General features: G+C 52.1%; 33 protein-coding genes and 2 tRNA genes (1 of these 35 running past the window's edge). 5 read left to right on the top strand and 30 right to left on the bottom strand.

All coding sequences use genetic code 11. From position 1 onward, the window contains the following. The 19 genes from ACOTX3_RS15135 to ACOTX3_RS15225 all read right to left on the bottom strand — a co-directional run. Window positions 1-389, bottom strand: the beginning of a protein-coding gene (locus ACOTX3_RS15135) for an ACP S-malonyltransferase (protein ID WP_058678576.1). It extends 544 nt beyond the left edge of the window; only the first 389 of its 933 coding nucleotides appear in the window; it begins with the start codon at window positions 387-389; its stop codon lies off the left edge, out of view. A 10-nt stretch (window positions 390-399) separates the two neighbouring features. Next, a complete protein-coding gene (locus ACOTX3_RS15140) occupies window positions 400-1788 on the bottom strand; it encodes a hypothetical protein (RefSeq protein WP_058678577.1) in 1389 nt (462 codons plus the stop codon). Further along, complete coding sequence (locus ACOTX3_RS15145; RefSeq protein ID WP_058678578.1) at window positions 1785-2573, bottom strand: outer membrane lipoprotein-sorting protein; 789 nt, start codon at window positions 2571-2573, stop codon at window positions 1785-1787. The genes ACOTX3_RS15140 and ACOTX3_RS15145 overlap by 4 nt, the downstream gene beginning before the upstream one ends. A gap of 9 nt (window positions 2574-2582) precedes the next feature. Beyond that, window positions 2583-3893 (bottom strand): ABC transporter permease, encoded by a 1311-nt coding sequence (locus ACOTX3_RS15150; protein ID WP_029882416.1) that lies wholly within the window; start codon window positions 3891-3893, stop codon window positions 2583-2585. Then, entirely contained in the window at window positions 3894-4541 is a 648-nt protein-coding gene (locus ACOTX3_RS15155; protein ID WP_127869202.1) for a hypothetical protein, read from the bottom strand. After that, window positions 4525-5232: an ABC transporter ATP-binding protein gene (locus ACOTX3_RS15160; RefSeq protein WP_045295528.1), complete on the bottom strand. Its 708-nt coding sequence runs from the start codon at window positions 5230-5232 to the stop codon at window positions 4525-4527. Before ACOTX3_RS15160 ends, ACOTX3_RS15155 begins: the two co-directional genes overlap by 17 nt. Window positions 5233-5242: 10 nt before the next feature. Next, window positions 5243-6193: an ATP-binding protein gene (locus ACOTX3_RS15165; protein ID WP_045295526.1), complete on the bottom strand. Its 951-nt coding sequence runs from the start codon at window positions 6191-6193 to the stop codon at window positions 5243-5245. Between the two features lie 18 nt (window positions 6194-6211). Then, window positions 6212-7429, bottom strand: coding sequence for a beta-ketoacyl synthase (locus ACOTX3_RS15170; protein ID WP_127869203.1), 1218 nt, complete (start codon window positions 7427-7429; stop codon window positions 6212-6214). Window positions 7430-7433: 4 nt separating this feature from the next. Then, complete coding sequence (locus ACOTX3_RS15175; protein WP_058678588.1) at window positions 7434-9992, bottom strand: beta-ketoacyl-[acyl-carrier-protein] synthase family protein; 2559 nt, start codon at window positions 9990-9992, stop codon at window positions 7434-7436. A gap of 93 nt (window positions 9993-10085) precedes the next feature. Continuing rightward, entirely contained in the window at window positions 10086-11246 is a 1161-nt protein-coding gene (locus ACOTX3_RS15180; protein ID WP_058678579.1) for an aminomethyltransferase family protein, read from the bottom strand. A 29-nt stretch (window positions 11247-11275) separates the two neighbouring features. Then, complete coding sequence (locus tag ACOTX3_RS15185) at window positions 11276-11557, bottom strand: acyl carrier protein (RefSeq protein WP_013095701.1); 282 nt, start codon at window positions 11555-11557, stop codon at window positions 11276-11278. A gap of 21 nt (window positions 11558-11578) precedes the next feature. Then, a complete protein-coding gene (locus ACOTX3_RS15190) occupies window positions 11579-12127 on the bottom strand; it encodes a 3-hydroxyacyl-ACP dehydratase FabZ family protein (protein ID WP_013095700.1) in 549 nt (182 codons plus the stop codon). Window positions 12128-12130: 3 nt separating this feature from the next. Then, window positions 12131-12886, bottom strand: a complete 756-nt coding sequence (locus ACOTX3_RS15195; RefSeq protein WP_045295521.1) for an SDR family oxidoreductase — start codon at window positions 12884-12886, stop codon at window positions 12131-12133. Window positions 12887-12906: 20 nt separating this feature from the next. Then, window positions 12907-13275 (bottom strand): holo-ACP synthase, encoded by a 369-nt coding sequence (gene acpS / locus ACOTX3_RS15200; RefSeq protein ID WP_014830751.1) that lies wholly within the window; start codon window positions 13273-13275, stop codon window positions 12907-12909. 80 nt (window positions 13276-13355) lie between these two features. Continuing rightward, entirely contained in the window at window positions 13356-14669 is a 1314-nt protein-coding gene (locus ACOTX3_RS15205) for a ShlB/FhaC/HecB family hemolysin secretion/activation protein (protein ID WP_234355684.1), read from the bottom strand. Between the two features lie 330 nt (window positions 14670-14999). Continuing rightward, window positions 15000-18872 (bottom strand): filamentous hemagglutinin N-terminal domain-containing protein, encoded by a 3873-nt coding sequence (locus ACOTX3_RS15210; RefSeq protein WP_127869204.1) that lies wholly within the window; start codon window positions 18870-18872, stop codon window positions 15000-15002. A gap of 296 nt (window positions 18873-19168) precedes the next feature. After that, the gene (locus tag ACOTX3_RS15215) at window positions 19169-21316 is read right to left on the bottom strand and encodes a polysaccharide biosynthesis tyrosine autokinase (protein ID WP_058678580.1); all 2148 of its coding nucleotides are present in this window, start codon (window positions 21314-21316) and stop codon (window positions 19169-19171) included. A gap of 17 nt (window positions 21317-21333) precedes the next feature. Next, window positions 21334-21783, bottom strand: a complete 450-nt coding sequence (locus ACOTX3_RS15220; protein WP_058678581.1) for a protein tyrosine phosphatase — start codon at window positions 21781-21783, stop codon at window positions 21334-21336. A gap of 1 nt (window position 21784) precedes the next feature. Further along, window positions 21785-22924 (bottom strand): polysaccharide export protein, encoded by a 1140-nt coding sequence (locus ACOTX3_RS15225; protein ID WP_072205093.1) that lies wholly within the window; start codon window positions 22922-22924, stop codon window positions 21785-21787. 364 nt (window positions 22925-23288) lie between these two features. Between ACOTX3_RS15225 and ACOTX3_RS15230 the strand changes: the two genes are divergently transcribed. After that, window positions 23289-23984, top strand: a complete 696-nt coding sequence (locus tag ACOTX3_RS15230) for a helix-turn-helix transcriptional regulator (protein ID WP_048970362.1) — start codon at window positions 23289-23291, stop codon at window positions 23982-23984. A 109-nt stretch (window positions 23985-24093) separates the two neighbouring features. Here ACOTX3_RS15230 and ACOTX3_RS15235 read toward each other — a convergent pair whose 3' ends face one another. The 5 genes from ACOTX3_RS15235 to dnaQ form a co-directional block, all read right to left on the bottom strand. Beyond that, complete coding sequence (locus tag ACOTX3_RS15235; protein ID WP_058678583.1) at window positions 24094-25035, bottom strand: OmpA family protein; 942 nt, start codon at window positions 25033-25035, stop codon at window positions 24094-24096. A 99-nt stretch (window positions 25036-25134) separates the two neighbouring features. Continuing rightward, window positions 25135-36099 carry an Ig-like domain-containing protein gene (locus ACOTX3_RS15240; RefSeq protein ID WP_127869093.1) on the bottom strand — a complete coding sequence of 3655 codons (10965 nt, stop codon included), beginning with the start codon at window positions 36097-36099 and terminating at the stop codon, window positions 25135-25137. Between the two features lie 63 nt (window positions 36100-36162). Beyond that, window positions 36163-38220, bottom strand: a complete 2058-nt coding sequence (locus tag ACOTX3_RS15245; RefSeq protein ID WP_127869094.1) for an Ig-like domain-containing protein — start codon at window positions 38218-38220, stop codon at window positions 36163-36165. A 478-nt stretch (window positions 38221-38698) separates the two neighbouring features. Then, a tRNA-Asp gene (locus ACOTX3_RS15250) sits at window positions 38699-38775 on the bottom strand. Window positions 38776-38905: 130 nt separating this feature from the next. Then, window positions 38906-39637, bottom strand: a complete 732-nt coding sequence (gene dnaQ / locus ACOTX3_RS15255; RefSeq protein ID WP_013095690.1) for a DNA polymerase III subunit epsilon — start codon at window positions 39635-39637, stop codon at window positions 38906-38908. A gap of 64 nt (window positions 39638-39701) precedes the next feature. On the opposite strand from dnaQ, the gene rnhA reads away from it, so the two are divergent. Continuing rightward, window positions 39702-40169 (top strand): ribonuclease HI, encoded by a 468-nt coding sequence (rnhA, locus tag ACOTX3_RS15260; RefSeq protein ID WP_013095689.1) that lies wholly within the window; start codon window positions 39702-39704, stop codon window positions 40167-40169. On the opposite strand, the gene ACOTX3_RS15265 is transcribed toward rnhA, so the two are convergent. Further along, window positions 40170-40886 carry a class I SAM-dependent methyltransferase gene (locus ACOTX3_RS15265; protein WP_013095688.1) on the bottom strand — a complete coding sequence of 239 codons (717 nt, stop codon included), beginning with the start codon at window positions 40884-40886 and terminating at the stop codon, window positions 40170-40172. A gap of 32 nt (window positions 40887-40918) precedes the next feature. On the opposite strand from ACOTX3_RS15265, the gene gloB reads away from it, so the two are divergent. Both gloB and mltD read left to right on the top strand, forming a co-directional pair. Further along, a complete protein-coding gene (gene gloB / locus ACOTX3_RS15270; protein WP_058678585.1) occupies window positions 40919-41677 on the top strand; it encodes a hydroxyacylglutathione hydrolase in 759 nt (252 codons plus the stop codon). Window positions 41678-41745: 68 nt separating this feature from the next. After that, entirely contained in the window at window positions 41746-43110 is a 1365-nt protein-coding gene (gene mltD / locus ACOTX3_RS15275) for a murein transglycosylase D (protein ID WP_013095686.1), read from the top strand. Window positions 43111-43161: 51 nt separating this feature from the next. Here mltD and ACOTX3_RS15280 read toward each other — a convergent pair whose 3' ends face one another. The 3 genes from ACOTX3_RS15280 to ACOTX3_RS15290 form a co-directional block, all read right to left on the bottom strand. Further along, window positions 43162-43935 (bottom strand): class I SAM-dependent methyltransferase, encoded by a 774-nt coding sequence (locus ACOTX3_RS15280; protein ID WP_013095685.1) that lies wholly within the window; start codon window positions 43933-43935, stop codon window positions 43162-43164. A gap of 76 nt (window positions 43936-44011) precedes the next feature. After that, window positions 44012-44809, bottom strand: a complete 798-nt coding sequence (locus ACOTX3_RS15285; protein ID WP_038420885.1) for an endonuclease/exonuclease/phosphatase family protein — start codon at window positions 44807-44809, stop codon at window positions 44012-44014. A 137-nt stretch (window positions 44810-44946) separates the two neighbouring features. Continuing rightward, entirely contained in the window at window positions 44947-46122 is a 1176-nt protein-coding gene (locus ACOTX3_RS15290; protein ID WP_058678586.1) for an MFS transporter, read from the bottom strand. Window positions 46123-46226: 104 nt separating this feature from the next. Here ACOTX3_RS15290 and yafC point away from each other — a divergent pair, with 104 nt between their 5' ends. After that, window positions 46227-47132, top strand: a complete 906-nt coding sequence (yafC, locus tag ACOTX3_RS15295) for a DNA-binding transcriptional regulator YafC (RefSeq protein WP_058678587.1) — start codon at window positions 46227-46229, stop codon at window positions 47130-47132. Between the two features lie 29 nt (window positions 47133-47161). On the opposite strand, the gene dkgB is transcribed toward yafC, so the two are convergent. Together dkgB and ACOTX3_RS15305 are read right to left on the bottom strand one after the other, a co-directional pair. Further along, on the bottom strand, window positions 47162-47965 hold the full coding sequence (gene dkgB / locus ACOTX3_RS15300; RefSeq protein ID WP_020686296.1) for a 2,5-didehydrogluconate reductase DkgB: 804 nt from the start codon (window positions 47963-47965) through the stop codon (window positions 47162-47164). Window positions 47966-48128: 163 nt separating this feature from the next. Beyond that, window positions 48129-48205 (bottom strand) — tRNA-Asp (locus ACOTX3_RS15305). Window positions 48206-48227: the final 22 nt, after the last annotated feature.

Consider the following 48227-nt stretch of genomic DNA (forward strand, 5'->3'; position numbering starts at 1 on the left):
GCATCCATGGTGCTGGCACGAAAATGCAGCGTACGGAACAGGGTCTCCAGCGAGATCGCGCCTGCCGCGTACAGGGCACTGTATTCGCCAACGCTATGGCCGCAGGCACCCACGACGCGCAGCGCCGGGAAGCGCTCGCGGCAGAGGCTATAAAGCGATACGTTGATCGCCGTAACGGCCAGCTGTTGTACCGTGGTCTGGATCAGCCTGTTCATCGGCCCCTTAAGGCAGAGTCGGCGCAGATCGAGACCCGACACATCGCTGGCACAATCCCAGATCTGTTTCGTCGTTGCATTGAGATCCCACAGATCGCTGCCCATACCAATCACCGGGTTTCCCTGGCCGGAAAACAGCAGCACCACAGGCTGCGATGGATTATCAAGCGTCATAGTCATTTCCTTATAAGTAATACTTAAAGCCAACATAGCCACCGGCAACATCGCCGAAGAAAGCAAACTCAGAATTTGCGCTACCCAGTGCTGAATAGACGCCGGTATACGCTTCCAGCTGGTCATCAATAAAGGTCAGCGGTGCGCTGATGTGGAGCCCCGACAGGGTGCTTTTATCCATCAGATTGACGACGAAATAAGGCTGCACGGCGATCTGATGCGTGAGCTGCACGCTGGACCAGGCGTTGAGATAGTGTTTCCCCTGCAACATGCCTTTGTTGCCCGTATTGCTGATTTCAGACGCCATCAGGTACTTATAGGAATCAAACGCCCTGTCGAGCGGCACATAACCTGTCGGCGTATTCAAAAAGGTCATCAGTTCGCGCTGTTTGCGCCATTCCGTGCGGGAGTAGCCTTCGCTCTGGTAATAATATTCCAGGCCGAAAACGTTAAAGTTATCAGTGGTATATTGCCCGCCCACCGCCAGCTCTACGCCATTTTTGTCCTTGGTCTCATACAGCGATGAAGGAAATGCATAGTTCTGGACTTCTGCACTTTTCTCCTCAGAGAGATGACGCCAGCGCTGCTCCCGGTGCCAGGCCATCCCGGCATTCAGGGTCAGCTGTGGGGTGTAGTGATAGCTGTCAGAGACGGCAACCGACTGCGAGTCTCCCAGCAGAATGCGCATCCCCGGGGTATGTTGACGGAAGGCATGTGAGGTATAGCTCAGAAGCCAGGCCTCGCTGCTGTTGCCACGCTGGTTCGCGGACCAGTTGCTGGAGGTCAGATAGTATTTATCGATCGTCGCCAGCTTCGGAATCACGGTCAGCGAGAGCGACTCATCCCGGTTGTCCATTGACAGCGTCGCGGCCCAGGACGAGGACTGATACGCAGTGCGAAGCGCGGGATCGTAAAGCCGCGTCGGTTTGAACCCGGCGTAGTAATGCGGAGTCAGATCGGAAGGTGAGCGCAGGAAAAAGAGACCCTGCTTCGCCTGAAGTTTTCCCACTTCAAGCTGCACGCTGTCTGAAACGGCGTAAACCAGTCTCAGACGCTCAATCAGCAGCTGAGAGCGGCTGTCGTCCTCTTCAAATGCTCCCACCTTGCGCGGTGAGTACCAGGTGAGCCCGTAGAGAGACAAATCCAGATCCAGCGCATTATCAACGATCGCGCACTTGCTGGTGAGATTCACGCCCGCGTCATTGTAGATATTGTGTCTGGTATACGGATTTCGGCCGTTAATTCGCCAGTCTGAAATTTGTTTTTTGACCAGCGTCACCTGCTCATACAGCGTGACAGTGCTGTTTTTTGCAAAGTCGGAACCGGACAGGCAGTCCGCCAGTGCGCTCACGGGCAGAGCGGAGAATGCCAGGGTTAACCCCAGTAATGTGCGTTTCAATTGGCACCTCGCTGAATAGACTCGCGAGTAAAGTGGGATTCAGGCAAGGACTCCAGGCGAACATCGCTGTACTCCATCACGGAGTAGCTGTTGCCGTGACGGGCCTCCTTCACAATAATTTTCATCGGACGCATCTTCCCTAATACCATCTGAAAATCCTGGTACAGCACTTCTTTCATCAATTTATTATCCAGAGAGTAATACGACGCTTTAAAAGGACGGTTCTCCCCCTCTTTTTCAACGTAATAGATGACTTTTGGCCACGTGACGTCATCCGTTTTGCGCACCAACTCCAGCTTATAGCACTGCGTATCGCCGCATGCTTCCTCGCCCAGCAGCGTGGCGTGGTAGGCATACTCAAAATTGGTGACAATGACGTCGCCATTGGAAATTTGTCCAATCAGGCGCTGCTGGCGCGAAACGGGCACCGGTCGACGCAGTTCTGGCGTGTAGAACCAAAGATCGTACCAGTCAGAGAGCAGCACTTTGCCTTTGTCCCGCGGAGGATAAATAAAACGCGCCAGCGAACGGGCATCGGCTTTCATTCCCCCTTCGGGTTTCATAAAGCGCATGGAAATATCCAGCACCTGCTTATTATCAGGCTGAGATGCGCCCGACTTATATTCATAAATGGTCAGGGTGTAGCGAAAAGGTTTATTCGGGGAACGAACCTCATCGGCACGACGAATAATCTCTGATGCTTTGTTATCCACCGGCGCAGATAATACTGCCGAGGAAAACAGGCACAGACAAAAGAGCAGTTTTGTGATGACAACGCGTTTCATATCGCTTCCTTACGAAAATTTAAAAGCATCTGAAATATTCAGCCGTGAAGCACGTAATGCAGGCAGCACAGAGGCGCCGGTTGCGGCCAGGATCGGTAATACGAGGGTTATCCAGGTCAGTGCTACGCTGTCGGTTTTAATAAAGGCCGTATAGCCCAGCGATTGCCCCGGTGACGGCGGCATCGCAATACCGTAAAGATTGATGGCAGAGGCAATGGCATAACCTGTCGCCAGACTGCCAAGGGCGCCGATAAGACCAATGAAAATCCCTTCCAGTAAAAACAGCCGGGTGACGTGCAGGGGTTTCAGGCCAATCGCCCTGAGGGTGGTTATTTCCCGGGTACGTTCGATAATATTCATGGTCATCGAATTGCCGATCATAAAGATCACGATCAATCCGACGATGAGCTTAATGAAGAAATAGATCCCGGATAATAAGCCTTCGACTTGCTGATAAAAGATCGAGGTCTCTTTCCAGTCTTTGACCAGCAGCGGTAAATGATGCTTCGCAATAAACTGGCGCAGTTTGGCGCTAAAGACGGCGGTATCGTCGTCCTTCAGCAGGATTAATACTTTACTGACGCTGTTGGTTCCCATGATGCGCTGTGCGGTATCAAGCGGGATTTTCATCGCCACATCATCGTAATCCTTAATACCGGACTCAAAGATGCCGCGAAGCTTCATCGATAACGCGCCCTGCCCGCCCTCGGTATTCACCACCAGCACATCCAGCCAGTCGTCGTAGTGGGCATTGAGCGTTTTCGCCAGCCCACTGCCCAGCGTGATTTCGTCGGTACGCACCCGGGAGAGATCGCTGCCGGAAATTAATTTATCAAACGATCCCAGCTTTAACGCAGGCAGCGGCTCCACACCCAGTGCGGAAAAATAGCTGGACGTTTCGCTTTCATATTGCGAAATCACCCCGGTAAATTCCAGCTGACCGGACAGCGTCGAAATATGCGGTGCAAGATCCGGATCGTTGAGAATCGCCTTTTTCAGGGATGCATAATCGGCAATCAGGCTTTTATTTTTATTCGACGTCTGGAAATAATTTTCATTATAAATTTGCACGTGACCAATATTGGTTCGAATCGTTTGCTCTTTCAAAATCCAGAAAGAGTAATCGATAAACCCGCCATACAGAAAAATCGACACGCCACCGAGCATAATGGCGGCAATGGTTGAATAAGATCGTCTCTTGTGGCGAAAGAGGTTTAAAAAAGCAAACTTCACATCCCGCGAGCGGAATAATACGCACCAGAGGACAAAAATCAGAATCAGTACAACAACACTATTCGCTAACACCATAACCCCGGACATTTAGTTCCCTTTCACCAGCGGTAACAAGACCTCTGTCACTTCGTTGATATCCCACTCTGGCGCGTCGCCAGAAGCCAGTGGTAATGCAGAGTTGGCGTGACGCAGTTCTGTTTGCGCCAGCAGCGCGTCTGCCTCGGCGGTACGGTTACAGCTCAACAGCGCGCGATAACGCATTTCGTCAATGTGCTTCATCAACCCGGCATTGAATACGTCAGGGCTTTTCGCCATCTGTTCCGTATCTTTTAACGTCACCACACAGCGGCCAATATCGGCTGGCAGGTACGCGTCCACACGGGCACGCATGTAGCGCACCCGTTGATTGCCCTCGTAGAAATCCACCGCTTCATCGAGATAGAAAAAGCCCGTTTTGCCATACTCAGACGCCTGAATGACGTCATTGGTATTGAGGGCATGTTCCGCCTGGCGCAGCATGCCGTAGGCATAAAAAACCAGCGACAGCGCGTTATCATTGGCCTTGTATTCGGTAAACAACGCACGGGTGATATCGGCTAGCTTATAGGCCTGTGTCGGGAAGCCATTTTTTATCACCTGCTCAGCCACGGGGGCCGCGGCGGCTTTAACGCTCCCGGCATAGGCCATGCAGATCAATAGCCAGCAGAGAATGAAGAAATTACGATTGTGAATCATGAACTAATACTCCGTCCTTAATTTCAACCACACGCCGCGCGCGCTCTTTCAGCTGGCTTGAGTGCGTCGAAATAATGAAAGTGGTGCGTGTCTCCCGGTTGATTTTCAGCAGCAGATCGAGAATGGCCTCACCGGTGACCAGGTCGAGGTTTCCGGTTGGCTCATCGGCAATCACGACCTGAGGGTCATGCGCCAGTGCACGGGCAATAGCCACACGCTGCTGTTGTCCACCCGAAAGCTGGCCCGGCTTACGATCGGTATATCCCGCCAGTCCTACGCTCTCGATAAAATGCAGCGCCCGCTCTTTCGCCTCTTTTTTGCCAATGTGCCCATTCAGCACCAGCGGGTAAAAAACGTTATCAAATACGCTCAGCACGGGGATGAGGTTAAAAAACTGAAATATGAACCCCAGATGCTTGCCACGAATTTCTGCTAATTGTTCTTCCGGTAAATTGTTGAGTAATTTTCGCAAAAACATCACCGAACCAAATCCCGGTTTATCAATACCCGACAGGATATTTAACAGCGTACTTTTACCGCTGCCGGAGGGGCCGCACAGTGCCAGAAATTCGCCTTTTTCTATTTCAAGATTGATATTTTTCAGGGCATCGACTTTGCCTTCGCCCGAGCCATAACTCTTATAGATATTGTTCAGCGATATCATTGGGAGTTCTTTAATCATTCCGCTCATGGGGGTGTCGTTATTCCTTGCAATAGTCAATGTCGAAATAGCTGTAACCGAACTGTTTATCGGGAACGACAGTTCTTAATTTTCCCGCAAAATGAGGAGCCTGCTGGAGATACGCAAAGCTTAATGCTGGCGTCAGACAGCCACTGGCACCAAAGGTATCGACCAGATCTAACGTCTTTTGCGGCGCAACGGTTGAGCGAGACAGCATCTCTTTACGCAGACCGGCAAACGCCACGCGATCCGCTGCCTGCATGTCCTCAAGGGTATCGGCCATCACGTATTGACCGCCGTTCACCCGGATTGCACTTTCATGCTGACTAAAGATGAAACAGCCCGCGCGCTCAACGGTTAAATTGACATCCTGGGCTTTCCCCCTGCGCTTCTCTCCCCACTTCAGCGCGATATCTTCGTCCGAAAACACCAGCACCGGGATCGCACGGTAGGCGGCGCAGATCACCACGTAATCAAACACATCCCAGCTCAGATAATCCTTTGCCAGACTCATTGCCTGGATGAAGGATTGCCTTTCACCCCGGATTTTGCACGTCGGTGAATTCACAGAGAATTTCTTCACCAGGTTTTTTGGCAGCGTATCAATCATTGAGATGTGTAATGCGCTGGAGATATTTTCAAACGGCCCGGATTCCCCCCAGGAGTCGACATAAATAAATGCCGTACGCTGCTTTAGCAGCTTCATTCGCTCTTTCGCCGGCAGCGCCATGAGCGCGTCATCCGCCGCTTGCTCCATCGCATCCAGGTATTTTTGATACTGAGGATTGCGGATCATCTCACCGGCATATAACTCCGGCTGCGTACCAAAACGTTTCAGACCCCAGCCGTTTGCATGGGTTGATTTGAGCGCTTTATTAAATAAATGCGACTCCCACGCGTTTAGCCAGCTGGGCTGATAGAAATAAAATTTATCTTCCGGCTCAATGAGCGAAAATGAGGATAAATACATGTTACTCTCCATGATCGTTCAACAGCCTGGATGACCCGTAGACATGACGGCGCCAATAATGGATCCATCCACGCCAACCCCGACTTTAAGCAGGTGGTTTTTGTGATGACCAATAACGCCACGGTCAATCAAAACATGCTGAGCAACGGCATCAATAATGGTGTCATTACCAACGGGGGAAATAAGCTCCTGCTGGGTGAGCGAATGATGACCAATAATTAAATCGACAATCCCAGAGCCGGTTGCGGTATAGCCAATCTGGCCTTTATAAGCCAGAACCGGAACCGGATGTCCTTCCGTCAACATCGCTATTGCTTTGGCTTCCGCTTTATCGCTGACGGATGAACCGTTACCGTGAGGGATAATCGCGCACAGTGCCTCAACGTCCAGTTCGGCTTTTTTCATTGTGGCCTGCATCACTTTTAAAATATTGGTGCTGAGCCATGAACTGTCGTTGCTTCTGCCTGCGCTGATTTGGGTATAGGTTGTTTGCAACCGCACGCCGCCCTTCGCCTTTCTGGCGCGACGGTGGCGGGAATTTTCCAGCAGAATGGCGGTATAGCCTTCCGCGAAAAGCACCCCCTGGCTGTTTTCACCAAAGGGCTGAACAAGATGGCTATCCAGCATGGATTGCGTATCCAGAAACCAGATATCCTGCGTTTTAATTTTTGAGCAGTTCACCACCAGGACAATATCTACGCCGCCATGCTCGATGGCCTGGCAACCTAAATGCACGGCTGTCATGGATGAATTACTGGTGCAATTCATATTCGGGGGTAAATACTGCAGGTTGTATTTACGCGCAAGGTGACCGGCAATACGATCCTGCGACATATTATCCACATGCAGCTGCATTAATGATTTTGAAAGATAAATATCTTCCACATCATTTTTGTTATAGAAACTTTTAAAGGCCATGCCATCGACCCGCGGGCCAATACCGGTTAAATAAACCCGGGCATTGCACCCGGCCAGCCATTGAACATCCAGGTCGGCCTGGTCGAGTGCATCGTCAATCAGACGATAAAGCAGATCTAATGCGCTATCATCCGTATGATCCAGCGTGGCAATATGTTTATTGCCATCGAACCCACATTTAATTGCCTCGTCGTCGGATTTAAACCAAGGCTTTCTTTCAACGCGTTTGCCCAGCTTCAGATTTTGAATAAGCTGAAGACTGTCTTCGGCAAACGGCAGACAAGAACTGAACCCCGAAATGATAGCGGCATTATCCACAATATTATCCTTTAATCACAAACGCGTAGTAGTTACCGCCTTCCGTCGCACCCACCAGCAATACGTGCTTCAGGGCAAGTTTTAACGGTTCACGAACGAAGTTAATTCGCTTATCGAAAAACTCGACGGTATGAGGAATAGCGGGAACCGCCTGCGTCTTAAAACAGTCAATGATGACGGCCAGGTTAAGCAGTCCGGCAGCAGACGCGACAAAGCCAAAGCAGGCGTTGTAGTTCACGACCGGTACATCCGGTTTTGCCTGGGCGAAGGTGGCGTAAATCGCATCGATTTCAATGCGTGAGCTTTCATCGCTACCGTTGCTGGTACCACAGACCAGGTCGATCTCCTGCGCCGTTACACCGGCATCCGCCAGCGCACGGGCGATAGCCAGCGCCATGGAGGAGGATTTCTCGTCCCGCTGAGAGGCATCAAAATAGCTGTTGCTACAGGCTTTACCGTAACCGGCCACTTCCGCCAGCACTTCTGCACCACGCGCGGCTGCACGCTGCGGATCTTCCAGCAGCAACATGCAGGCACCTTCGCCAGGAATGTAACCCTTCGGATCGTTACCGTAGATCTGATATTCCCTGGCGTCGGAGGTCATATGCAGCTTGCGGGTAACGGCGTCCATATAGAGTGACATGGACGGGAAATACTCGTCCGCGCCGCCCACCAGCACCTGCGGCTGCAGATCCTGACGCACGATTTCGTAGCCGTAGGTTAATGCGCCTAATGCCGCATTCTCGCCGGTCGCCAGAGTAGTGGTGTAGCCCTTGATCCCTTCCGAAATACCGCAGAACGTCGGGATGGAGTTCATCAACGATCCCGGGAATTCAGAGGTTCTGACTTTACGTGGGTCTGGCTTAAGGCTCTGCAGATATTTGTAGGTCGTCTCCTGCGGGCCACTGGACATTCCCATGACCATGCCAAGCTCATCGCCATCACGCTTGATTTTACGCTTCGCCTGCTCCAGCGCTTCGGACAGGGCAATTAATGCGAACGTACCGCCACGCGTGGCCTTGCGAGGGTCAAAGCGGCGCAGATGTTTACGCGGTTCCAACCCGGAAACCTGGAAGGTTTTAAAGTGTTCATTCGCTTCCGGCAGCGTTTCGGCCAGCGCGTTGAAATCGTCACCAAACAGCGCTTCGAACTGACGGGTGGTTTCCAGCACATCCAGCAACTCTTTTGCCTCTTCCAGCGTGTCTTCCGGGAAGGTGACGCCGCCCAGCTCAACGGTATGGTTCTGTTGCCATACGTTGTCGAGGATCTCGTGAACGGTGTGACCAATCGCGGAAACGGCACCCAGGCCGGTGATCGCCACGCGCTTTTCGTCGTAGGTACTGACCGGGATCGAACAAGGCTCCATGCTGATAATCATGCTGCAGTTGTTACCGCCGAAGGCATAATTGTTCTTCATGAAGAGGTTGATTTTCTGGTCACGGAAGTCGTTTGGCACGTAATCCAGATCGCAGTTTGGACGCGCGTTGGTGAAGTTCAGCGTCGGCAGCACGCGGTTATCCGGCAGCGTGACCAGACAGGCGATCAGTTCGACGATCCCCGCCGCGCCGATGTTATGACCAAAATAAGACTTGGTAGAGCTCACCAACAGTTTCTCATTGTTGGCAAACACCTTCTTCATCGCCAGCGTTTCGATACGATCGTTGGCTTCTGTTCCGGTACCGTGGGCGTTGACGTATTCGATCTGATCCGGGGTAACGCCGGCATTTTCCATCGCCTTATGCATCACCTGTACCGCGCCGCTGGCGCGTGGATCCGGTCCGGTTTCGTGGAACGCATCGCAGGAGGTGGCATAAGAGAGAATTTCACCGTAAATGGTGGCGCCACGTGCGACAGCATGTTCGTACTCTTCAAGCACGATCGCCCCGGCCCCTTCACCGATGGACATACCCGAATTGCCGGAGAACGGCGTGCAGGCGTCCGGATGCATCACGTTCAGGGCATAAAAGCCCGCGAAGGTGGGCAGGTAGATAGGTTCTGTCCCGACGGCCAGCATGGTTTTGCTTTTGCCGTTCTGGATGTAGTCAAACGCCATGCCGACCGCATTAGGGCTGGCCGTACAGGCGGTCGCGACCAGTTCAACACCGCCCTGTAACCCAAGCAGCGTGGAGACGCTGGAACAGCAGGAGGAGAAACCGCCAGAGAACAGCGCCTTACGCAGGGAAAAGTCTTCCATGCGTTGCTCAAACAGCGGCAGAAATGCCTCGGTCCCGGCAGACGACACGCCGACGGTTAAACCGGTTTCTTTGAGGTGCGCTTTATTCTCAGCCAGTCCCGCTTGATTCAGCGCATCTTTACCCACTTTGTAGGCCCAGAGTGCGGCATTATCCAGGGAGGCGATAACGTCGTCCGGTAATTCCGAATAGTCAATGTCATGCAAGACTTCAGCGGCTCTGGCGTTTTCAAACCATTTTGAAAAACGCACGCTGTCCGTGACGCCATTTTTTTTATTCAGTAAGGCGTTTCTGAAATCCTGCAGGTTTTCAGCCAGCGAAGAGAGAATACCGATCCCGGTAATGACAACCCGTTTTCTGTTTGTCTTCATAAATATATGTACCGCCATGTACAGGCAATGAGCAGCGAAAAGGATCCGTGATGTTATTCCCACGGATTCGCTTCTCGCTGTTTCGATTAATAATTACAGTGCGCTTTTCGCTTTAGAGGCATCCACAAAACTGTGTTCAGTTGGATTAACCAGCATGCTCAGGTTATAAATAAATGGCATACCTTTGGTTTTCGCGGCTACCGTTTCAGAACGCGTTTGAATAGCAAAGCCGCTAATATCAGACCATGCATATTCATTGTCGATCAGCGCCAGGGCAATAAAGCACTGCAGGGCTGGAGAATAGATAGCCTTAGCGACTTTCCCTACCACCTGATCCTCAACCAGTACGTTATCGCCGGATTCAATGCCTGAACATTCGCCCTCGACAATCATGCCGATCACCTTGCGTGCGCCTTCGCCGTGAGAGAGCTCTTCGGCCGCGTCTTTACCCACAAAGCCCTCTTTGTCGTACTGCACAGCCCATTGCAGTTGCAGCTCTACCGGATTGAGGTTGTACTCAGCCCACAGCGCGTCATCCCAGCCTGGGTTTTCGATACGTACAATTTTCTGGTAGTCCAGCCCACCGGTCTGCAGCAGGTATTTGCCGCCGTGCTCCAGCAGCTGCTGCCACTGATCCAGCAGCTGTTCCTGCTGGCCAATAACCATATAGGCGAATTCCCCGTGTTTACCGCAGCGGAATACCATCAGCTCGTCGTCGGTATTCATGTACTCGTAGTAAGGCAGACCAATCACGTCGAAACCGTGGATTTCAGACATCAGCTCCCAGGAGTACGGTCCTTCTACCATGATCGCGCCCCAGTTCTGCTCGCGCATGTCAGCAATTTCAGGGGTTTCCTGGATATCCAGTTCGTCGGCTTTTTCCAGAAGGGCGTTCAGGCCAGCGATAATTTCCGCCGCCGGAATATTCTCGGACATGATGTAGTAGCCGTCGGATGAGCAGAGCACATACACATCACCGCGCACCGTACCGTCTTCATTCAGTACCAGCGAGTAGATCCCTTGCTCGTCACGGATAATTGAAACATCGGCAGAGACAAAATAATTCACCAGTGCCCAGGCATCATCACCCATCACGCTGACAATGGACATGTGTGAATAGTCCACCAGCAGGGCATTTTCACGTACGGCTTTATATTCCACCATCGGATCGTGATAGGCAGAAGGAACGTTGGCATTGTTGTAAATGCCCATTTTCGCATTGTTTTTTAAATGAAAATCATAAAGAGACTTCATAACGTGATCCTGTTATTCGCAATGATAAATTAAGCTTTTTTCTTCTGGATGATAAACGTCGCCAGATTGTTGATACTTCTCATATAAGAAGGATCATCGCTTTCGCTCACTTTGATATCGAAAACTTTATCCAGCATGACCACGATTTCCGTTGCATCAACGGAGTCCAGTTTTAAACCATTACCAAACAGGGCGGTATCATCATCAATTTGAGACTCATCGCGCTGAATATTTAAACGCTGAATAATCTCAGTTTTAATTGTCATCAGCACGTCCTTGCGCTGGTCAATTTCGTTTTTCATTGTAGACATGGTTTTAACTCTCTCAGGGGTTTACTTTGTTTCGCGGAAATTAATAATGGTGCCATGGCTGATTAACCGCTTGCCGACGTTAGCCGTCACGGAATAATGCTTAAAGCCATGGGCATCAGAAAATGCCAGCTTGCTGGTCACTTCAATCGAATCACCTGGGTAGGCAATATCTTTAAATTTCAAATTCTGGGCCGCCAGAACACCGCGAACCTGCGCGCGGCGCGTGCGAATGATCTCCCGCATCTCGTCACGCTGAATGAGCGCATGAATATCGCGTAACGATTTCAGTTCCGTGCCGTATGTCTGGTTGTAGATATCGCAAATATCGGTGAGGAACGAGAGATACTCGCTGGCCTGACCAAAAATCTCAGAAATAATAACCCCAGGCATGATCGGATCGTCCGGGAAATGCCCGAGCAAATAGGGCTCGTTGTAGGTGATATGCTTCGTCACCTTCACAAAGCCATTTTCGCCATATTTGAAGTCATCAATTCTGTCGACCATCAGCAACGGCTGACGCCAGCCGCCCATTTCCAGAAAGATCTTCGAGGGGATAACGTATTTAGACATAAATCACCGCATCACCAGGCCGCCATCGATAACGATGGTTTGACCCACAATGTAGCTGGAGGCAGTGGAGCCCAGATAAACGACGGTATTGGCAACCTCGTCGCATTTACCCAGACGACGTAATGGAATAGATGCCGTTACGCCACGCACCACCGTGCGGGATACTTTTTTCACCATTTTGGATTCAATCATCCCCGGCGCGATGGCATTTACGCGCACGCCATACGGCGCCAGTTCAGCCGCCAGCGTGCGGGTGAATCCCAGGATTGCGCCCTTCGACGCGCTGTAGTTCGCCTGCCCGACGCTTGGGATAATGGCCGCAATGGAGGCCACATTGATGATGGCCGGGTTTTCTGCGGAGCGCAGCAGCATTAAGGCTTCTTTCGTCAGACGGAAAATGCTGAACAGGTTGGTGTCTACCACCTGGCTGAAGTCATCAAAGCTCATCGAGGCAAACAGGCTGTCTTTTACAATCCCGGCGTTGTTAACCAGCACATCAAGCTTGCCCGCTTCCTCGGTCAGGCGTGAACAGAGTGCAGTGACACTCTGCGCATCGGCGAGATCGCACTGAATGACAGTGAGCTTGCTTCCTGCCGGATGCGTTTCTTTCAGTTCCGTTAATTGCGTGGCATTGGATTTATACAGCGCATAAACATCGCAATTCTGGTCAAGAAATTTAGCGCAGATCGCCAGGCCAATATCACCACTGGCGCCGGTGACCAGAACCGTCTTTTCCTTAAGATCATTGTATTGATACATAATATTCACAATTAGTTAGGTTAATAAAGTATGACAACGGCTGTCGCATAGTGCTGACAATGCGAAATACTGAGCGAGGCATTCGCCATCTGCTTTTCAATAAGCAGCTCTTTGACTCGCCCAGAGAAAATCAGATGGGGACAACCCAGTTCGTCATGGTTTATTTCAATATCCTTAAAGGTGATGCCGTCGCGATATCCACAGCCAAGCGCCTTAACGACCGCCTCTTTTGCCGCCCAGAATCCTGATGCGCGCTCATAGTTAGGATCTTCCCGGTTAATTTTTATATTTTCTTGCGGGGTAAAGACGCGCTGTAAAAAATCGCTTTGCCAGTTTGTTATCGCTCGCTGTATGCGTGAAACTTCCACAATGTCCGTGCCGATACGCATTTATCGTGCTTCCCTTTCAAAGCTGATAAGAAAGATTCAGATTAAAATTAAATTTATTCACGTCCATGCCGCCAGGATATTTAACCGGCATGGAGACTGATGAATCGTACGCCAGGCTTTTCACATTCCCCTGAATACCCAGGGTGCTGCCGACGATAATCTCTTCGCCATAGACACTGTCCCGTCTTATATGACCGGCATCTACGCCAACGTAATAGTTTGCGTTCATTCCTCGCACCGGGCGATAAAAATGTATTTTGCAGGTAGTACCCGCTGTTCCCGGTCAGGCCAACGCTGTTTTCAAACCCGCGCACGCTCCAGCGATCGCCCATCGTCATTTGATCCTGCAGCGTCAGCTCACGCGGTGCGTATTGCGCCAAAAAAAAAGCGCTATAGGCGTTTTGAGAAAATTGTCGGGTATAGCGACTTTCCACATTCACCAGTTGACTGACGGGACTGACATTGCCATACACCATATCCGGCGTTTTTTCGGCGCCGAACCAGGTGACAAAACGCTGCCAGGATACCGTTGAATCCCAGTGTGCATTTGCCAGCTGCTGCGTGTAATTCACGCCAAACCTGACGTTATCCATGTCACGCTTCTGTAAGACAAGTTCCTCGCCATTAAGGGTATAACCGGCTTTTCGACGGATCAGCTCGGCATTCCCCGTCACCTTCCGGCTTTTATCCCGGTAGACCGTGCGCGTCGCCTTCACGCTGCCGTACTCACTCTTACCGGCGTAATCCACCGTGGTGTAATAGAGCGGTATCGCCTGACGCGACTTGCTGCTGCTATAAAACAGCGAATAGTTCCAGTAGCCTACCGGCAGGGCATAGTAACCACTTACACTCTGATACTGACCCGTTGTGCTCTTCGTTCCGGCGAGATAAAACAGATCGCTAAACCGGGCGATGTTATAGAGATAGCCCACCACAGAGGTCAGGTGTTCTCCTGTCGCTTTATCGCCCCAGTTGTTATAGCTCGCCCGCACGCTCCACTGTTTTTCCCGGTTGGTGCTGATGCGAATGGTGCTATACCCGTGCTTCGTACCCGGCTCGATATTGATCTTCACATCCACGCCGGGTTCTTGCTGCAGGTTTTCCAGACCCTGCTCGATATCGCGAATATTAAGGATGTCTTCTTTCGCAAACGGCAACATCCATGGATTAATATCATTATGCTCGACAATAATTTTTTCTATTTTCCCCGCATTGACGTCGAGCTTCAGCGTGCCAGACGAAATATTCTGCGAAGGGATCGTAATGCGGGTCGTGATGTAACCGGCATCGATATAAAAATCCTGTAACGCGGCGGCAATTTTCACCACACCGATGCTGCCCACGCAGCGCCCGACGATCTCTTTTTTTATCGCCTTTTCGGTTTTACGTTTCAAAAAATCATTATCAAGAACAAGTGCTTTAAGGGTAAAACAGTTTTTCTCCTCAGGTAATTTGTCCAGTCTAAATACTTTACGTTCGGTGCTGGAGAAAACATCCTGCCGATACACCTTGTGTTCTTTGAAAGTATTTAGATCTGCATTTTGCTGCTGTTTAATCAGGGCATTAATATCGTCAACTGCAAACGCTTGAGACGACATTACCAGCAATGACAGTAAAAATTTAAATCGCAGTTCCATTCACTTTCTCAGAAAAAAAGGCAGCAGGGTCTCGTACTGACTTTGCGCTATCAGACAATAGCTGCTGCCTTTTGTTACACCTTTAGATTACATACCAACAATCGTGCCGGTATTGGTCACTTTATTGGTAATCAGTTCCATACCGTATAAGCCACCAAATACTGCATCCTGACCGCTGTTTGTCACGTTATTCGCAGTGACACCCGCAACGCCATAAGTCAGCATATTGAGGTAGTTATAGATATTCCCTGCTGTTTTCACAGACAGCGTATAATCGCTCACAATATTACCGCGGTTGTTAATGTCGGCACCGGCATTAATCACGATATTCTGTGCAAGGATATTGCCGTTGGCATTATTGGTAACATGACGCTGAGTATCAATTTTCGCGCTGGCCACACCCACGATGTCTTTAAAGTTCTCAACACCGTTCAGGGCATTAATCGCCAGAGCGTTACCTGAAGAGATTGCATTGCGGTTAGTCAGTGCACCTTTCAGGATAGTGAAGTTCAGATCGCCTTTACCGCTGATCCAACCGTAGTTGGTGACGTTGTTATCAACCGTCAGATTGAGATTCTTATCTGACGCGATAACGCCGGTCGCCGTGTTGCTCTCCATGCTGCCATCGCTGTAGTTGTTCAGCGTACCTGCAGTGATATCCAGGTTGCCTGCACTGTAGGTGGTGGCATAGTTGTTATAGAACGTACCGGCCGCTTTGATGATGGCGTCAGCGCCGCTCACCAGCATAGCGCGGGTGTTGTCCAGCGTCCCTTTAGACAGCACGCTCAGCGCACCGTTATCAGCGATGATGCTACTGTTGTTGTTGTAGACGTTTTGACCGGAAACCGCGACACCTTCACGGCCAATCATGCCACCCACATCGCCCGTCACACCGAAGGTTTCGCCATGATTACGTACGAAGTTGTTACCGTCACGGTTTTCAACATTCCCTGCCGCGTTCACGGAGAGCTTTTTGTCTGCCACGATCATGGCAGTGTTGTTGTAAACCGCGCCTTTGGACTCGACGGTGACATTCTTACCGGCAATCAGACCGTTGTTGTTATCAACGGTATTGGCAGCCAGTGTGATATCACCCGTCTGAGAAAGGACGGAACCACGGTTACTGTCGAAATACCCCGTCAGCGCCAGATCGATATTGCCGTAAGCGGCAACCCGACCGTAGTCGTTGTTCAGACGGTTCGCTTTCAGCGCAATATCGCTACCGGACAGGAGCTGGCCGTAGTAGTTATCTACGGTGCCACCCGCATTGATAGTGATATCGCCAGTCTCAGAGCTGATTTCGCCGCGGCTGTTGCTCACATTCCCGGCCGCTGTCAGCGTGACATCACCCACCGCTTTGATTTTACGCGAGGCGTTATCAATGTTATTGGCACTTAAGGCAATGTCACCATAGCTGATCATATTCAGATCGTTATAGATATTGCCTTTAGCGCTCATCGCCAGGCTGCTGTCAGCCACGATATTGCCACGGTTGTTAATATCATAGACCGCAGAGATCGTGACCTTATCACCCACCATATTGCTGTTGGAGTTGTTGGTCACACCACGCTGGCTGTTCACCACCAGATGCTCGCCCGCGGCGATATCTTTCAGGTTTTCAACCCCGGTCTGTGCAGACACGGTCAGAGACTTCTCAGCGGAGAGCGTATTACGGTTAGTTAAAGAACCGTTCAGAATATTGAGAATGGCATCACCGAGGCTGCTGATCCAGCCATAGTTGGTGAAGCTGTTCTTCACATTCATGGTCAGTTTTTTATCTGCCGCGATAACGCCAGTCGCGTTGTTATCTTCCAGCGCACCGTTGCTGTAGTTGCTCACGCTGTTCGCATCAATCAGCAGGTCGCCCATGCTGTAGATGGTTGCGTAGTTGTTCGTCAGGGTGCTTCCCGCTTTGATGGAGGCATCCCCGCCGCTGACCAGCAACGAACGCGCGTTATCAATGCTGCCTCGTGCCTGCATTGTAAGCGGGCCATTTTCAGCAATGATGCGGCTTTCGCCGTTATAGATATAGTTCCCGGACAGCGAGACACCTTCTTTACCAACCATACCGCCGTTCTGCTGCGGCATGCCGAAGTAGGTACCAAACGTGGATCCGAAATCGATACCGTAACGGTTTTCGATGTTATCGCCTGCAGTGACGCTCAATACCTTACTGGCAACGATGAACGCGGTATTGTTGTTAACCCCTGCGTTGGCATTAATGGTGACGTTTTGTCCCATAATGAAGCCACCGCGGTTGTTCAGGGCATTCGATGCCAGGGCAACATCCCCTTCTTCAGAGCTGAAGACGCCGATGTAGTTGGTGATGTTTCCACCCACTGCGGCACTCACACCGGTACGACCCGCAACACCGCCGTTGTCGTTACGCATAGAAGCCGCTTTGGCAATAACCTTGCTGTTTGAGTTCAGTTTGCCCGAGTAGTTATCAATCGCGCCGGCACTTTCAAGGGAGATATCGCCATTTGACGCCATCTGCCCACCGTTGTTATTGATGCTGTTCGCGGCAATCTGCACGCCCTTCTCAGCGATAATGCCTAACGAGTCATTACTGGCCGTGTCGGCGGTTTTGGTCGCGCCGTTGTTAATCGTACCTTTCGCGGCAATCTTGGTGAAACCGCCCGCAGAACGGATCATGCCCCGGTTGTTATCGACGTTACCGCCGCTCACCACGTTCACATCGCCCAGGGAGTCGACTAAACCGCTGTTGTTGTTCACAGCAGCAGATTCAAGACCCACATACCCGCCCTTGATCTGGCCGTTGCTGTTATTCAGGATACCGGTTTTTAACGCCACGATACCGGCTTCAATACCGACAGTATTCCCTTTACCGTAGTTGGTTAAGGTGTTGCCGTTGGTATCCGCAGCCAGCATGCCTGCCGCCGCCATTTTGCCGTTGGTGTTATCAATGGCGCCGCTATTAACATAGAGGTCTCCCATTGTCGAAATGTTGCCTGAACGGCTGTTGTTGAGGCTGTTTTTATTGGTGTCCAGCGCGATGGTACCCACAGAGGTAATATCCCCGGTGACGTTGCTCAGTGCGCCGTTGGTTTTAATATTGATCTGACCAGAGGACTCAATGCGCGCAGTGTTGTTCAGCAACTGACCGTTAGCGTCAATATTTACGCCGTTGATGCCACCCGCAATAATGCCCTGGTTACGCACGCCGACCCCGCTTTCGGTGCTGACGAGGTTAATCTTATTGGCATACATACCGCCCAGCGCAGCAACGTCAATGCTGTTGGCATTACGCGTTCCGGCTGCGGTTACTGAACCGGTCACCTGACCTGCAGCGTTAACGTAGTTATTACCGGCGACAACGTTCAGCTCGTTAGCTGTGACTTTATCGGTCACGACAACATTGCGAGACAAAATTTCCGTCGGGCTGGCGTTATTCAGTTTACCCAGCGTAATGGTGCCACCGTTAACAGAATAACCGGCTAACTGATCGTTCTGAATATCCGGCGTACCGGTTGTCAGGGTCAGTTTACTGGTGTTAATGGCGCCGCCACCGTTAACGGTAATACCGTTCGGGTTAGCAATAATTAAATCGGCTTTATCGCCGGCCACTTCCATCATGCCGTTAATCGCAGAGGCATTTTTAGACGTGACTTCGTTCAGGATGACTTTCGCCGTCCCGGACGTCAGGTTGCTGTTCCCCTGAATCTTACCCGCCAGAACGGTATTTGATTCAGTCATGCTGTTATTGAAGATAAGGCCATTCTTATCAACGTTTAAGTTGTCATACACATTATGAGAAAGCCCCTTATCGTTGGCTTTATTAATGTTAATGACAGGCACATTCCCGGCAGTATAAACCACGCCGTTCTTGATGTTGATCTCTGCTGAGTGCGCAACAAATGGCAGAGCGAGTAGCACAGAAGCGGCAACAGGATGCCACTTCAACTCGAGTTGAAAGACTTTATTTTTATTACTATTCATTTAATCGACTCTTTATTTCGGAATTATTACATTTTTTCAAAATATAACATCACCACTCTAAATAACTACTTCACATCCGTTGATTACTGTTTATCCCCCCTTGTGGTTCCCTGATGGTTCATTAATTTAGATTTTAAGAGCATTCCTTGATATTAATTCTGGCATTTTTATCTGGAATTAGCATTCAGACTGCATAACATAAAGGGAACTTTTAACCAGGAACAAGTCCACAGGCATTAGGAATATTACACATTCCCGGCCTGTCAAGACTTATTCCTTATAAGAAGAGAGATGAATTACTCCTGATATGAGTAATCGCCATAGCTATAGGTGGCCGAAGCGCGTTTTTCAACGCCGTTGAATATGACCCCCTGGATGGCAATCCCGTTTTGATTGAATCGACGCAGCCCCGCTTCCACCTCCTGGACCGTGTTCTGTTCGAATCTGACGACCATCAGAGACGTTGAGGCAAATCGGCCAATAATCGCGGCATCCGTAACGCTCAGAATTGGCGGCGTATCGAGAAGAATGACATCGTATTGCGCTGAACAGGCGTCAACGAGTGTCTGGAATTTCTCCGTCATAAACAGCTCGGCGGGGTTATTGACCATTCTTCCCCGGCCAATGAAATCGACGCCCTGGTACTCTGTCTCTTCTATCACCTGGGACACCGCCGCATTCGCAGAGAGATAATCGGCAAGCCCGGCATGGCCTTCCGACTGCGAGAAGATGCTGTGCAAATATCCCCTTCTCAGATCGCAATCAATCAGCAGCACCCGTGAACCGGCCTGCGCCATCAGCACCGCAAGGTTTGAACTGACGAAGGATTTACCCACCCCCGGAGAGGTGCCTGAAATCATTAATATTTTATTTTCTGACTTCAGCATGGCGAAATGAAGGCTGGTCCGCAGCCCTCTTATCGCTTCGACCGCCAGCGAGGTTGGCGACGATTTCACTAACAGCTCATCAGACTGATAGGTGGTAATCGCCCGGCAGCGTCTGCTCTTTGTCAGTTCAGGTGCCAGCGGTACGACGGCGTGGACAGGGATGCCCCGTTTTTCCAGCTCCGCGGGTTGTTTGATCCCTTTAATTAACATGTTGCGTAGCAGAATCACACCGGATGCGAACAGGAAGCCCAACAGCGCCGACAGGATGACAATCAACGTTTTTTTCGGTTTAATCGGCTTATGCTGCGTGACGGCATTGTCAATAATGCGAACATTGCCCAGCGTGCTGGCCTTATTGATATTGAGTTCATGCTGCTTATTCAACAGCACCATATAGATATCATTTCCCATCTGCACATCACGGGTCATGCTCAAAATTTCTTGCTGAGTCCGCGGCATCGTACTGATACGTTGATTGAGCTTCTCTTTCTCTTCCTGCAGTACCGCACGTTTTTCTGAAAGCGCTTTATAAGCCGGATGCGAACGTTTATAGAGCTTTGAAATTTCGGCTTCTTTAAAGGTTAATTCATTCAGTTGGGTATCAATGGACACCACATTGTCTAAAATGAATTTCGCTTCAAGGGATAAATCCACCGACTCATTATTCTTTCTGAAATCATTGAGTTTCGTTTCTGCCGTCACCAGATTGTTTTTGATTTGCAGTAATTGTTCGTTCACAAAGGCCAGACTCTTGCTGGCCTCTTCTGACTTACGCTCAACGTCCTGGGCAAGGTAATTGTGGCTGATCGTTTCAAGGATTTTGCTGATCATGACCGGATCGGTGCCGGTCATGCTCAGATGCAGCATCCCATTGCCACCGGATTTTCCATCCACGACGATATTGTTTTTGATCTCATCAATTACCGAATATTCATTGAGCTTACGTAAAATGAACACGGTGTCCTGAGTCAGTTCGGCACGTTCAATCATAAAATCAATGCCGTGTGCGTGAAGAGGAACCCCCACTTTACCGTGCAAAACGGCCTCGCCGACCTGCAGGGTGTACTCACCCGCAGCTGTTATCGTCAGGATCAACGCTTCGTCCAGGAACTCCTCGGGGACAGTTAAGGTTGAAACCTCAATGTTACCCGTGGGTTTACCAAGCAGGCGCAGGAGCAGGCCATTCGCAAACGGATAGCGTTTTTCAGTCACGGAGATATCCAGCCCCAGATCGCGCACGGTTTTACCGATCACCATCCGCGATTTAATTAACGAAATTTCAGATTCTGAAGCGACCCCGGAACCTTCAGGCAGCATCGTAGAGAGTTTATTTAACAGCCCCGTAGATGCATTTCTCTCAACCTGAATTAACGCATCGCTTTTATAGACCGGCGCTAAGGTGTAAGCAATAACGATGCCTAAAGCGATAAACAGTAATGTCGTCGCCGCTATCCAGACCTTACTGTAATATAAGACTTTGAGGAGTTGAACGATGTCAATATCCTCCTGCCGCGGAACATTATCGGTTTGCGAATTGCTAATCTGTTTGTCAAACATGCTCTAATCAGCCCTGATTATTTAACCTGCTGGAAAACCTTGACCCATTCTTCGGCAGCGGAAAAAAGTTGTTGAAAAATAACACCTGAGATATCTCGACCCCGACGATAAGGATCAGGAATTTCCATTTGCTGGAGCCAATATCCGAATAAAAATGTCTTTCCCCGGGCTTCCATTGCCAGGCGGGTCACGGCTTCAATATGGTTTTGCTCCATGGCCAGAATCAAATCATATTCACGACACATCAGCGGTGTAAGTTGTTTGGCACAATGCCCCTCTAACGAAAGGCCATTCTCACATGCAGTGTTAACCATTACGGGATCTGCCGCTTCCCCCGTTAACGCAGCAATCCCGGCGGAATCCACGATCATATTGGGCAAGCGTGAACGCAAAATGCGTTCCCCCACCGGGGAACGACAAATATTGCCTGTGCAGACGACAAGAATGGACTGATACCTGCCATTCATATCAATTACTCCAGTTTCTGATGAAGCGCGTCGTTTCAGTCAGGCTGTAGACACCACTAATGGTTGGCATTAATTGATTAATGACTCTGTTCCAGCGCGCAATCGGTGCGGTCGTCACATACACAATATCGTACGGCTTGAGCCTGAATTCGGTGCCAAGCACCAGCGCCGTCGCATCCCTGGCATCAAGCTGATAAATATTTGCCTGTTTTCCCTTTGACGCATCCGGTTTGTTTTCCGAACGGATCACAAAAATACCGCTGGCATCACTGGTTAATTGATTCATGCCCTCCGCATTACCCAACGCTTCGGTCAGCGTCATGCCTGAGCGATCCATTTTCATGGTGGTTTGCTTCACAACATCGCCCATAACAAAGACTTTTAAATCATCATTACGCGGGATATACAGAATATCGCCGGAATAGAGCAGCCTGTTCTGCTGCAGATCGCCATACTGCATAAGCGCTTGCAGCGAGATAATTGATTTTTTTCCCCCCTGGGTTAAAACAGCATTCCCCCAGTCTGCGTTTTCAGTCAGCCCACCCGCCAGATTAACCGCATCAATGACGGTCAATGGAACGTTAGTGATGGGCTGCTGCCCGGACTGATTAACTTCACCAGAGACATACACTTTCTGAGAGCGAAACGCGGCAATCCCCACATCGACCTGTGGGGACTCAATGTATTTCGCCAGATGTTCGGTAATCAGCTCTCTGACTTCAGTGACCGTTTTATCCTTAACATGGATTTTCCCGATGTACGGATAAAAAATAGTGCCGTCTGAATGGACCCAGTTTCCCGTATCGCTGGCGCTACGATACTGGCCAGACGGGGTGGTAAGCTCAGGATGTTCCCACACCGTGACCATAATGATGTCCCCAACCCCAATACGGTACTCATACGCTTCGAGTCGTTTATTCAGCTCCGCATTGGCGTGGGCGACCACGACGTTTTCACGTAATTTCTCAATCAGCGCCGGCGTAACGGGGTAAACATTCACCTTTACGTCATTGATATTATCGGGGTCGGGCGTTTCGACAACCGTTTTTCCGTCGGTATCAATATGGCTTCCGGGGGTTATCTGACACCCTGCCAGTAAAAATAGCGTGGTAAAAATAAACAGAGCTGGCAATTTTCTCATACTTTTCTTTATGCCATTTCGGTGAAATGACATTTCCTTATAATTAATCAATCACCCATGGTGGTGCAGAGAGAATGAAGCGTGGCATTCCACAATTGATTAAATGATAAACCTTAAAAGTATGCATGTCCTGTAGACGTGGAGTAATCCTAACCCCTGACATCTCTTTCTTATCATTAATATAGAAAGCCGTCCAATCATCAGGCACGTAAACAATTCCCATTTATGCGAAGACTATTCTCACATATTAACCCTGAGACATCGTGTAAAATGAAAATATATACATACCGTATCATAAGATCGTTAGCATGCAAATCTCACACCAAAAAGAGGCGTGCAGAATACATTAACCAAAGGGATAAAAATGGATACGTCGCGGGTCATATTATCAAGATGTCATTTCAGCAACATCGGATTGCGCCATTTACTTTCCAATACGTTCAAAAAAGAAGAGATTCTCTCTTTTTATAATCAGCACCATTTTCATGACTGGGTAAAAGGTATGAAAAAAGAGAGTTTTTTTACCTTGTACCTGGTGCTTCCTGACTCTATTTATAGCAACATCATCTACTTTCAGTGGCTTATCTCACTAAAACAGAAAACAAACCTCCACGCCATTGAAGAGATCATCATCGCTTACCACTCGGATATCTTTCCGGAGCTTTTCGCCTGCATCTGCTCGCATTACAAACACCGACTCGTGAATATCAATAATCTGACCAATGATGAAATTGTCAGGAAAATGCATACCCAGCGTCACCCCAGCAAAAGCGGGATCGTCAAAAAACATATCGAACTGACGCACATGGAGTTCTGTGTCCTGAAGTTAATGATCTCAGGCTACACGATTGACGACATCAGTACCTTATATAACATCAAGCCAAAAACCACGTATACCTACAGCAACAGCATAATGAAACAGTTGGGGTTTAACTCTTTAAAGAAAATCTATTCCTGCGGCGAAATCATTAAATCCTCGATTGACCATGACATAATCAGAGAAAAGAAAAAGTACTACAGCATTGCCCACATTAAGATGTACGAACCACAAACTGCTTAATCCCTCACCGCCTCTAACACGTCACCCGTGTCTCCATAACACCGTCAAATTATTCAAAAAAAAATACGGAAAGCGTCTCCGCAATCAGTATTTTTGTATTGATGCTGACTTAGTGGCTTTTCACTAAAACTTCTACGCGACGGCTGTTGACGTTACATCCTGCCGCTTGCTGGCTGGCAGAGGTACCGCAGCCTTCAGCGCTTTGTGCTATTCCTTTGCCCGTCGTGTTATTGATCAGCTCCGGTTTAATCCCTTTCTCGATCAGCAATGAACGAACGGTATCGGCACGTGCTTCAGACAGGCGCTGGTTAGCCTCACGGCTACCAATTGCGTCGGTATAACCCACAATCTGGATCTCACTGACGTTATTCGCCTTTTTGGTGAATTTCACCACCTCGTCCAGCTTATTGCGGGATTCAGCAAAAATCCCTGCCGCATTACTTGCCGCAAAGCGGAACAGGACTTGCTCCTGAATAAGCACCACACCGCTGTTATTAACGTAATCACAGTTTTTTACCTGCGATGCACGGTTAATAATTTTGGTCTGTTTATACATCTTACTCAACAGAGCTTCAGCCTTATAACGCTCTTCCAGGGCCGCCGTATTTCCTGACGTACCTGGATTAACCTGAATAAAATAGGTTTGCGCACTCTCGGCATTGAGCTGTTGCAGAGGATTTTGTTTCCCCTGATAAGCAGGGTGATCGTTAAACCAGGACTCCACCGCATGCGCGCCTGGCGCGGCGCACAGGACGGTAAATTGCCCCGGCAGCAGTACCGACTGCAGCTCGCGGTCGACGTAGATCGTCGCGGGTACGCTCCCCTCAGGGTAATAAACCACAATTTGTGCCAGTTCCGGTGTCACATCCGCAACCGGACGATAGGGCTGTGGTGCCGTCTTCCCTGAAGTGGTTTTGACGTCTGCCGGTATATCGATGACGTGCTTCACTCGTTCTGCTGAATATGCAGTGCTGGATATCAATACGCTGAGCGCGGCAGTAATAGCACACGCCAGGTTTATTTTTTTAAACTTATTAAGGGTTACTTTCATTTATCAAATTCCCGATTAACCCAGTGAATGACTGTGTAACAACGATTGGTAGATGCGTGCAGAAAGCCCGCCATCCGAAGATGGCGGGTATTTACTGGGTTACATCATGATTTGGTTATTCTGTAGCAGCGTCACCAAATCCGTTTGCACGTCAGCCAGCGTGACAACCTGCGTAAATCCATGCTGTCCGCCCTGACCGTCACGGTCGATACTGATCACGGTATCACTACCCACAACTTCCACCTTGACGTAGTCAAGTACGCCGCGGGAGGAGTAATCCAGCTCCAGTTTTCCTTCGTCTTCGAAGAAGGAGATAGAACCTTTGTAGTCAAGCAGTTCACTCATATCGAGCAGATCTGCATCACTGTCTTTCACCAGATTACCCACCTTAAAGCCGTGGATCGTGTCATGACCATTGCCACCGGTGCTGTCGTTGCTCAGACCTGCCAACACCTTGTACATCAGCGTATCGTTACCGCCGTTGACCAGGTAGAAGGCATCATTGCCACCACGTCCTTCAAACACGTTATTCGCGGAGTTATCCGTAAACGTATCTTGCTGGCTGGAACCTACGAGACCCTCGATGTTGAGGAGCTTATCGGTGCCGTTACCGGTTGCAGTGCCTGTCCACAGGTTCGCGTTGATCGCAGTGGTTGAACGGCTATAGTCAACAACGTCCATACCGGCAGTTTCGCTCCAGACAGGATTACCGCTCACAATCTGGTTCCAGCCGCCGCCACCGTTGTAGGTGTCGTTGCCTGCAGAACCGAAGAAGGTGTCGTTATAGCCCGTCCCGATGATCCCGTTGTTTCCGGAGGTGTTGTTCGCCGCATTGCTGCTTTCCGCCGTCAGTACGTAAGAGTCATGGGCTTTACCTGTTGTCAGGCCCCCCCAGCTCTCATTTACCGTACCGTTTGTGTAACCACCAATGCTACTCGTTGCGCCAACGTGATCCGCTTTACCATCGGTAATGCGCAGCATCTGCACGGAGTAAACTTCATTCGGATCCAGCCCGAAGAAGCTCACCAGACCCATACTGTTGCTGGAACCAGAGGACTGCGGGTTAATCAACTGGGTTGCCACAAGCTCGCCCGCTGAGTTGTATAACTTCACGGTGTTGCTGTAGAAGGTATTGATGCCGTTGCCGTCAACAATACGGATCTGCAGGCTCGTGCCGTCCGCCGCGATATTGGTGTTTTTCACCAGCATCGTGCGTCCCGCGTCGTCTCTTGCCACGACATCAGCATCTGCGCCAGAGCGGTACAGCACCAGGTCCATCGAACCGTCCCAGTCATAGTCGAGTGCGACGGCACCCGTCATGTTGTTGAACGTCGTGCTACCTGTCAGGCTGACTTTATTGGCGCCCCAGTTGTTACTACCGGTATTGGTATACAACATCGGCGAGCCAGTCACGCCAGAGCGTGGCACTTCGATGATGTCCATATTACCGTCGTGGTTCCAGTCCACTGCCAGCGACGTGCCGCCATCAACGTTATCGCCAAACCACTGCGCCTGGCTGTCCGTTGCATTGAGCTTACCGGTACCATCGTTCAGATAGATACGGCTCTCGTCGCTGTTACTGCCACCCTTCGAACCACGGCTCAGGAACAGATCCAGCCAACCATCGTTGTTGTAATCCGCATAGGTCATGGAGATAGACAAGTTACCGTAGTCTTCATGGCCATCGTCACGGAACACGTTCGCGTAGTAGCCAACTTCACCGAAGTTGGTGTTCGACGTCCCGGTAGTCTGGTTATACAAGATACCCAGACCGCGGGAGTTGTTGCCGACGAGGTTGCCAGCGCCGTTGTAGTCGATATGTGCCGTAATATCTACGGTACCGTTGTTATCGATATCCACAGCCCCGACTTCGTGCAGCACACTCAGCGACGTTGGCAATGCCCCGCCAGGATGTCCGTCAGAGAAACCGGAGTTGTCCTCGTAACTCAGCGTGCCCTGCGTATTTTTGATGAACGAAATGGAGTCTGCTTCGGAGTCACCCAGCACAAAGTCCAGATAGCCATCACCTTCACGGTCATAGGAAATCACGCCGCCGAGGTGGTTCAGGGTGCCCTGATCCAGCGCCTTCGCGGAGTAACTACCGTCCGCGTTCTGCAGCCAGTAGGCGGTACGACCCGCGTTGCTATAACTACTGATCTGAGACATGACGTCGGCATAGCCATCGCGGTTAATGTCCGCAAAGGCTGCGGAGTTAACATAACGGCTGTATGACGTGCTATCTACGTTGTAACCCGCACCGTTGTCGGTTGACGGCTGGGCAAGGTACGTTGAATCGTAGTCTTCACGCGTGACGGAGTCATAGACACGTCCGGCGTTAGCGGTCGATGTACCAGAAGTGCCACGAGCACTCTGGAAGAATGACCACAAACCATCCTGACTGATGGTCACCGCAGCGGCGTTCAGACCGCGGCTATCCGCATCGGTCGTTCCCCCCCAGGTTTGTTCAATCAGCGTACTGCCGCCACCTTCGGTGACACCTGTACTGGTGCTGGCGCTCATGCTTGAGCGGTTACCCGCTTCATCCCAGACCACAAAGGCCAGGTTATGTGCGCCAGAAGGCAGTGACGTATTCAGACTCCAGGAGCCGTCAGCGTTAGCCTTCACGAAGCCAATGACTTGATCCAGACCTTCCTGATATGTCCCGTTGTTGTTGACGTCACTCACCAGCGAGACAATCGCCCCCGCTTCAACACGACCGTATTGACCACTGGAGAAGGTGAACGAATCTCCTGTGGTGGTGTGCTGCGGCACATCTGGCGCCCCGGTAATACCGTTCGGAGAATCCAGATCGATAACCACGTTGTAGCTATCCGCAAACTTCGTGTTCGTACCTGGGTTGCCCGCAACGTCAATGACCTGCAGCTTGAAGCTGTGAGTGGTGCTTGCTGTCGCTTCCGGCAGTACATAGCTCCAGCTCTGGCCGTTGAGTGCCAGCGTTTGCCAGGTTTTGCCGTTATCCAGGGAGATCTGCAGATGCTCACCCGCCTGTAGCGCCGCGCTCAGGTTACCGCTGATGGTCACCGTACGGTCACGGGTGACCATGTCGCTGTTAGTTGCTGTCGCAGCATGGCTGAAGTGATCACCGGTCGTCAGACCATGGCTGGTATCGGTGGTGACTTTGGTGGTCGTAGACAGACCATTCATGTCACTGCCGCCTGTTGCCACCTGCAGCGCCTGAGAATCAGTGCTGCCAACGTTACCGGCGTTATCCACCACGCGAGCCTGAATGGTGTAAGCACCATCATTCAGCGGCGTGTTCTGCATATCCACAGTCCAGGATGTACTGGTCACCGTTGAGGCACGCGTCCAGGTTGCACCGTTGTCGAGGCTAATCTCAACCCATTCGTCCGCCTGCAGGGCTTTCGTCAGCTGACCGTTAATCAACAGCGTGTTATCGCTGGTGATGAAGTCAGTATCTGATGCCCCCCGGTCTTCTGAAATAGAGCTGATATTGATAACCGCGTCAGACACGGTGGTATCGACAACAATCGTCCAGGTGTTGCTCGGCGTACTGATGTTACCGGCCGCATCCGTGGAGGTTGCCACCAGATTCCAGGTGCCTTCAGTCAGCTTGTTCGCGTCAGTGATCTGCAGCGTCCACAGGCCCGTCGTGCTATCGGCAACGGCGGTACCCAGCAGAATGCGCGTGGTCGCATCCACCTGATGATACACATTGACCGTACTTCCCTTCTCCGCCGTACCGGTGATTTCCGGCGTGGTGTCGTTGGTAGGCTTGCCGTGAGCAACGGAACCTTGAACAGGGTTCACATCATCCAGCACGTTTGTGATAACCGGCGCAACAGGCGCAACCGTGTCCACCACCAGATCGAAGTCAATCGGGGTGAGCGGGTTATTTGACGGATCGGTCCCGGTAATACGCAGCGTATGCGCGCCATCACTCAGGCTGCTCAGCGGCGTGAATTCCCAGTCACCGTTGGCATCTGCTTTCACCGTGCCAAGCTGAACGCCACCGACGTCAGTGATGATAATGGTGCTGCCTGCCGTCGCCTTACCAACCAGCTGTACCTGGCTGTCGTTGGTGACGTCACCCTCGCGAAGCACGCGTGAGCCGCCCGTTTCCTGGACATCATCCACCACCTGCAGCAGTTGCAGGTAGCTTGCACCCGTGGAGACGTTAACGGTGATATCTTCAACGATCGCGCTGGCGTTACCCGCCGGATCCGTTACCTGGGTCGCAAACTGGTGTTCACCATCTGCTAATGGCGTGGTTGGCGTGTACTGCCAGCTACCATCAGTGTTGGTCACAACAACTGAACCAATCGCCTGGCCGTTATCGTAGATAGTGACCGTGCTACCCTGCTCTGCTTTACCCGTGAAGGTCGGTTTGTTGTCGTCGGTGGTCATACCGTCGGTTAACTGACCTTTCCAGGCCCCCTGATCGTCAGCCACCTGTAAACCGGAAACCGGATTTGGTGCTGTTGAGTCAATAGTGAGGGTGAACGAACCACTACGATCGCTCTCCTGACCCGCGCTGTTGGTATTGGTCACCGTAAAGATATAGTTACCATCAGCCAGCGCTGGTGATGGCGTAAAGCTCCAGGTGCCATCGCTGTTCAGCGTTGTTTTACCCACAACCTGACTACCGTTGTAGATGGTGATGGTATCGCCTGCAACACCATCCGCAGTCCCTTTCAGGGTCGGCGTGTCATCTTTGGTCAACGCATTGTCGGCCAGATTGATAACGGTTGTGCCAGTATCATCCAGGACGTTAACAATCGCTGGCGCATTCGGGGTGTCAGACATAATGACGTCATAGCTGTCAGCCGGTTTCGCCACGTTGCCAACACTATCGGTTTCCGTCACGGTCAGTTTGTTGATTGAATCACCGTAAAGAGACTCAGATGGCGTCAGTTCCCATTTGCCATTCTGATCCACTTTGGTCGTGCCCAACACTTTCGTGTTGCCGTCTTTGTCGGTGGTATAGACGGTAATGACGTTGCCCGTTTCAGCACCAGAGCCACGGATCACCGGACGTGAGTCATCCAGTACCCCGCCATCTGCAACAATACCCTGAACGTTACCCACGTTATCCGTTACGGAATCAATGGTCACTTTGCTCGCATCCGGCGCGGTGTAGTCGGTAGTCAGAATAAAGTCCGCAGACTTGTCACTGACGTTGCCGGCTTCATCCGTGGCCGTCACGTAGAAGGTGTTTTTGCCTTCCGGTAACTTGCTGCCCGGTTTGAAGTTCCATGCACCGTTGCTGTTCGCGGTGACTGAACCCAGCAGGGTGCCGTCAACGGTGTAAATATTGACGGTGCTACCCGCTTCAGCCGTACCGTGCAGGATTGGCTGCGGATCGTCAGTGACATCGTTGCTGTTCAGATCGTCCTTGATCGTTCCCACCTGATCTTCCGCGTAATCGATACTCGGACGGTTCGGTGCTTTACTGTCAATTTCGAAGCTGAAGGTGCTGGAGGTATCCTCGTTACCCGTCAGATCTTTCGCGATTGCCGTAATGTTGTGTACACCATCGCCCAGATCGCTGGTAGTCGTAAATACCCAGTTGCCACTGGCATCGGCCTTGACGCTGCCCAACACCACGTTGCCATCCATGATGGTGACAGTGCTGCCTGCTTTCGCCTTACCGATGATTTCCGGACGCGCGTCGTCAGTGACGTCGTTCGCCTTCAGTTCACCCGTGACGCTGCCTTTATCATCCATTACGCGGACGATGGTGACCGGAACGCTGGAGGTATCAAGCGTGACGGTGACACCGGCATTTTCAGCCCCCAGGTTGCCTGCTGAATCTTCAGCACGCGCGGTGAAGGTGTATTCTCCATCCACCAGAGAACCGGTGGTGTAAGTCCAGTTACCGTTCGCGTCTGCAACCGCAGTACCGTTTTCCTGACCATTCACATAGATGTGAACAACGCTGCCTGGCTCTGCTTTACCGCTGATCGTCGGTGTCGCATCGTCAGTGGTATCGCCATTGGACAATGTACCGGTCTGCGGACCTTCGTTATCGCTCACGATAAAGCCAGTGACCTCACCCGGCGCGCTGGTATCGACCGTGATTGGGAAGCCGCCAGTCTGTGGGCTTACCTGGCCAATGTCGTTAATCGCTTCCGCGACAAACGTATGAACGCCGTCCGCCAGTTTCGGCGTATTGAAGCTCCATTTGCCCTGGGCATCGGCCTTGGTTTCACCCAGCAGGGTGGTACCGTTCGGGCCGCCATAAATGCGAACCGTGACACCGGCTTCAGCCGTACCCGTCAACAACAGGGTGTTGTCGTTGGTTGTCGCATCCTTTTGTAATGGGCCGGTATGCGGCGCAACATCATCTTCCACACTGCTCAGGGTCGGTGGCAGCGGCTGACCGCCAGCATCGATCTGAATAATGTATTCCGGTGATGCCGCCGTGGTGTTACCCACGCTATCGGTCTCTTTCACCGTCAGGTTGTACGTCCCGTCAGGCAGGGCTTTCGTAACCTGAAGTTCCCAGGTGCCGTCAGCCTGTACTTTCGCGGTGCCGATCACCTTGTCGCCGTTATAGACGGTGATGGTGTTGCCCGGCTCTGCGCCCGTACCCTTGATCAACGGCGTGTTATCGTCCGTCTTACCACCCGAAGCAATCGATCCGGTGACGGAACCAAAATCATCCACCACATCGGTAATGCTCACTTTGCTCACGTCCGGGGCGGTGAAGTCCAGGGTCAGGACGAAGTCGTCTGACGCAGAACTGGTGTTGCCCGCCTTGTCGGTGGCCGTCACGTGGAAGCGGTGCTCGCCTTCCGGCAGTTTCGCCACCGGTGAGAAGCTCCAGGTGCCGTCGGCTTTCGCCGTCACTTCGCCCAGCAGGCCGTTCTGATCGTAGATCTTCACGGTGCTGCCCGCTTCCGCCTTACCGCTCAGGGTCGGGGTCGGATCGTCGGTGGTGCCGCCGTTCGCCAGGTTACCCTGCACGCTGCCCACGTCGTCCAGCGCCGCGTCGATGGTCGGTTTCACCGGCGCATCGGTGTCGATGGTCACGGTCCAGCTGCTGCTGCTCGACTCATTGCCCATCGGGTCCTTCGCCGTGGCGGTGAAGGTGTGGTCCCCGCGGCCCAGGTCCACGCTCGGCGTGAAGCTCCAGGTGCCGTCCGCGCCCGCGGTGGTGGTGCCCAGCACGTTGCTGCCGTCCATGATGGTCACGGTGCTGCCCGCCTTCGCCGTGCCGCTGATTTGCGGACGGGTGTCGTCGGTGAGCGCGCCCTGCGACAGGCTGCCGGTCACGCTGCCGGTGTCATCGGTCACGGCGGTGATTTCCACCTTGCCCGGGACCACGTCAACGGTGATGACCACGTGCGAGCCTTCCGGCCCGGTGTTGCCCGACGGATCGGTGACGGTGGTGGTCAGGTCGTGTGCGCCGTTCGCCAGCGGCTGGTCCGGGGTGTAGCTCCAGGTGCCGTCCGGGTTCACCTTCGCGGTGCCGATGACCTGGCCGTTGTCGATGATGTTCACCGTGCTGCCCGGCTCGGCCCTGCCGCTCAGGGTCGGGGTGTTGTCATCGGTGGTGTCGCCGCTCACGACCGGGCCCTGGTACGCACCGACGTTGTCGGTGACCAGCAGGTCAGAGGCCGCGTCCGGGGCTTTTGTATCGGTAACGATACCGAAGCCGCCGGTTGGCTCACTGGTGCGGCCCACGCCGTCGGTGACGGTGGCGGTGAAGTTATGGCTGCCGTCTGCCAGCGCCGTATCCGGCGTGAAGCTCCAGCTGCCGTTGCCGGCCACGGAGGTGGTGCCAATCAGACGACCGTTGTCGTAGATACTGATGGTGCCGCCTGCCACGCCGCTGCTGCCGCTCAGGGTCGGGGTGGTGTCGTTGGTGACGTCACCCTTCTGCAGGTAGTCCGCATGCGGGGCCACGTCGTCATAGACGGTATCCAGCGTCGGTGCCTGCGGCGGTACGGTGGCCACGTTGATGATGTACTCACCGGACGGACCGGAGACGTTACCCACGCCGTCGGTCTCTTTCGCCGTCAGGGTGTACTTCCCGTCCGGCAGCGGCGTGGTCGGCTCCAGGGACCAGGTGCCGTCGGCCTGCACTTTCGCGGTGCCAATGACCTTGTCGCCGTTATAGACGGTGATGGTGTTGCCCGGCTCTGCGCCCGTACCCTTGATCAGCGGACGGTTGTCGTCGGTTTCCCCGCCGGAGGCAATCACGCCTGCGGTGTTCACGTCGTCGTAGACTTCGGTGATCGCCACTTTGCTGGCGTCAGGCGCGGTGTAGTCGGTGATCAGTACAAAATCATCTGATTCCGGCCCCGTGTTACCGGCCTTATCGGTTGCGGTAGTGGTGATATGGTGCTCACCCTCTGGCAGCGCGGTGGTTGGCGTAAATTGCCAGCCGCCATTTTCGTCCACCATGGTAGAACCAATCAGCTCCCCGTTATCATAGATATCGACACGGCTGCCCGGCTCTGCGGAACCTTTAAAGGTTGGGTTCGCATCATCGGTGGTGCTACCGCTGCTCAGATCGCCACGGCTGGAGCCGACGTCATCAGTCGCAACACCAATAACCGGTTTTTCCGGTGCCACGGTATCGACAGAGATATCAAAGGACGGAGAGGTCACGTCGTTTCCGGCCGGGTCTTTGGAAATCACGGTCAGGCTGTGATCGCCATCGGCCAGATCCTGTTCAGGGGTAAAGGTCCAGTTGCCATCCGGATCCACCACGGTGGAGCCCAGTACATCGTCGCCATCCATGATGGTTACGGTGCTGCCCGGCTTACCTTTACCGCTCAGTTCAGGACGTGCGTCATCGGTCACGGTGCCTGGCTTCAGGTTGCCCACGATCGGCCCCTGATCATCCACCACTTCACCCACGGTAACCTGGTTTGGATCCGGATCGACGGTGAAGGAGATCCCCGGAGACGGTTCACTGGTGTTGCCAGACGGATCGGTCACGGTAGTGGTGATCTCATGATCGCCTTTAGCCAGAGGCTTATCTGGCGTGTAGGACCATTTACCTTCGTCATCAACGATGACGGAACCGATCTTCTCGTCGTTATCGTAGATGTCCACCACGCTGCCCGGCTCGGCTTCGCCGCTCAGGGTCGGGGACTGATCGTCGGTGGTGTCGCCTGGACCTACCGGCCCCTGCTTGTCGCCCACGTTATCATTGATAACGATATTTTCTGCCGGAGACGGTGCCGCAGTGTCAATCACGATCGGGAAGGTACCGCTGATGCGCGCGTTGCCCGCTGCGTCAGTCGCAGTGACGGTGAAGGTGTGCTGACCATCCGCCAGCGCGGTATCCGGGGTGAATGACCACTTACCGCTGCTGTCCGCCTTGACGGTGCCAATCACTTTCCCGTTGTCGAGGATAGACACAACGTCGCCCGGTGCAGCGCTGCCGCTCAGGGTTGGGGTGGTGTCGTTGGTGGTTTCGCCTTTCTGCATTGGGCCGACGTGCGGCTCGGCGTTGTCCACAACGCTGTTGATGGACGGCTCGGTGCTGACCGGGATCAGAACGGTAATGTCGTAAGACGGTGCTTCACCCACTACGCGGTTGCCTACTGCGTCCTGGGTTTCCAGCGTCAGCTGATTAAGCCCTTCCACCAGCGGTGTATCCAGTGCCAGCGTCCAGTTGCCTTCACTGTTGACCACAGCTGAGCCCAGCAGATGTTTGCCGTTAGCATCCGTGCTGTAAACAAAGACGGTGCTGCCCGCTTCACCAATACCATTGATAACCGGTTTGCTGTCATCGGTGATTTCACCGCTGGCCACGTTACCCTGACGGCCGCCGACATCATCCATTACGGACGTAATGTTCAGTACATCGCTGCTTGCCACTGGTGGGGTGTAGTCGGTCACCAGCACAAAATCATCCGATTCCGGACCGGTGTTGCCCGCTTCATCCGTTGCGGTGGTGGTGATATGGTGCTCACCTTCTGGCAGAGGTGTAGTTGGCGTGAACTGCCAGGCACCGTTGTCGTCCGCAATCGTTGAACCAATATGCTCACCGTTGTCATAAATATCGACACGGCTGCCCGGCTCTGCAGAGCCGTTGAAGGTTGGGTTTGCGTCGTCGGTGGTGCCGCCGTTGCTCAGATCGCCACGAATTGTTCCCACATCATCCGTTGCGGATCCCAGTACAGGTTTTTCCGGGGCGGTCGCATCAACGGTAATATCAAAGGACGGAGAGGTCACCTCGTTTCCGGCCGGGTCTTTGGAAATCACGGTCAGGCTGTGATCGCCATCGGCCAGATCCTGTTCAGGAGTGAAGGTCCAGTTGCCGTCCGGATCCACCACGGTGGAGCCCAGTACATCGTCGCCATCCATGATGGTCACGGTGCTGCCTGGCTTACCTTTACCGCTCAGTTCAGGGCGGACATCATCGGTCACGGTGCCTGGCTTCAGGTTGCCCACGATCGGTCCCTGGTCATCCACCACTTCACCCACGGTAACCTGGTTTGGATCCGGATCGACGGTGAAGGAGATCCCCGGAGACGGCTCACTGGTGTTGCCTGACGGATCGGTCACGGTGGTGGTGATCTCATGATCGCCTTTAGCCAGAGGCGTGTCTGGCGTATAGGACCATTTACCTTCGTCATCAACGATGACGGAACCGATCTTCTCGTCGTTATCATAGATGTCCACCACGCTGCCCGGCTCGGCTTCGCCGCTCAGGGTCGGGGACTGATCGTCGGTGGTGTCGCCTGGACCTACCGGCCCCTGCTTGTCGCCCACGTTATCATTGATAACGATATTTTCTGCCGGAGACGGTGCCGCAGTATCGATCACGATCGGGAAGCTGCCGCTGGTGCGCGCGTTGCCCGCTGCGTCAGTCGCCGTGACGGTGAAGGTGTGCTTGCCATCCGCCAGCGCGGTATCCGGGGTGAACGCCCACTTCCCGTTGCTGTCCGCCTCGACGGTACCAATCACTTTCCCGTTGTCGAGGATAGACACAACGTCGCCCGGTGCAGCGCTGCCGCTCAGGGTTGGCGTGGTGTCGTTGGTGGATTCGCCTTTCTGCATTGGACCCACATGTGGCTCGGCGTTGTCCACAACGCTGTTGATGGACGGTGCAGTACTCACTGGGATCAGCAGATTGATATCGTAAGACGGCGCTTCACCGGCAACGCGGTTGCCCGCCGGGTCCTACGTCTCCAGGGTCAGCTTGTTCAGGCCTTCCGTCAGTGGAGTTTCTGGTGTCAGGCTCCAGGTGCCATCACTGCCTACCACCGCTGTACCAATCAGGTGTTTGCCGGAAGAGTCGGTGGTGTAGACAAAGACGGTGTTCCCGGCTTCACCGATACCACTGATGAGCGGTTTGCTGTCATCGGTGATGTCACCGCTGGCTACATTGCCCTGACGATCGCCTACGTCATCCGCAACGGCGGTAATATTCAGAACATTTGCTGAAGCATCAGGCGCGGTAGTGTCAACTTCAAACTCCAGCGCTTCCGAGGGGTCGCTGGTATTGCCCGCCTTATCCGTCTGCGTAACGGTGATGCTGTGATCGCCTTCACCCAGCGGTTTCTCTGGTTTCAGCGTCCAGTTGCCTTTATCGTCAATAACGGTTGTGCCAAGCACCTCGTCACCATCATAAATGGTCACGGTGTCGCCCGGTTCGCCTTTACCGCTGAATACCGGACGGGTTTCATCCGTGACGTCACCGCCTTTCAGCTGGCCCGTAATCGGCCCGGTATTATCCTGGGCATCGGCCATATCCGGTTTGGCTGGCGGCGTGGTATCCACAATAATCTGAATCGGATCGGAAGGATCGCCTTCATTGCCGAGCGGATCTTCCTCAACGACCACGACATTATGTTCACCCTCGGCAAGTTCATCCTTAGGTGTAAATGACCATTTACCTTCGTCGTCGACGATAACCGAGCCGATCTCTTTATCATTGTCTTTGATAATGATGGTATTGCCCGGTGTTCCCTCTCCACTGAAAGAAGGCTGACTGTCATCCGTCACATCGCCCGGTTTGAGCGGACCGGTTACCGGACCGGTATTGTCAATCACCTCAGGCGTTTCTGCTTTTCCCGGAGGTTCAGTCAATACAATAAAATCACGCTCATCAGACGGTTCGCTGACGTTACCCGCTTTATCCGTCTGGCTGACCGTGATGCTGTGGCTACCGTCAGTGAGGTTCTCGGAAGGTTTGAAATACCAACGGCCATCATCGTTAACGGTGGTTTCGCCGATCTTTTTACCGTTATCGTAAATTGCGATAGTTGCGCCAGCTTCACCGGTGCCGCTCATTTCCGGTTGAGGATCGTCGGTGTAAGCATCATCATGAATTTCACCGGTGGTTTTACCCACTTTGTCCATGATGTGTTCAATCGTCGGCGCTTTTGGCGCAACCGTATCAACAATGATGACAATCGGGTCTGATGGAGGACTCGCGTTGCCGTCAGGATCTTTTTCCACGACGGTCAGCTCGTGCTCGCCTTCGCCCAGTGGCTTATCAGGCGTATAGCTCCACTCGCCTTCATCATCAACGATAACGGAGCCAATCTCTTTGTCGTTATCGTAGATATGGATGGTGTCACCAGGCTTACCTTTACCAGTCAGCGTCGGCGTTGAGTCATCGGTCGTATCACCTGATTTTAACGGGCCTTTGATTGAGCCTTCATCATCCATTGTGGTGCCGATGCTCGGCTTATCAGGCGTGGAGTGGTTATCGCCGTCGTCTTTGTCCATCTCAGACAGCGCGAAAGCAGCCCCTACACCCGCCGCCGCAAGTGCAAACCATCCCAGCATGCCAAACAGCATGTCGTTGTCGTCATCCGGTGCCGTCAGAAGAGGCCCACCCGCGCCTAACGGTTCTCCGCCTAACGCCACAGGAGACATGCTGCCGTCAGCCATCAGATAGCCGGTGTCGTAGCTTTCGCCCGACAGAGGAACATAGGCGTAGAGTAATCCATCTTCCGCCATGCCCATCAGCACCGGGTTGTTAGGATCACCATTGAAGTAATCTTCAATAATTATGCTTGGCTGTGTATCGCCTTCCTGGATAATGTGCAGCGCCTTGTCTACGCGCTGCAGCGTAATATTTTCTGGAGCGAAGTCGTCGTTAATATTCTTCAATAAATATTTATTGCCGGGGATAAGTTTTACCTTAACCGTCCGGCCTGCATCTGCGGTCAACAACCGAGTTTTTCCGTCTCCGTTATTGACCGCTAAAATGACTTTATTGTCCGTCATACTTAAAGTCCTTGGTGAATTTCACTCACTAAATTGTGGATATATAAACTTTTTTGTTGATACACCCTGAACTACCTTACGTTGAAACCTTTCTGAGATAATTCATGTCCACAGGGTTCATCGACATGATGCTTAAAACTATCATGTCTGACCTCTTTATATGGGTAGGAAAAAACCACGCAACGCTCTACGCCGCATTAGGAATAGTTGACATCAAAAAGCTATTAATGAGTGAACAAGGAAGGAGGAGGAAAAGAATAATTAACGGTTAAGAACTTACACGAAAAGAATAATAAATCAAATTGATTATTTTAATAAAAATAACAGAATGAGATTTTTAATAAAAAATAAATTAAACAGGAACTCAGCCGTTCACCGCGTGACGACAGCAACGGGCCGGGTAGACGAGAGAAATTCAGGATTGAGGAAACGCAGAAATGAAAAAGGCCCACGTTATAAATAACGTGGGCCTGAATAGTGGCGGAACGGACGGGACTCGAACCCGCGACCCCCTGCGTGACAGGCAGGTATTCTAACCGACTGAACTACCGCTCCGCTGTGTTCCCTTGGGAACGAGGCGCATATTACGGTTTGCCTCTGAACTCGTCAACGCTTTTTCTCACGTTTTGAATCGTTTGCTGCAAAAATCACCCGAACGGTGATTTTACAGGCATTCTGGCATGCCTTACGCACGCCACATACAGCTTCCGCCCTTCTTCTGGACCAGATCCAGACGAGATTCGTGGTTGAGAAGCTCTTCATCACTCGCTAAAACAACCCGCAAGCGGCTGGCCTGGCGAACAACACGCTGAATTCCCGCTTCGCCCTGCGTCTGCTGAGATTCATTCTCCATGCTGAACTTCATTGACGTTTGACCGCCGGTCATCGCCAGATAGACATCCGCCAGGATCTGGGCATCAAGCAATGCCCCGTGCAGCGTTCGCTTGGTGTTGTCTATTTCATAACGTGAACAGAGCGCATCGAGGCTGTTACGCTTGCCGGGGAACATCTTCCTGGCCAGCGCCAGGCTGTCAGTGACCTTGCAGAAGGTGTTCGTTTTGGGGATATCGCGCTGGAGCTTACTAAACTCGTAGTCCATAAAGCCGATATCGAACGAGGCGTTGTGAATGACGAGCTCTGCGCCTTTAATGTAGTCCAGAAATTCGTCCGCCACCTCCGCGAAGGTCGGTTTATCCAGCAAGAACTCATCGGCAATACCATGAACGCCGAACGCTTCTGGATCCACCAGCCGATCGGGTTTGAGATAGACGTGGAAGTTGTTCCCCGTCAGACGACGGTTCACCACTTCAACAGCACCGATCTCAATGATCTTGTGCCCTTCGTAGTGCGCGCCGATCTGGTTCATACCGGTGGTTTCGGTATCAAGAACAATCTGGCGAGTAATTGCAGTGCTCATAGCGGTCATTTATGTCAGACTTATCGTTTAACTGAACGTTTCAAATACAGGAAGTCTACCAGAGATGCGTAAACAGGTAGAAATTTTCACCGATGGATCTTGTCTCGGTAACCCAGGGCCTGGCGGCTATGGCGCGATTATGCGCTATCGTCAGCACGAAAAAACTTTTAGTGAAGGGTATTTCCTGACCACCAACAACCGCATGGAGTTAATGGCGGCCATCGTGGCGCTGGAAGCCTTAAAAGAACATTGTGACGTGGTGCTCAGTACCGACAGCCAGTACGTGCGCCAGGGGATCACTCAGTGGATCCACAACTGGAAAAAACGCGGCTGGAAGACGGCAGATAAGAAGCCCGTCAAGAATGTCGATCTCTGGAAACGGCTGGATGCGGCGCTGGGCCAGCATAATATTAAGTGGGAATGGGTAAAAGGCCATGCCGGCCACCCGGAAAACGAGCGCTGCGATGAACTGGCGCGGACGGCGGCCGCTAACCCGGCACATGAGGACGCGGGCTATCAGCCTGAATCCTGATTACGGTTTTCTGTACTGCCGCGTGGCCCCCACGGTCTGGCGGATCGGCGTTTTGGTTTTGCTCTGCTTCATCGGGTTAAGCGTCAGGGGAATGGTTCGCTTACGCGCAACGATAAACTGCATGCAGCCTAATGCAGGCAAATGGGTACTCAGCAAAACGCCCCCTTTTCTGGCCCAGGGCAGTACCTGAAATCCGCCGTAGCTGAGCACTTCAAAATTCAGCAGCGAAAGCCAGTCCAGCTGGCGCATCATGGTGAACATCCGGCTGTTATAAGGAGGAGTGCGGCGTAATACGGGCACCAGCTTGCGCAGCCCCATCAGGCTCAGCGGATTAAACCCGCTTATCACCAGCCAGCCGTCATCTATCAGCACGCGATCGGCTTCACGCAGCATGCGATGAGGATCGCTGCACCAGGGTATCGTATGCGCCAGCAGGCACGCATCAACCGACTTTTCCGCAAACGGCAGATGTAAAGGGTCTGCCTTCACCTGAACGGGCGATCCGCCGAGAGAGACATGGACCTGATGTGAGATAGCGCAGCTTTCGGTATTGATTTCCGCGCTGAGATTGCCAATCTTAAGCAGGTGAAAGCCATACATTTTCGCGAGCCAGGGCTTAAGCTGTAGTTCTAATGCCTCGCGATAGTATTCACCCCAGGGCAATTCCGCCCAACGTTCCGGTGCTGCGACAGTCTGAGGTATCCTTGCCGGTTTCATCAAAACACCCGCCACGCTATAAGAGGTAATGTATGAATCTTATCAGTATTCCTGCCTTTGAGGACAATTACATCTGGGTTTTAGTCGATGACGCGCGTCGATGCGTCATTGTCGACCCCGGAGAGGCCGCCCCGGTTCTGCAGGCAATAAAAGAGAATGGCTGGCAGCCTGAAGCCATCCTCCTGACCCACCATCACCACGATCATACCGGCGGTGTGCCTGAGCTGCGCGCCCGGTTCCCGCATCTGGTGGTTTACGGACCGGCAGAGGCACAAGATAAGGGAATCACGCAAGTAGTCGAAGAAGGCAAAAATATCCTCATACATGAGTGGGAGTTTTCCGTATTTGCTACACCAGGTCACACTTTGGGACATCTGTGTTTCTACAGCAAACCTTATCTGTTTTGTGGCGATACGCTGTTTTCTGGCGGCTGTGGAAGACTGTTTGAAGGCACGCCAACCCAGATGTACCAATCTTTACAAAAAATTAATGCCCTGCCTGACGATACTGTAATTTGTTGCGCGCATGAGTATACATTAGGAAATATGAAGTTTTCTGCCAGCATTTTACCTGAGGATCGTGCGATTCAGGATTACTATCAGAAAGTGAAGGAGTTACGTGCAAAAAACCAAAAAACACTACCCGTAATTCTGAAAAACGAGCGTATAATTAATTTATTTCTTAGAACAGATGACATTGATTTAATTAATAAAATTAACCAAGAAACAAAATTGCAACAACCAGAACAGCGATTTGCATGGTTAAGGTCAAAGAAAGATAACTTCAGATAATTGCGGGTTGCCTTTTCAAAATTTCGCCGTTATCATCGCTCGTCTTTTAAGCAACTATTGACACACACATGAAGGCAAAAGCGATCTTACTCGCCTCTGTCCTGCTTGTTGGTTGCCAGTCGCAGAACGGCAGCAACGTACAACAGCACGCACAGAGCCTTTCTGCAGCTGGTCAAGGGGAAGCAGGGAAGTTTACAAGCTCAGCGCGTTGGTTGGACGATGGGACATCTTTCGCGCAGGATCAAAACTTGTGGACCTCTATTGGCGACGAGCTAAAGATGGGAATTCCGGAAAACAGCCGGATTCGCGAACAGAAACAGAAGTATTTAAGAAATAAGAGCTATCTCCACGATGTAACGTTACGGGCAGAGCCGTATATGTACTGGATAGCCGGGCAAGTTAAGAAACGTAACATGCCTATGGAGCTGGTACTCCTACCCATAGTGGAGAGCGCTTTTGACCCACACGCGACGTCTGGCGCCAATGCCGCAGGTATTTGGCAGATCATTCCGAGCACCGGGCGAAATTACGGTTTGAAACAGACCCGTAACTATGATGCGCGTCGCGATGTTGTCGCTTCCACGACAGCCGCTCTCGACATGATGCAACGTCTGAACAAGATGTTTGACGGCGACTGGTTGTTAACGGTTGCGGCGTATAATAGTGGCGAAGGTCGTGTACTGAAGGCAATGAAAGCGAATAAAGCACGGGGTAAATCCACCGATTTTTGGTCGCTCTCACTGCCACAGGAAACGAAGATTTACGTACCGAAGATGCTGGCGTTGAGTGATATTCTCAAAAACAGCAAGCGTTACGGTGTACAACTGCCAACACCAGACGAAAGTCGTGCACTGGCGCGCGTTCGCCTCAGCAACCCGGTTGATATTCAACAGGTTGCCGATATGACGGGTATGTCGGTAAGTAAACTGAAAACCTTTAACGCGGGTGTTAAAGGCTCAACGCTGGGGGCGAGTGGCCCACAGTATGTGATGGTTCCGCAGAAACATGCTGAACAGTTACGTGAGTCTTTAGCGTCTGGTGAAATTGCCGCCGTTCAGTCAACGCTGATTGCGGATGCATCATCAGTCAACAGCCGCAGCTATAAGGTTCGTAGCGGTGATACGCTTTCGGGCATTGCATCACGTCTTGGCGTGACAGCAAAAGATCTGCAGCAGTGGAATAACCTGCGCAGTTCAGGCCTGAGAGTGGGTCAGACACTGACGGTGGGTGCGGGTAGCAGCGCACAGCGTCTCGCCAATAACAGCGATAGCATTACCTATCGCGTGCGTAAAGGCGATTCACTGTCCAGTATCGCAAAACGACACGGCGTGAACATTAAGGATGTGATGCGCTGGAATAATGATACTGACAATCTGCAACCAGGCGACCAGCTGACACTGTTTGTGAAAAACAGCGCCACGCCAGACTCCTGATTACACGATACAAAGATAAAAAGGCACCGATTCCCCTCGGTGCTTTTTTTTTTACTTCGCTTTTTGCGCTTCAACCATGATGGTATCGCTGGTAAACGAACCGTCATCCTGCAATTCAAAGTAGGCCTTCACCTCTGAGGAAGCACTGTCCTGATACAACCGTATGGCCTGGCTTAACGCGTCCGGGGTGCGCATACGGGCGATCCACGAACTAAATTCCAGCGGTAAGCGATCGGTTATCAGTGAACGTGAAATTAAACCGGCCTCAGTGATAAACGTTAACCACTCCCCACTGGAATAATCCTGCACGTGCGAGGTGTCACGCAGCGCTTCAACCGTCTGCAGCCAGATGTTCCGTACAGGGTGACCCGGGGACATGACGTCCATAATGATGACGGTTCCACCCGGCTTCAGCACGCGTTTGACTTCCCGTAATGCCTGACCGACATCATGCCAGTGGTGCGCGGAGTAACGGCTGATAACAACGTCAAACGACGCCTCTTCGAAAGGTAAGGATTCGGCATAGCCCTGGCGCGTATCGACATTGTTGAGCCCTTTGGCTTTTGCCGCCTCCGCCACTACCTCCAGCATCTGGCTGGATAAATCATACGCCGTAACCTGAGCCACATGCTGCGCTGCTGTAAAGCTGGCATGCCCTGCTCCGCAGCCTAAATCCAGCACCGTCGCCTGCGGAAACGCCGAGAGACGCTCGCCGAGACGCACCAGATCGCGGCCGGAAGCATGAACGGCGCTGGTCAGATAGGCGCTTGCCTGGGAACCAAACTGTTTTTCGACGTTGTCGTGATGAGAGTGTGTTGTTGTCATTGTACTGTCCTTGCGTTGGTTAAAGTAAAGGGCAGCACTCAACCGGCCTGCCCCACGGCAGACCTGACTCACCATATTAATCAGGTTTGCCGGGACTGAATTCCACTAGTAGCGGGTTGTGATCGGAGGCGCGAGTGACCAGAACAGAGGCGTCATGCACGCTCAAACCACGATAGAAAACGAAATCGAGAGGACGACCGAACGCTTTCTTGCGCTGGTCATCACTAAAACGAACTTCACGCAGCGACATCTCCCGCGCAAAGCGATACAGCGCGTTCATGCGTGGACGGCTCCAGGCATTGAAATCCCCGGCCATAATAATAGGCCCACTGTGATGGGCTATCTGGTCACCAATCGGAAGTAACTGCTTACTATACACATCCACGCCCAGACTGAAGTTTACCGCATGGATGTTCACGACCATCAGCAGCCGCGTGTCAGGCAGTGGGTAGACCGTCACCAGCGCCGATTTTGCCAGTCGCAGGATAGGCTCGCGCTCGCGCAGCGGGCAGCAGTAAACCGGATGCGCGGCAGAAAGGGTCATCACGCCAGAGGGATGTTGCGGCAATACAAATGCGGGCACCTGGTCGGCGGCGAGATAGTTAGTGGTCGCAAACCTTACCAGCTCAGGCGTGGTTTGCGCCTCCTGCAGCAGAACCAGATGGGCATCTTTACCAAAGTTTTTGAGGACGGATAACCAATCCGCACGCTGCTGTTTAAAGATATTCCATACCAGCACCCGAATTTTTTCATCGCTGCTTAACGGTGTACCGGCAGGTAATGCCTGGCTGAGGCTCGCAAACGACCCGGGAGGCAAGATCCTCTCCGCGGGCATTCCGGCAACATAACGCATGGCATAGGTATTTTTTCGCACTTTTGGAAACAACCTCTGTAACATGAACCAGCCCGGAAAACGGACTGGTTCTAATGTTATAGGGATTTTAGGTCACACTTTCAACGCAATTACTGAGAAACCTCTTTCCAGTTTTGTAAGCAAGCACTTACTGAGGTTTAACCAAGCGCTACGCGAGAGGGTTTATCAAGGCGCCCGCTCAGACCAATCAGCAGGAAGGCAACGAGCACAATAACGGCACCAATCCACGGGGTTTGGGTTAATCCAAAGTGCTCCACCGTCTGCCCGCCAACGATAGAACCGATCGCGATACCAATGTTGAAGGCGGCAATGTTCAGACCAGAAGCCACATCCACCGCATTTGGCGTATAGCGTTCGGCTTTTTGTACCACGTAGACCTGCAGGCCGGGTACATTACCAAAGGCAAAGATGCCCATGACCAGTACCGTTACCAGCGCGGCGTACTGAATCGATGCCGTGAACTGGAAGAGCATCAGCAGAATCACCAGTGCCGCGAAGATAAACTTAAGCGCTGGTACAGCACCATGCTTATCCGCGAGCTTACCTCCCCAGATGTTGCCAATCGCCACAGAGATACCGTACCCCAGTAAAATCCAGCTTACCGCTGCAGGAGAGAAGCCGGCCAGATCCTGCATCATTGGAGCGAGGAAGGTGAATGCCGTGAACACGCCGCCGTAGCCCAGCGCCGTAATGGCATAGATGAGCAGCAAACGAGGATGTGTGAGCACCTTAATCTGATCGCTCAGTCTTGCGCTTGTACGGCCGGGAATATTCGACGGTACCAGCAGCAGACTGGCCACCAGTGCAATCACGCCCAGTAAAGAAACGGCGAGGAAGGTTTCACGCCAGCCGAAATGTTGCCCGATGAACGTCCCTAATGGTACGCCGGTGACCAGTGCGACGGTCAATCCGCCAAACATAATAGCAATGGCTGATGCGGCTTTCTCTTTGGGTACCAGGCTGGTTGCAATGGTGGAGCCAATCGAGAAGAACACCCCATGAGCAAGGCCAGTCAGCAGGCGGGCAATGACCAGCGTCGTGTAGTCCGGCGCCTGCCAGGCCAGTATATTGCCAGCCGTGAAGAGCACCATCAGCGCGACCAACAGTTGCTTACGCGGGAATCGCCCGGTTAATGCCGTCAGGACGGGCGCGCCGACAGCGACACCCAAAGCATAGATGGAGACCAACAGCCCGGCTGAAGGTAATGAGATAGCAAGCTGGTTAGCGATGGTAGGAACCAGTCCTACGATAACAAATTCGGTCGTGCCAATTGCAAAGGCACTGATCGTCAGGGCAAGTAGCGCCAGTGGCATAAAATACTCCGTATCATCAGGATTAAGATGACAGGCAGTATGCGCCAGTGGTTAAATAACAAAAATGGTCAAAATCTCAATAGAATTTTGCAGGTGGTGCAACAATGAAAGCAACCTCGGAAGAGCTGACAATCTTTGTCGCCGTCGTCGAAAGTGGCAGTTTTAGCCGCGCGGCAGAGCAGTTAGGGCAGGCAAACTCTGCTGTAAGCCGCTCGGTGAAAAAGCTTGAGATGAAGCTTGGGGTGAGTCTTCTCAACCGCACGACGCGGCAGTTGAGCCTGACGGAAGAAGGTGAACGGTACTTCCGCCGGGTGCAGTCTGTCTTACAGGAGATGGCTGCAGCAGAGACCGAGATCATGGAAACGCGCAGCACACCGCGTGGGCTATTGCGTATTGATGCGGCCACACCGGTAGTTCTGCACTTTCTGATGCCGCTGATTAAGCCTTTTCGTGAACGCTATCCGGAGATGACGCTCTCTTTGGTCTCCTCCGAGACCTTTATCAATCTTATCGAACGTAAAGTCGATGTGGCGATCCGGGCGGGAACCCTGACGGACTCAAGCCTGCGCGCGCGTCCTCTGTTTGCCAGCTACCGTAAAATCATCGCCTCACCACAATACATCGCTGAACACGGCAAACCTGAAACCGTTGAAGAGCTGAAGCAGCATCTGTGTCTGGGTTTCACCGAGCCGGTATCACTGAATACCTGGCCTGTCGCCTGCCCTGACGGTCAGTTGCATGAGATCACCTGCGGGTTGTCGTCCAACAGCGGGGAAACGCTGAAGCAGTTGTGTCTTGAAGGAAATGGGATCGCCTGTTTGTCTGATTACATGATTGATAAAGAAATTGCGCGCGGTGAGCTCGTGGAGTTAATGGCGGACAAGCGTCTGCCGGTAGAGATGCCCTTCAGTGCGGTTTACTACAGTGACAGAGCGGTGAGCACGCGTATTCGTGCCTTTATCGACTTTCTGAGCGATCATATTAAAACAGCTCCCGAAGGAGCTGTGTGAGGGTTAAGCGTACAGAGGGCGGGTCAATATTAATCCCAGTCTGGCGCTAAACCTTCCGGGCTCACCAGGCGATCGTTGCACTCCAGGGCAGCGATCGCTTTTTTGTCTTCTTCATCCAGCTGGAGATCCACAGCTAACAGGTTGCTGGCCAGGTTTTCACGCTTCGTTGAAGATGGAATAACAGCATAACCTTCACCCATCGCCCAGGCCAGGATCACCTGTGCAGCCGTTGCGTTATGTTTATTTGCAATACGTGCAATGACCTCATCTTTCAGCGCTTTACCGTATGCCAGCGTCATGTAAGAAGTGATGTGAATCCCGTGCTGTTTGGCCCACGCCACCACGTTGCGGTTTTGCAGATAAGGGGAGAGCTCAATCTGGTTGGTCGCAATGTTCTCTGCGCCAACGGCAGCAATGGCTTTTTCCATCAACGGAATGGTGAAGTTCGAAATACCAATTTGACGGGTTAAGCCCTGCTCTTTCGCTTCCAGCAGCGCCTGCATGAATTCTTCTACAGAAACGGCATCATTCGGAGATGGCCAGTGGATCAGGGTCAGATCGACATAGTCAGTACGCAGCTTCTTCAGGCTCTCTTTCAGGCTTGGGATCAGCTTGTCTTTACTGAGGTTCTCGATCCAGATTTTGGTGGTGATAAACAGTTCGTTACGCGGTACACCGCTTTCTTCAATCGCCTGGCCAACCGCAGCTTCATTTTCATAAATCTGCGCGGTATCAATTGCGCGATAGCCAAGCTCAAGGGCGGTTTTGACCGATGCGATAACAACATCGTCTTTCAGGCGGAAAGTGCCCAGGCCTAATGCAGGGATAGTCATGTCATTCCTCGTTATTCGTAATGTTCGTTAACTGAGGAAGATTATCGCTGCTGGCGTTATGCTGAAAAAGGTCGTAAAACGCAGAGGATTTTTGCTGATGTAGCAATAATTGGGAAGCAGATAAGAAAAAAGCCCTGAGCGTTAACTCAGGGCTTTTAATAAGTGGCGGAACGGACGGGACTCGAACCCGCGACCCCCTGCGTGACAGGCAGGTATTCTAACCGACTGAACTACCGCTCCACCGAAGACTGCTGTAACTACC

Origin of the sequence: Enterobacter cloacae complex sp. IR5384, assembly GCF_049237265.1 — a bacterium.
In the GTDB taxonomy this organism is placed as follows: domain Bacteria; phylum Pseudomonadota; class Gammaproteobacteria; order Enterobacterales; family Enterobacteriaceae; genus Enterobacter; species Enterobacter cloacae.

Excerpts from the sequence above, each read along its gene's own strand:
- ACOTX3_RS15290 (WP_058678586.1), bottom strand. The coding sequence starts at position 46,122 with ATGCCACTGGCGCTACTTGCCCTGACGATCAGTGCCTTTGCAATTGGC.
- ACOTX3_RS15215 (WP_058678580.1), bottom strand. The coding sequence starts at position 21,316 with ATGTTTGACAAACAGATTAGCAATTCGCAAACCGATAATGTTCCGCGG.
- ACOTX3_RS15185 (WP_013095701.1), bottom strand. The coding sequence starts at position 11,557 with ATGTCTACAATGAAAAACGAAATTGACCAGCGCAAGGACGTGCTGATG.
- acpS (WP_014830751.1), bottom strand. The coding sequence starts at position 13,275 with ATGCGTATCGGCACGGACATTGTGGAAGTTTCACGCATACAGCGAGCG.
- yafC (WP_058678587.1), top strand. The coding sequence starts at position 46,227 with ATGAAAGCAACCTCGGAAGAGCTGACAATCTTTGTCGCCGTCGTCGAA.
- gloB (WP_058678585.1), top strand. The coding sequence starts at position 40,919 with ATGAATCTTATCAGTATTCCTGCCTTTGAGGACAATTACATCTGGGTT.
- ACOTX3_RS15235 (WP_058678583.1), bottom strand. The coding sequence starts at position 25,035 with ATGAAAGTAACCCTTAATAAGTTTAAAAAAATAAACCTGGCGTGTGCT.
- ACOTX3_RS15145 (WP_058678578.1), bottom strand. The coding sequence starts at position 2,573 with ATGAAACGCGTTGTCATCACAAAACTGCTCTTTTGTCTGTGCCTGTTT.
- ACOTX3_RS15195 (WP_045295521.1), bottom strand. The coding sequence starts at position 12,886 with ATGTATCAATACAATGATCTTAAGGAAAAGACGGTTCTGGTCACCGGC.
- ACOTX3_RS15220 (WP_058678581.1), bottom strand. The coding sequence starts at position 21,783 with ATGAATGGCAGGTATCAGTCCATTCTTGTCGTCTGCACAGGCAATATT.
- ACOTX3_RS15160 (WP_045295528.1), bottom strand. The coding sequence starts at position 5,232 with ATGAGCGGAATGATTAAAGAACTCCCAATGATATCGCTGAACAATATC.
- rnhA (WP_013095689.1), top strand. The coding sequence starts at position 39,702 with ATGCGTAAACAGGTAGAAATTTTCACCGATGGATCTTGTCTCGGTAAC.
- dkgB (WP_020686296.1), bottom strand. The coding sequence starts at position 47,965 with ATGACTATCCCTGCATTAGGCCTGGGCACTTTCCGCCTGAAAGACGAT.
- ACOTX3_RS15230 (WP_048970362.1), top strand. The coding sequence starts at position 23,289 with ATGGATACGTCGCGGGTCATATTATCAAGATGTCATTTCAGCAACATC.
- ACOTX3_RS15180 (WP_058678579.1), bottom strand. The coding sequence starts at position 11,246 with ATGAAGTCTCTTTATGATTTTCATTTAAAAAACAATGCGAAAATGGGC.
- ACOTX3_RS15175 (WP_058678588.1), bottom strand. The coding sequence starts at position 9,992 with ATGAAGACAAACAGAAAACGGGTTGTCATTACCGGGATCGGTATTCTC.
- ACOTX3_RS15190 (WP_013095700.1), bottom strand. The coding sequence starts at position 12,127 with ATGTCTAAATACGTTATCCCCTCGAAGATCTTTCTGGAAATGGGCGGC.
- ACOTX3_RS15210 (WP_127869204.1), bottom strand. The coding sequence starts at position 18,872 with ATGAATAGTAATAAAAATAAAGTCTTTCAACTCGAGTTGAAGTGGCAT.
- ACOTX3_RS15150 (WP_029882416.1), bottom strand. The coding sequence starts at position 3,893 with ATGTCCGGGGTTATGGTGTTAGCGAATAGTGTTGTTGTACTGATTCTG.
- ACOTX3_RS15165 (WP_045295526.1), bottom strand. The coding sequence starts at position 6,193 with ATGTATTTATCCTCATTTTCGCTCATTGAGCCGGAAGATAAATTTTAT.
- mltD (WP_013095686.1), top strand. The coding sequence starts at position 41,746 with ATGAAGGCAAAAGCGATCTTACTCGCCTCTGTCCTGCTTGTTGGTTGC.
- ACOTX3_RS15265 (WP_013095688.1), bottom strand. The coding sequence starts at position 40,886 with ATGAAACCGGCAAGGATACCTCAGACTGTCGCAGCACCGGAACGTTGG.
- ACOTX3_RS15280 (WP_013095685.1), bottom strand. The coding sequence starts at position 43,935 with ATGACAACAACACACTCTCATCACGACAACGTCGAAAAACAGTTTGGT.
- dnaQ (WP_013095690.1), bottom strand. The coding sequence starts at position 39,637 with ATGAGCACTGCAATTACTCGCCAGATTGTTCTTGATACCGAAACCACC.
- ACOTX3_RS15155 (WP_127869202.1), bottom strand. The coding sequence starts at position 4,541 with ATGATTCACAATCGTAATTTCTTCATTCTCTGCTGGCTATTGATCTGC.
- ACOTX3_RS15225 (WP_072205093.1), bottom strand. The coding sequence starts at position 22,924 with ATGAGAAAATTGCCAGCTCTGTTTATTTTTACCACGCTATTTTTACTG.
- ACOTX3_RS15245 (WP_127869094.1), bottom strand. The coding sequence starts at position 38,220 with ATGACGGACAATAAAGTCATTTTAGCGGTCAATAACGGAGACGGAAAA.